The 57,671-nt window shown below is 58.0% G+C and carries 49 protein-coding genes (2 of these 49 cut by a window edge); 19 read left to right on the forward strand and 30 right to left on the reverse strand.

Translation table 11 applies throughout. The features are described 5' to 3' along the window. Positions 1 to 746, reverse strand: the 5' portion of a protein-coding gene (gene metK / locus KUV22_RS12430) for a methionine adenosyltransferase (RefSeq protein WP_222231533.1). The gene continues 475 nt to the left of window position 1, outside the view; 746 of the gene's 1,221 nt are visible here — the first part of the coding sequence; the start codon lies at positions 744 to 746; the stop codon falls past the left edge of the window. Positions 747 to 885: 139 nt separating this feature from the next. Beyond that, positions 886 to 1,863 (reverse strand): metalloregulator ArsR/SmtB family transcription factor, encoded by a 978-nt coding sequence (locus KUV22_RS12435; protein WP_222231535.1) that lies wholly within the window; start codon positions 1,861 to 1,863, stop codon positions 886 to 888. A 321-nt stretch (positions 1,864 to 2,184) separates the two neighbouring features. On the opposite strand from KUV22_RS12435, the gene tkt reads away from it, so the two are divergent. The 3 genes from tkt to KUV22_RS12450 all read left to right on the forward strand — a co-directional run bounded on the left by tkt (position 2,185) and on the right by KUV22_RS12450 (position 5,916). Next, positions 2,185 to 4,185 (forward strand): transketolase, encoded by a 2,001-nt coding sequence (tkt, locus tag KUV22_RS12440; protein WP_222231536.1) that lies wholly within the window; start codon positions 2,185 to 2,187, stop codon positions 4,183 to 4,185. 209 nt (positions 4,186 to 4,394) lie between these two features. After that, a complete protein-coding gene (gap, locus tag KUV22_RS12445) occupies positions 4,395 to 5,423 on the forward strand; it encodes a type I glyceraldehyde-3-phosphate dehydrogenase (RefSeq protein WP_222231538.1) in 1,029 nt (342 codons plus the stop codon). Positions 5,424 to 5,427: 4 nt separating this feature from the next. Next, entirely contained in the window at positions 5,428 to 5,916 is a 489-nt protein-coding gene (locus KUV22_RS12450; RefSeq protein WP_222231539.1) for a tRNA-uridine aminocarboxypropyltransferase, read from the forward strand. 2 nt (positions 5,917 to 5,918) lie between these two features. Here KUV22_RS12450 and KUV22_RS12455 read toward each other — a convergent pair whose 3' ends face one another. Beyond that, positions 5,919 to 7,214 carry a hypothetical protein gene (locus KUV22_RS12455; RefSeq protein WP_222231541.1) on the reverse strand — a complete coding sequence of 432 codons (1,296 nt, stop codon included), beginning with the start codon at positions 7,212 to 7,214 and terminating at the stop codon, positions 5,919 to 5,921. A 218-nt stretch (positions 7,215 to 7,432) separates the two neighbouring features. Between KUV22_RS12455 and KUV22_RS12460 the strand changes: the two genes are divergently transcribed. Further along, a complete protein-coding gene (locus KUV22_RS12460) occupies positions 7,433 to 7,951 on the forward strand; it encodes a peroxiredoxin (protein ID WP_224918078.1) in 519 nt (172 codons plus the stop codon). 93 nt (positions 7,952 to 8,044) lie between these two features. Here KUV22_RS12460 and KUV22_RS12465 read toward each other — a convergent pair whose 3' ends face one another. Continuing rightward, a complete protein-coding gene (locus KUV22_RS12465) occupies positions 8,045 to 8,845 on the reverse strand; it encodes a DUF2884 family protein (protein ID WP_222231543.1) in 801 nt (266 codons plus the stop codon). A 315-nt stretch (positions 8,846 to 9,160) separates the two neighbouring features. Here KUV22_RS12465 and KUV22_RS12470 point away from each other — a divergent pair, with 315 nt between their 5' ends. After that, positions 9,161 to 11,731, forward strand: coding sequence for a TonB-dependent receptor plug domain-containing protein (locus KUV22_RS12470; RefSeq protein ID WP_261319477.1), 2,571 nt, complete (start codon positions 9,161 to 9,163; stop codon positions 11,729 to 11,731). Between the two features lie 128 nt (positions 11,732 to 11,859). On the opposite strand, the gene KUV22_RS12475 is transcribed toward KUV22_RS12470, so the two are convergent. Next, positions 11,860 to 13,014: a pyridoxal phosphate-dependent aminotransferase gene (locus KUV22_RS12475; protein WP_222231545.1), complete on the reverse strand. Its 1,155-nt coding sequence runs from the start codon at positions 13,012 to 13,014 to the stop codon at positions 11,860 to 11,862. 58 nt (positions 13,015 to 13,072) lie between these two features. After that, a complete protein-coding gene (locus KUV22_RS12480) occupies positions 13,073 to 14,011 on the reverse strand; it encodes a sulfite exporter TauE/SafE family protein (RefSeq protein ID WP_261319478.1) in 939 nt (312 codons plus the stop codon). Positions 14,012 to 14,125: 114 nt separating this feature from the next. Here KUV22_RS12480 and KUV22_RS12485 point away from each other — a divergent pair, with 114 nt between their 5' ends. Continuing rightward, a complete protein-coding gene (locus KUV22_RS12485; protein ID WP_222231547.1) occupies positions 14,126 to 16,531 on the forward strand; it encodes a zinc-dependent metalloprotease in 2,406 nt (801 codons plus the stop codon). A 74-nt stretch (positions 16,532 to 16,605) separates the two neighbouring features. On the opposite strand, the gene KUV22_RS12490 is transcribed toward KUV22_RS12485, so the two are convergent. Beyond that, positions 16,606 to 17,421, reverse strand: coding sequence for a transglutaminase-like domain-containing protein (locus tag KUV22_RS12490; protein WP_222231549.1), 816 nt, complete (start codon positions 17,419 to 17,421; stop codon positions 16,606 to 16,608). Positions 17,422 to 17,430: 9 nt separating this feature from the next. Beyond that, complete coding sequence (locus KUV22_RS17570; RefSeq protein WP_449288826.1) at positions 17,431 to 17,922, reverse strand: DUF350 domain-containing protein; 492 nt, start codon at positions 17,920 to 17,922, stop codon at positions 17,431 to 17,433. Here KUV22_RS17570 and KUV22_RS12500 point away from each other — a divergent pair. The 3 genes from KUV22_RS12500 to KUV22_RS12510 all read left to right on the forward strand — a co-directional run bounded on the left by KUV22_RS12500 (position 17,829) and on the right by KUV22_RS12510 (position 19,648). After that, entirely contained in the window at positions 17,829 to 18,728 is a 900-nt protein-coding gene (locus KUV22_RS12500; protein ID WP_224918066.1) for an SPFH domain-containing protein, read from the forward strand. The genes KUV22_RS17570 and KUV22_RS12500 overlap by 94 nt on opposite strands. A 14-nt stretch (positions 18,729 to 18,742) precedes the next feature. Further along, on the forward strand, positions 18,743 to 19,153 hold the full coding sequence (locus KUV22_RS12505) for a hypothetical protein (RefSeq protein ID WP_222231553.1): 411 nt from the start codon (positions 18,743 to 18,745) through the stop codon (positions 19,151 to 19,153). Positions 19,154 to 19,270: 117 nt separating this feature from the next. Continuing rightward, entirely contained in the window at positions 19,271 to 19,648 is a 378-nt protein-coding gene (locus KUV22_RS12510) for a hypothetical protein (protein WP_222231555.1), read from the forward strand. A 136-nt stretch (positions 19,649 to 19,784) separates the two neighbouring features. Here KUV22_RS12510 and KUV22_RS12515 read toward each other — a convergent pair whose 3' ends face one another. Next, entirely contained in the window at positions 19,785 to 21,341 is a 1,557-nt protein-coding gene (locus KUV22_RS12515; protein ID WP_222231556.1) for a S8 family serine peptidase, read from the reverse strand. A gap of 594 nt (positions 21,342 to 21,935) precedes the next feature. Between KUV22_RS12515 and KUV22_RS12520 the strand changes: the two genes are divergently transcribed. Then, positions 21,936 to 23,603 (forward strand): FAD-dependent oxidoreductase, encoded by a 1,668-nt coding sequence (locus KUV22_RS12520; protein WP_222231558.1) that lies wholly within the window; start codon positions 21,936 to 21,938, stop codon positions 23,601 to 23,603. Positions 23,604 to 23,706: 103 nt separating this feature from the next. Here the strand turns inward: KUV22_RS12520 and KUV22_RS12525 are convergent, their stop codons facing one another. Together KUV22_RS12525 and KUV22_RS12530 are read right to left on the reverse strand one after the other, a co-directional pair. Then, positions 23,707 to 23,892: a CPXCG motif-containing cysteine-rich protein gene (locus tag KUV22_RS12525; protein WP_222231560.1), complete on the reverse strand. Its 186-nt coding sequence runs from the start codon at positions 23,890 to 23,892 to the stop codon at positions 23,707 to 23,709. Between the two features lie 18 nt (positions 23,893 to 23,910). Then, a complete protein-coding gene (locus KUV22_RS12530; protein WP_222231562.1) occupies positions 23,911 to 24,690 on the reverse strand; it encodes an alpha/beta hydrolase family protein in 780 nt (259 codons plus the stop codon). Between the two features lie 350 nt (positions 24,691 to 25,040). Here KUV22_RS12530 and KUV22_RS12535 point away from each other — a divergent pair, with 350 nt between their 5' ends. The 3 genes from KUV22_RS12535 (at position 25,041) to KUV22_RS12545 (ending at position 28,615) form a co-directional block, all read left to right on the forward strand. Then, positions 25,041 to 26,204 carry a phosphoglycerate kinase gene (locus KUV22_RS12535; protein ID WP_222231564.1) on the forward strand — a complete coding sequence of 388 codons (1,164 nt, stop codon included), beginning with the start codon at positions 25,041 to 25,043 and terminating at the stop codon, positions 26,202 to 26,204. Positions 26,205 to 26,485: 281 nt separating this feature from the next. Continuing rightward, positions 26,486 to 27,550: a class II fructose-bisphosphate aldolase gene (gene fba / locus KUV22_RS12540; RefSeq protein ID WP_077407216.1), complete on the forward strand. Its 1,065-nt coding sequence runs from the start codon at positions 26,486 to 26,488 to the stop codon at positions 27,548 to 27,550. A gap of 87 nt (positions 27,551 to 27,637) precedes the next feature. Next, complete coding sequence (locus KUV22_RS12545; RefSeq protein WP_222231566.1) at positions 27,638 to 28,615, forward strand: alpha/beta hydrolase; 978 nt, start codon at positions 27,638 to 27,640, stop codon at positions 28,613 to 28,615. A gap of 37 nt (positions 28,616 to 28,652) precedes the next feature. Here KUV22_RS12545 and rarD read toward each other — a convergent pair whose 3' ends face one another. Both rarD and serA read right to left on the reverse strand, forming a co-directional pair. Then, on the reverse strand, positions 28,653 to 29,561 hold the full coding sequence (gene rarD, locus KUV22_RS12550) for an EamA family transporter RarD (protein WP_222231568.1): 909 nt from the start codon (positions 29,559 to 29,561) through the stop codon (positions 28,653 to 28,655). A gap of 210 nt (positions 29,562 to 29,771) precedes the next feature. Then, positions 29,772 to 31,004: a phosphoglycerate dehydrogenase gene (serA, locus tag KUV22_RS12555; RefSeq protein WP_222231570.1), complete on the reverse strand. Its 1,233-nt coding sequence runs from the start codon at positions 31,002 to 31,004 to the stop codon at positions 29,772 to 29,774. A 155-nt stretch (positions 31,005 to 31,159) separates the two neighbouring features. Here serA and KUV22_RS12560 point away from each other — a divergent pair, with 155 nt between their 5' ends. Then, entirely contained in the window at positions 31,160 to 31,822 is a 663-nt protein-coding gene (locus tag KUV22_RS12560; RefSeq protein WP_222231571.1) for a fumarylacetoacetate hydrolase family protein, read from the forward strand. 165 nt (positions 31,823 to 31,987) lie between these two features. Here the strand turns inward: KUV22_RS12560 and coq7 are convergent, their stop codons facing one another. The 11 genes from coq7 to KUV22_RS12615 form a co-directional block, all read right to left on the reverse strand. Continuing rightward, the gene (coq7, locus tag KUV22_RS12565) at positions 31,988 to 32,635 is read right to left on the reverse strand and encodes a 2-polyprenyl-3-methyl-6-methoxy-1,4-benzoquinone monooxygenase (RefSeq protein ID WP_222231573.1); all 648 of its coding nucleotides are present in this window, start codon (positions 32,633 to 32,635) and stop codon (positions 31,988 to 31,990) included. 52 nt (positions 32,636 to 32,687) lie between these two features. Then, positions 32,688 to 33,983 carry a phosphoribosylamine--glycine ligase gene (gene purD / locus KUV22_RS12570; protein ID WP_222231575.1) on the reverse strand — a complete coding sequence of 432 codons (1,296 nt, stop codon included), beginning with the start codon at positions 33,981 to 33,983 and terminating at the stop codon, positions 32,688 to 32,690. 288 nt (positions 33,984 to 34,271) lie between these two features. Continuing rightward, the gene (gene purH, locus KUV22_RS12575; protein WP_222231577.1) at positions 34,272 to 35,861 is read right to left on the reverse strand and encodes a bifunctional phosphoribosylaminoimidazolecarboxamide formyltransferase/IMP cyclohydrolase; all 1,590 of its coding nucleotides are present in this window, start codon (positions 35,859 to 35,861) and stop codon (positions 34,272 to 34,274) included. Positions 35,862 to 36,001: 140 nt separating this feature from the next. Continuing rightward, positions 36,002 to 36,301, reverse strand: a complete 300-nt coding sequence (gene fis / locus KUV22_RS12580; RefSeq protein WP_010132306.1) for a DNA-binding transcriptional regulator Fis — start codon at positions 36,299 to 36,301, stop codon at positions 36,002 to 36,004. Beyond that, the gene (gene dusB / locus KUV22_RS12585) at positions 36,298 to 37,308 is read right to left on the reverse strand and encodes a tRNA dihydrouridine synthase DusB (RefSeq protein ID WP_261319479.1); all 1,011 of its coding nucleotides are present in this window, start codon (positions 37,306 to 37,308) and stop codon (positions 36,298 to 36,300) included. Before dusB ends, fis begins: the two co-directional genes overlap by 4 nt. A gap of 206 nt (positions 37,309 to 37,514) precedes the next feature. Next, the gene (locus KUV22_RS12590; protein ID WP_222231703.1) at positions 37,515 to 38,813 is read right to left on the reverse strand and encodes a DUF3426 domain-containing protein; all 1,299 of its coding nucleotides are present in this window, start codon (positions 38,811 to 38,813) and stop codon (positions 37,515 to 37,517) included. A gap of 99 nt (positions 38,814 to 38,912) precedes the next feature. Then, entirely contained in the window at positions 38,913 to 39,797 is an 885-nt protein-coding gene (gene prmA / locus KUV22_RS12595; protein WP_222231581.1) for a 50S ribosomal protein L11 methyltransferase, read from the reverse strand. Between the two features lie 407 nt (positions 39,798 to 40,204). Next, the gene (gene accC / locus KUV22_RS12600) at positions 40,205 to 41,548 is read right to left on the reverse strand and encodes an acetyl-CoA carboxylase biotin carboxylase subunit (protein ID WP_222231583.1); all 1,344 of its coding nucleotides are present in this window, start codon (positions 41,546 to 41,548) and stop codon (positions 40,205 to 40,207) included. A gap of 16 nt (positions 41,549 to 41,564) precedes the next feature. Next, complete coding sequence (gene accB / locus KUV22_RS12605; RefSeq protein WP_222231585.1) at positions 41,565 to 42,032, reverse strand: acetyl-CoA carboxylase biotin carboxyl carrier protein; 468 nt, start codon at positions 42,030 to 42,032, stop codon at positions 41,565 to 41,567. A gap of 66 nt (positions 42,033 to 42,098) precedes the next feature. Next, entirely contained in the window at positions 42,099 to 42,536 is a 438-nt protein-coding gene (gene aroQ / locus KUV22_RS12610) for a type II 3-dehydroquinate dehydratase (protein ID WP_222231587.1), read from the reverse strand. A gap of 347 nt (positions 42,537 to 42,883) precedes the next feature. Then, on the reverse strand, positions 42,884 to 44,764 hold the full coding sequence (locus tag KUV22_RS12615; protein WP_222231589.1) for a protein-disulfide reductase DsbD family protein: 1,881 nt from the start codon (positions 44,762 to 44,764) through the stop codon (positions 42,884 to 42,886). A gap of 205 nt (positions 44,765 to 44,969) precedes the next feature. Here KUV22_RS12615 and KUV22_RS12620 point away from each other — a divergent pair, with 205 nt between their 5' ends. The 4 genes from KUV22_RS12620 (at position 44,970) to KUV22_RS12635 (ending at position 49,025) form a co-directional block, all read left to right on the forward strand. Further along, the gene (locus KUV22_RS12620; protein ID WP_222231591.1) at positions 44,970 to 45,680 is read left to right on the forward strand and encodes an N-acetylglucosaminyltransferase; all 711 of its coding nucleotides are present in this window, start codon (positions 44,970 to 44,972) and stop codon (positions 45,678 to 45,680) included. 62 nt (positions 45,681 to 45,742) lie between these two features. Further along, entirely contained in the window at positions 45,743 to 46,291 is a 549-nt protein-coding gene (locus KUV22_RS12625; RefSeq protein WP_222231593.1) for a copper chaperone PCu(A)C, read from the forward strand. 71 nt (positions 46,292 to 46,362) lie between these two features. Beyond that, positions 46,363 to 46,941 (forward strand): YajG family lipoprotein, encoded by a 579-nt coding sequence (locus KUV22_RS12630; RefSeq protein ID WP_222231594.1) that lies wholly within the window; start codon positions 46,363 to 46,365, stop codon positions 46,939 to 46,941. 290 nt (positions 46,942 to 47,231) lie between these two features. After that, positions 47,232 to 49,025 (forward strand): putative bifunctional diguanylate cyclase/phosphodiesterase, encoded by a 1,794-nt coding sequence (locus KUV22_RS12635; protein WP_222231596.1) that lies wholly within the window; start codon positions 47,232 to 47,234, stop codon positions 49,023 to 49,025. A gap of 141 nt (positions 49,026 to 49,166) precedes the next feature. Here the strand turns inward: KUV22_RS12635 and KUV22_RS12640 are convergent, their stop codons facing one another. Further along, complete coding sequence (locus KUV22_RS12640; protein WP_222231598.1) at positions 49,167 to 50,171, reverse strand: adenosine kinase; 1,005 nt, start codon at positions 50,169 to 50,171, stop codon at positions 49,167 to 49,169. Between the two features lie 355 nt (positions 50,172 to 50,526). Here KUV22_RS12640 and mrcB point away from each other — a divergent pair, with 355 nt between their 5' ends. Beyond that, positions 50,527 to 53,190: a penicillin-binding protein 1B gene (gene mrcB / locus KUV22_RS12645; protein ID WP_222231600.1), complete on the forward strand. Its 2,664-nt coding sequence runs from the start codon at positions 50,527 to 50,529 to the stop codon at positions 53,188 to 53,190. Positions 53,191 to 53,221: 31 nt separating this feature from the next. Here the strand turns inward: mrcB and hemB are convergent, their stop codons facing one another. From hemB to KUV22_RS12670, 5 genes are all read right to left on the reverse strand, one after another. After that, positions 53,222 to 54,232, reverse strand: coding sequence for a porphobilinogen synthase (gene hemB, locus KUV22_RS12650; RefSeq protein WP_222231602.1), 1,011 nt, complete (start codon positions 54,230 to 54,232; stop codon positions 53,222 to 53,224). 12 nt (positions 54,233 to 54,244) lie between these two features. Next, positions 54,245 to 55,528, reverse strand: coding sequence for a glutamate-1-semialdehyde 2,1-aminomutase (gene hemL / locus KUV22_RS12655; RefSeq protein ID WP_222231603.1), 1,284 nt, complete (start codon positions 55,526 to 55,528; stop codon positions 54,245 to 54,247). 138 nt (positions 55,529 to 55,666) lie between these two features. Then, positions 55,667 to 56,458, reverse strand: a complete 792-nt coding sequence (thiD, locus tag KUV22_RS12660) for a bifunctional hydroxymethylpyrimidine kinase/phosphomethylpyrimidine kinase (RefSeq protein ID WP_222231605.1) — start codon at positions 56,456 to 56,458, stop codon at positions 55,667 to 55,669. A 106-nt stretch (positions 56,459 to 56,564) separates the two neighbouring features. Continuing rightward, positions 56,565 to 56,987 (reverse strand): protoporphyrinogen oxidase HemJ, encoded by a 423-nt coding sequence (gene hemJ, locus KUV22_RS12665; protein WP_222231607.1) that lies wholly within the window; start codon positions 56,985 to 56,987, stop codon positions 56,565 to 56,567. Positions 56,988 to 57,059: 72 nt separating this feature from the next. Next, on the reverse strand, positions 57,060 to 57,671 hold the end of the coding sequence (locus KUV22_RS12670) for a chloride channel protein (protein WP_222231609.1). Its footprint extends 1,209 nt past the window's final position; only the last 612 of its 1,821 coding nucleotides appear in the window; its start codon lies beyond the right edge, outside the window; the stop codon is at positions 57,060 to 57,062.

Here is a 57,671-nt window from a genome sequence, read left to right on the forward strand (position 1 = left end):
ATTTTACGGCCGGTCAGACCGCAGTCGCCCACAGGTCCACCGATCACAAATTTGCCGGTCGGGTTGATGTGGTACTTGGTGTTTTCGTGCAGCAGGTCGGCCGGCAGCACGTGGTGCACGATCAGCTCCATAACCGCTTCGCGCAGATCTTCCTGGGACACTTCTTCGTTGTGCTGGGTAGACAGCACCACCGCATCGATCGCACAGGGCTCGCCCTGTTCGTTGTAGCGGAAGGTAACCTGGCTCTTCGCATCCGGGCGCAGCCACGGCAGCAGGCCGGACTTGCGCGCTTCTGCCTGACGTTCTACCAGACGGTGTGCGTAGTACACCGGCGACGGCATGAAGGTCGGGGTTTCATCGGTGGCATAGCCGAACATCAGACCCTGGTCACCGGCGCCCTGGTCTTCCGGTTTTACCCGGTCCACGCCCTGGGCGATATCCACAGACTGCTTGCCGATGACATTGATCACACCGCAGGTTGCACCGTCGTAACCCACCGCAGAAGAGGTGTAACCGATATCGGTAATCACCTTGCGCACCAGGTCTTCCAGGTCGACCCAGGCACTGGTGCTGATTTCACCAGCGATAACCGCGATACCGGTTTTCACCAGGGTTTCACAGGCAACACGGGCGTTTTTATCGCGTGCCAGCAGGGCGTCCAGTACCGCATCGGAAATCTGGTCGGCGATTTTGTCTGGATGGCCTTCGGATACTGATTCCGAAGTAAAAATGCTGTATTCACTCATGCTGAGTTCTCCTATTGCGCTTGGCGCGCTTCCGTTATTCCTATACTGGCGCGGGGAACTGCGGTTTCTCCCGCCGACACTGCCTAGTACTTAGCTATTACGTAAATGGTTTGCTGCTTGAAGGCGTTTTTTGAAATTGTCAGGGTTTAACAAATTCTTGAATTTGAATCTGGAAGCCATTGCGCAACGCGCTGTGCACACTGCGCCCTTTGCTCAGGCCTGCATCTGACGCCCACTCGACCAACTGCTGCGGCGCGAAACCTAACCACAAGTCGCCGCAGGCATCCCGCGCCCAGTCCTGCGCGTGGTCGTGCAGGTCGGTAATCAGCAGCTGCCCGCCGGCCCTTAAAGACTTTTGCAGATCGTGAAAAATCTGCGCGGGATCTGGCGTGTGGTGCAACACCATATTCACCACAATGCAGTCCGCGCTCTCCGGGCGGGCTGCGGCGGCACGTGTGTCATCACACACGAACTCGATATTCTGCAGGCCCTTCTCATCGGAAAATGCCTGTGCGCGCTCGAGCATGGTCTGGGAAAGGTCCAGCGCGGTTACCGTACCGAAGCGACTGGCCAGCTCCTCCAGGAATTCCCCTTCACCTGGGCCAACCTCGAGCGCGTGACGGCCGGGTTTCAGCAGCTGTGCTACCTGAGGGCCGTAGACGCTATAACTGGCGATCAGCTCCTGCTGCTCGCGGAAGCGATTGCCGTAGTCGGCAAAGAAGCGGCGCGAGGCCTCGGCACGCTCTGCAGCAACCTGGGTCACGGTGGAGGCGCGGTCAGCACTCAGCGGCAGCTGGTCGAGACCGCTAAACAGTTGCTGGAGCAGTTCACTGTTGGCGGTGCGCCGATAGAACAGGTTGTTGCCTTCGCGGCGTTTGCTCACCAGGCCAGCCTGGGAGAGCACCTTCAGGTGGTGCGAAAGCGCTGGCTGGCGCAGGTCGAAGATGTGGCACAGCTCCAGCACGCTGTAGGAGTCCTGCGCCAACAGGCGCAATATCTCCAGGCGCAACGGATCGCCGGCGGCCTTAAGGGTCGCCGCCAGTTGCGGAATCTGGTTGCTGGCATGTTGTTTGTCATCCCCGGCCGGTTGGCTGGAGGCACTATTGGACTCAAGCATGGCGGGGAGTCTAGCAGTGCTTTTGATCTATATCAAAAACTTTTGATTTAGCTGTATTCAAAAAAATTGATGCAGATGGGGTGAATTCCATGGAGAATCCCGCGGGTACAGCAGGATTGCTATTTGTTAGGAAAATGTTGCTGTGCTGAAGTAAGAAACGAACCCTTAGACTTTACGCCCCACCGGGTAGTACGGGAAAATACGCCCCCCGTTTTGCCGGGCAGCATCAGCGTCGGCAAAAAGGGACCGCGGCATACTGGCCGTCAGAGCCGGAACCGCAGCGCATCTGATGAACCGAAGATCCCAAACCGAGAGATCCCTATGTCTTCTACTCCGTCTCGCACAGAAAAGGCTAACGCCATCCGCGCCCTGTCTATGGACGCGGTCCAAAAAGCCAACAGTGGCCACCCTGGCGCCCCCATGGGTATGGCAGATATCGCTGAAGTGCTGTGGAACGACTATCTGAAACACAATCCGGCCAACCCCGAGTGGGCGGACCGCGACCGCTTCGTGCTGTCCAATGGCCACGGTTCCATGCTGCTGTATTCCCTGTTGCACCTGGCGGGTTATGACCTGTCCATCCACGAGCTGCAGAACTTCCGTCAGCTGCACGCCAAGACTCCGGGTCACCCGGAATACGGCTACGCCCCGGGCGTAGAAACCACCACCGGCCCGCTGGGCCAGGGCATCACCAATGCAGTGGGTATGGCGCTGGCCGAGAAAGTAATGGCAGCCCAGTTCAACCGCGATGGCTACGAGCTGGTGGACCACTTCACCTACTGCTTCTTCGGTGACGGCTGCCTGATGGAAGGCATCTCCCACGAAGCCTGCTCCCTGGCCGGCACCCTGGGTCTGGGCAAGCTGATCGGCTTCTACGACGACAACGGCATTTCCATCGACGGTGAAGTAGAAGGCTGGTTCACCGACGACACGCCCAAGCGTTTCGAATCCTACGGTTGGCACGTGATCCCGAACGTAGACGGTCACGATCCGGCGGCGATCAAGGCGGCGATTGAAGAGGCGCGCGCGGTAACCGACAAGCCCACCATCATCTGCTGCAAAACCGTGATCGGATTTGGTTCCCCGAACAAGCAGGGCCGCGAAGAGTGTCACGGCGCACCGCTGGGCCACGACGAAATCGCCCTGGTACGCGAAACCCTGGGCTGGAAACACGAGCCTTTCCACGTACCGGAAGACCTGTACCACGCGTGGGACGCGCGCGCCAAAGGCGAAGCGCAGGAAGACGAGTGGAAAGACATCTTCGAAGACTACAAAGACGCCCACCCGGAACTGGCTGCCGAATTTGAACGCCGCATGAGCGGCGAACTGCCGGCGGACTTCATGGCTAAGGCCGACGAGTACATCAAGCAGTGCCAGGCGGATGCCGAGAAAATCGCTTCCCGTAAGGCCAGCCAAAACAGCCTCAACGCCTACGGCCCGCTGCTGCCGGAATTCCTCGGCGGCTCCGCCGACCTCGCCGGCTCCAACCTCACCATCTGGTCCGGTACCAAAGGTGTAAGCGCAGACGATGCCTCCGGTAACTACGTTTACTACGGTGTGCGCGAATTCGGCATGAGCGCCATCATGAACGGTATCGCCCTGCATGGCGGCTTCGTACCGTACGGAGCGACCTTCCTGATGTTTATGGAATACGCCCGCAACGCCGTGCGTATGGCCGCGCTGATGAAGCAGAAGGTTATCTTCGTATACACCCACGACTCCATCGGCCTGGGTGAAGACGGCCCGACTCACCAGCCGGTAGAGCAGCTGACTGCACTGCGCGCTACCCCGAACCTGCAGACCTGGCGCCCCTGTGACGCCACCGAGTCCGCGGTAAGTTGGAAAATGGCGATCGCTCGCAGCGAAGGCCCCAGCGCGCTGATTTTCAGCCGTCAGGGCTTGGCCCCGCAGCCGCGTACCGATGAGCAGCTGGCCAATGTTGAAAAGGGTGGTTACATCCTGCGTGATTGCGATGGCGAACCGGAAGCGATCATCATCGCCACCGGCTCCGAAGTCGAGCTCGCCACCGCTGCCGCCGAACAGCTGTCCGGCCGCAAGGTGCGCGTTGTGTCCATGCCATGTGCCGAAGCCTTCTCAGCACAGAGCGCCGACTACCGCGAGTCTGTACTGCCATCTTCCGTACGCGCCCGCGTTGCCGTGGAAGCTGCGCACAAGGACTACTGGTACAAGTTTGTCGGCTTCGACGGCGCCATCATCGGTATGGAAACCTTCGGTGAATCCGCACCGGCTGGTGACCTGATGAAGCACTTCGGCATCACCACCGATAAAGTGGTTGAGGCTGTAGAAGGTCTGCTGAAGTAAAACGTTCGACCCCGCTACAAATGAGCGGGGTCTGAATCGCAGGCTGGGTATCGGATGCGGATTTTCAGGAGCGTCGCAAACAGGAGGTTTGCGCCGCAACGCCCAGGGATGGGTTTACAGTGGTCCTGAAAATCCGCATCCGGTAGCCAGCCGCCACCGCACGACAACCGAGCATTGACCAAGGGCGGTGGACATAGCCCGAGGTATACATGCCCAACCCGATAAGACTCGCGATCAACGGCTACGGCCGCATAGGGCGCAGCGTTCTGCGAGCCCTGTACGAATCCAACCTGCGCGATCAATTGCAGATCGTCGCCATCAATGAGCTGGCCGACTGCGCCACCATTGCCCATCTCACCAAATACGATACCGTCCACGGTCGCTTTATTGGCGATGTCGCCGTGCAGGACGACACCCTGCTGGTGAACGGCGACAAAATTTCCGTAACCCATTACAGCGAGCTGGAAGACCTCGATTGGCGCACGCCACCAGTCGACATCGTCCTCGAGTGTACTGGCAGTTTCACCGAGCGCGAACGCGCCGAACTGCACCTCAAGGCCGGAGCCCAAAAAGTCATTTTCTCGCAGCCCGCGAAAAATGACGTCGATGCCACCATCGTCTACGGAGTTAACCACGGTACGCTGAGCGGCGAGGAAACAATCATCTCCGCCGCGTCCTGTACCACCAACTGCAGCATTCCCGTAATCGCCGCGCTGGACAGCGCTTTTGGCATTGATGCCGGTGTGATCACCACCATCCACTCGGCGATGAATGACCAGCCGGTGAACGATGCCTATCACCACACCGATTTACGCAAAACGCGCTCTGCCATCGGCTCCATTATTCCGGTGGATACTGGGCTCGCCCGCGGCATCGAACGCATACTCCCGGAAATGGCCGGCAAGTTTGAAGCCCAGGCCATGCGCGTACCCACCATTAACGTTTCCGCCATTGATCTTTCGGTGCAGCTGCATCAGTCGGTCACCCAGGCGGAAGTCAACGCCGTGCTCAAGGCCGCGGCGCAAACCGGGTACTGTGGAGTTCTTGGGTACAGTGAAGAACCGCTGACTTCGTCCGACTACAACCACGATCCGCGCTCCGGCATCGTCGATGCCAGTCAGACCCGTGTTGCCGGTGGCAAGCTGGTCAAGGTGTTGATCTGGTTCGACAATGAGTGGGGTTTTGCCAATCGCATGCTCGATGTGACCCGCGCCCTGTACGGGCAGTCACTCGCGTAGTTCCGTGGAGATCATACTGCTTACCCATGAGCGTGAACTGGCGAAGCCCACAAATACCGGCAAGTTAGCGTTAGTGGGTGAGGCGGCAGCCGTAGTGCGCCGTGTGGTATGGAAGCGCACCGAGCCGGATGTGCAATTGCTGCAGCTATTACAGCGAGCTGATACGGGGCTTGTATATCCGAGTAGCGAAGTACACGAAGAGAATGCCGCTACGGAATCTCTCTCCGTGGAGGATTGCCAAACGTTTATTCTGCTGGATGCCACCTGGCAGGAAGCGCGCAAAATGTTTAATCGCAGCGCCTACCTGAATAGCGCCCCGCGTGTTGAGCTGACACCCGGTCGCCCATCACGTTTCAATTTACGCCGCAACCAGCGCGACGGCGGCCTGTGTACCGCCGAATGTGTGATCGAGATTCTGCGCGCTAAGGGTGAAAACTCTGCAGCGGAAGAGCTTGAAGCGCGTTTCAGCGAATTTCTGCAGGCGAGCAAATAGTTTTAACGAGTTCCACAGGAGCCGAGCCGAGTTTTATACGGCTGAAAATCCTCCAAGAACGTATTGAAGTTCGCGCGAAACAGCGCGCAGGACTTGGTACTATCGTCCGACGTGCCGCAACAGCGCATGGCTTCGCCCAGCGCCCGCTCCGATGCCGCATCAAACGCTGTGGATTGCCCAGCACCGTACATAATGCTGTCTTCCCATGTCTTTGCCGGGCGCCAGGAATTATTGCCGTAGGCACCGCCGTAATAGCAACCGGTGCCCTGCAGGCAATCCTGCCCGATATTTTCCGTGCCCCAGGCAGGAGTGCACTGTGAGGCAAAATAGTCGTCCTCGTTGCTGCTCGACCAGGCGCAGCAGGTGGGGTTGCCGTTCTCATCGGTCGCACACTCACCCGCTTCCGAACGGTTGTACGCCACGCAGCTACCCCGATCGGTAAATGACGGGCAGACTGCATTTTCCGATTGGGTGTACTCGCTTGCCGGTTTGAAGTTGTTGCACCATTTACTGCAGCCGGGGGCGTCCAGGTTGGCCCATTCACGGGACAGTTCACTGGGCCAGCCCTCAACCGCGGAGCCATCTTGATTGACGCCGCCGTCATACAGGTCGGCGAGGCCAAAATTGTGCCCCACCTCGTGAATCACAATGTTGCGCAGGTAATACAGCGCGGTTGCACTATCTTGCCAGTCGCGGTCACTGGCGATATAGATCACTTCGCCTCCAGATGCGCCGAAGTCCGCCTCGGCGATGACGATCTTGATCACACCCTGTAAATCATCACCACCACATTGCTGATAAATCGACTGATGTATCTTGTCGACATCGCAGCTAAAGCCACCGCTATCAATGCGGTTACACCCTAGTGCAGCAAAGTCATCGAGATCTAACTGGTAAAAACCGAACTGGTGCTGGTATTCCGCAAAAGGCGCGAGCGCGTGAAACTGATTCTCCAGTGCATCCTGCACAATTTCGTCGAAGTACGGCGCTGAATCCAGGTTGGCAAAAATTACCTTGAATGGCGCTTCGGCACTGCCGGAAAAGGGCGTGCACTTCTCGAGTGTTGCGTATTCACCGGGAGCCACGACCTGGGTTCCGCCACTACTGCCTGAACTGGGCGGAGAGCCGGAGGAATCCGAACCGCTCCCCGGGGCGTAAGAAGGTGGCGGCGCCTGGATCAGGTCGCTATCGCTACTACCTGCTTCATTACCGCCGCCGCAGGCGCTGAGTAGCTGTAGTACAGCTAGGATTACTAGGAGTCGTAGAGAGGGGGCCAGGCTCTGGACAGGGGAACACATAAGGGCGCTCTTATTATCGCGTTATTCTGCTGTTCCCTGCGCTGCAGCATATGACTGCCCGGTGTTATGGCTCCTGACCGAATTGCGCAAAAGACCGCATTCTATGGGCCGATTTCCATTGAAGCCAGTGGTAAAAAGCTGGAAACTTGAGGTGGATATCTGGTCAAAAAATCAGGCAGATCCGCCTGTTGAACATAACTCTGGTAAAGGAGAGGAAAGTGAGAAAATTGTTTCTGTGGATGGCGTTGCTGGTAGTTACTGTTCCAGCAATGGCGCTTGAGGTGGGAAGCCCGGCGCCGGAATTTTCTTTGAAAGCTTCCGATGGCAAAACCTACACGCTGTCCGATTTCAAGGGCAAGCAGGCGGTCGTTATTGCCTGGTATCCCAAAGCCTTTACCAAAGGCTGCACCATCGAGTGCAAGTCGCTGGCCGAAAATGGTGATCTGATTCGTGAATACGATGTGACCTATTTCATGGCCAGTACTGACGACCTGGAAGACAACACCAAGTTCGCCGAAGAGATGAAGGCAGACTTTCCCCTGCTGAGTGACCCCACCGGTGAGGTCGCCGAGGCCTACGACGTGAAAATGCCGGTACTCAATATGGCCAAGCGTGTGACTTTCTACATTGGTAAAGACGGCAATATTCTGAAGATTGATCGCGATATTCAGCCTGCCACCAGTGCCCAGGATATGGCACAGACCTTGGGCGAGCTGGGTGTGGATAAAAAGTCCTGATCGCCAAATAAAAAAGGCCGCATACCTTTTGGGGGGATGCGGCCAAACACTTGGGGAGTGTTAGGAGTCTCGCTCTCGAGGTAGTGTCTGTGGTTAACCTCGGCGATCGAATTTAATCAGGTCGAGCCCGTTCAGCTCTGGGATGGCGCGGTGCAGCTCGGTCTCCAGCGTGTCGAGAGATTCCATTTGCGCGCACAGCGCATCTGCGCGGGCTTCCAACGCTTCCGCTTTTTCTTCTACTAATGCTTCCGCTTCTTCTGCTGCCGCTTCGGCGCGTGCTTCTACACTGCGGCCGCCGGTAAATACCGCCTTCATCGCGTGCCAGGCGATCTTGCCGGCAGAGCGGGTCGCCAGTGCTGCGATTCGTGGTTCCAGTTCTTCTTCAAGGGTGCTTTCCAGTACTCCCTCCACCCACGGGGTGCCAAATGAGTACACATCACCTGGGTGCTGCAGCTTGGCGATCACCTCGCTGCGGATCAGGCTGGACTCGTGCAGGAAGTATTCGGTATCCGGGTCGTCGGGCCCCGCAAGGGCCGTCAATGCAATGCCCAGCCCCTCCAGTGCCACGTCGACCGCGGCAACTGCCAGCAGGGATACCTCTTCGCCAGTGTGGTGCAGTTGCTGCTGGTATTGCTTCATCAGCTTTTGCTGATCCGCCGTCAGAGTCAGGCCATCGTCGCCCACAGCCAGCTGATCCGGCTTGCTGAATGCAATCAGTGGTGCCAGGTCGTTTTCATCACGCACCTCCAGGAAGTCCGGCCCGACGGTCACCTGATGATGCATGGAAACATTGCAGCTATTTCCATCATGGGAAATGGACACATCTTCCGCCGCGAAAGTGACGGTTGCCATGGTGGCCAGGGCGGCGAAGGTAAACGGGAGTATCGGCTTCATCGGGAATTCCATAACAGGTGTTTTGGGTATGACCCATCGATGAGCGCTTTTGGATGCACCGCTGGTAAAAAAAATCTGGCACACATATTGCTCATGTCTGAGTAACTGATCACCAAATACTGATGTTCACGGATATCGCTCCGGATATTGTGCTGAATATTGCGCCGCAAACCGCGCCGCACCGTTAGAGAACCCGAAAAAAGTTACCCGTAAGTTTGCAAGCACTAATCGAGTGCGCTGCAGGGGGTTCCTTTGCCCGAAACAAATTCATCAAGAATAAAAACGTTATGGCAATCACAAAAAAAGGGGTCACCAATGAAACGACAGTCTCTTAAACAGAAGTCACTTAGCTGTGCAATCGTCGCCGTTATCGCCAGTAGTACGATGGCATCCAGTGCGCCGGTGCTGGCTGAAGAAATCGAAGAGGTCGCGGTAACCGGTGTGCGGGGGAAACCGCGCTCGGTATCGGATTCGCCGGTACCGGTTGACGTGTTTGGCAGTGAAGCGTTGGAATCGGTATCGCACACGGATACAAACGATGTTCTGAAAACACTGGTTCCTTCTTATAACGTATCTCGCCAGCCAATCAGCGACGGTGGAACCTTTATCCGCCCGGCGCAGCTGCGAGGTATGCCAACAGATAAAACCCTCGTGCTGGTAAATTCAAAGCGTCGCCATCGGGCGGCGCTGGTAGAAATAGGCGGTTCCGGCACCCAGGGCCCGGATATCGCAACCATTCCCAGCTCCGCCTTGAAGTCGGTTGAGGTGCTGCGTGATGGTGCGGCCGCGCAATATGGTTCAGACGCGATCGCGGGCGTGATCAACTTTATTCTCAAGGACAATGCCGAGGGCGGCTCTTTTGGATTGCGTACCGGTGAATACAGTGAAGGCGATGGCTTCCAGTCCACTGCAACCGCCAATGTAGGTATGCCCCTGGGGAGTGAAGGCTTCCTGAGTATCTCTGGTGAAGTTTCGCAGCAGGATTTCACCTCCCGCAGCGAACAGTACTGCGAAAATTGGTTCTGTCTGGAAGAGCAGGATCCCGAATTTATTGAGGCGGCAAAAAATGCCTCATTGGAAGGCGATGTCGTGCAGCCTTGGGGGCAGCCAAATGCGGAGGCCGCACGGATGTTCTTTAACGCCGGCTACGATATTGCCGACGGTATGCAGTTGTACGCGTTTGGTAACTACTCCGAAAGCGAAGCCGATGGCAGCTTTTACTATCGTTACCCAAATAATGGCACCATTATGGATCTTCGTACCGAAGATGGTTCCATTTACAGTCCGCTGGAAAAATTTCCCGGCGGCTTTACTCCAAGATTTTCCGGTGAAGTCACCGACTATTCGGCAGCGTCCGGGGTAAAAGGCGAGACAACTTCGGGGCTGCTGTACGATTTCAGTGCGCGCTACGGTTACTCGGAAGTTGCGTACACCCTGAAAAATACCATTAACCCATCCATGGGACCCGACAGCCCAACCGAATTCAACCCCGGAACACTCGCCAATGAAGAAATGCAGATTCAGGCAGATTTCTCCAAAGAGTTGAGCATTGGTCTGCCCAGTGATGTGGTTGCGGCCTTTGGCTTCAGTTATATGGACGAGTCTTATGAGCTGAGCGGCGGCGATGTCGATTCCTACACCGCGGGACCCTACGCGACTCAAGATCCATGGGACTTCTGTAGCGCAGACGGCACACCGACTGCCGCGGGGCAGGCCGTGATCGATAACGGTTCAACCCTGGACTGTAGCCTGGATGGTGACGACCCGGTATACACGGTGGTGGGCGTCGGCTCAAATGGTTTCCCCGGATACGCACCGGAGTACAGCGGTAGCTACTCCCGCGATTCCTATGCGGTGTATGGTGACTTGAGCACGGATCTTTCCGATCAATTGTTCGTGCAGGCCGCAGTACGCTTTGAAGATTACTCCGATTTTGATGCAGAGCTGGTCGGTAAACTGGCGATGCAATATGACGTGACCGACAGCATTGGCCTGCGTTCATCCATTGGCACCGGCTTCCGCGCACCCACCCCTGGGCAGCAGGGCACCACCAATGTGTCTACTCGCCTGCCGAATGGTTTCCCGGTTGCCACCGGCCTTTTTCCGGCCAGTAGCGATGTCGCCGCCGCATTGGGTGCGGAGCCGCTCAAACCGGAAACCTCCACCAACTTTACCTTCGGTATGACGGCCGATTTCGACGATCTCAGTTTGACCATCGATTTCTATCGCATCGATGTTGATGACCGCACCTATGCGATCTCCACCCTGGATGTATCGGCCGGTAGCGGAAGTGGCTCCGATTACGCCAATTACCTAGCGCTGGTTGATGCGGGGGTTGTTGGTGCCGAGTCCATTGGTGGGGTCTTCTATTTTAGTAACGCGTTTGATACCCGCACCCAGGGTGTCGATCTGGTTGCGACTTATCCGTTAAGCTGGGCGAATGAAAGCACTACCAACCTCACCGCATCGGTGAATTACAACAAATCGGAATTTACTTCGGATCCATCGGACTATCTGAATGATGAGGACCAGTACGATTTCGAAAACTTTGAGCCAACACTGCGCGGCGCGGTGACTGCAACTCACGACTTTGGTGCACTGTCCTTTATGGCACGTGCGAACTGGTATGGTAGTTACAAAAATTCGCAGGGTTCCGATGGCGGCTTGATTTATCAGACCTATGATCCGGTGGTGCAGGTGGATCTGGAAGGTAAATACCATATAACCGACAACACCAATGTGAGCCTGGGCGGTCGTAACATCTTTGACGAGTACCCGGAAAAGGATGCTCTGGGTGACTACTGCTGTGGCGCGCTGTACGCATCGGACACGGTGGTGGATTGGCAGGGAAGCTTCTACTATATGAGCCTAAACCACGATTTCTAATCACGTTGTTTGTTCTACCACTTTGATCCCCGCAATGCGGGGATTTTTTGGTTCTGAATTCGTCGTTAGACACGCGGGCATAAAAAAGGCCAGCAGAGCTGGCCAGTGAGCGAATTCAGCGAGGAGCATCAGCCCATACGATGCAGCACCTTGGGTAGCGCGGCGGTATATTTCTCTACATCGTCCAAGTGTCCCATGCTGACCCGAGACCAGTTAGTGTAGTCGCGATAAATGCCTCGTATCAGTACGTTTTCCTTGGCCATTTCTGCACGGAAAGTTTCCGCATTCAACTCTCCGAGGTTCACAAACGTAAAATTGGTAACGGAGGGGAGCGCGGAAAGCCCATGCTCTTTCAGTGCAGCGGTGACCATTTCACGGGCTTCCAGCACTTTTGCACGCGAGTAATCCATAAAGCGATGGTCTTCGTAGCAGGCAATCGCTGCCGCAAGACCGGCCTGGTTCAACCCGTACCAGCCGAGCCCATACTTTTCCATCTGCTCGATCTTTTCCGGCTGCGCAATCAAATAACCAACACGCATACCGGCCAATCCGTAAATCTTGGAAAAGGTACGTGCGACGATGATATCGTGCCCATTCTTTACCAGGGGAATGACGGTATTCAGGTCGCTGTTGTCGGTGAGCTCGTTGTATGCCTCATCTGCCAGTACGGTGCACTTCTTTGATGCCTTGATACAGAAGTTGCGCATAGCTTCCGGGTTGATCAGCATACCCGTCGGGTTATTCGGATTGGTAACCTGAACCATGGAGATAGTGTCATCGATGGCGTTGTACATGGCATCGAGATCAATGGCTAGGCTTTCCAGTTTTGGGAGCCGTTTGATCTCACCGATACTCTGAATCTCAACCACGCGCGACGTGGTATCCCAGAACAAGTCTGGTCCGAGAATATTCCCGGTCTGCGCCGCAGTAATTGCGGCGGCGGCGAGTCCGGCGCTTGAGCCAGAGCCGAGGGTGACATGCTCCGGGGTCAAACCATGTCGTTCAGCAATCATGGTTTTCAGGCGCATGACGCTGTCATAGACGTAATAGGCCCCCTTCTGGCTTGCCTCCATCATTGCCTTGAGTGCAGCCGGACTTGGCCCATAGGGATTTTCATTGGCGTTGAGTTTTGCGACGCCTGGAGGCGGGCCATAGAGTGCCGTTGGGCGTGTTATTTCTTTGGCGCTTGTCGCCAGGCTGGCAGTGCTTGTCGTAGCCAGAGCGGCGGAGACGCTGGCCGTGGCCCCCTGTAGAAACAACCTTCTGCTGAGTGATTTATGCATTATTTTCCTCCCGGTAAGGTCAATGGTGGTGCATTTGATTTACACCGTGTTGTGTCGGTCAGGCCTTGGCAAACATGGCCATGGACACTGCTATCAAATAAACGCCAAACAGACGCTTGAGGTGGAGCTCATTCAGGCTATGCGCCCAGCGAGCACCGATGGGCGCAGATATAATCGAAAAAATTGAGATGGCGATCAGTGCCGGAACATTGATATAGCCGACGGAACCTATTGGCAGGTTTGGCGCGCCCAGGCCCATCAGCAGGAAACCGATGGCGCCTGGAAGTCCGATAAGAAAACCAATACCCGAAGCCGTTGCCACAGCCTGGTGCGCTGGTCGATTGCACAGCACCATGGTCATCACCGTTATGGTGCCGCCGCCGATACCGAGTAAGGAGGAAAATCCCCCCAGAAAGCTTGCCAGGCTCGCACGGGCAAACCCGGTGGGCATATCAAGTTTGCCCTTTAGGCCGTCGAACAGATTGGGGAAAAGAAAATAGATGGAATACAGCAATACCCCACCGGCAAATACATAGATCAGACTTTTGCTGTCGGTAAAGGATGCTATGTAGAGCCCTGCGCCGACCCCCAGAACGATCCATATGGACCAGTCCCGTAATACCTTAAAATCTACTGCCCCCCGCTTACTGTGGGCCTGTACCGAGCGTGCCGAAGAAATCACAATGGAGGCGAGTGAAGTGCCCACCGCGACGCGCATCATCTCGTCGCTGGCGCTGTGCAGGAACGGGAACACCGCAAGTAGTGCAGGAACCACTACGAACCCGCCACCATTTCCAAATAGTCCCGCGGTGATGCCCGCAATCAAACCTGCAGCGCACAGCAGCAGGATGAACAGAGATATTTCCTCGAAACTCATCGGCTCCCCCAGATTGTTCTTCGTTGAACAGGTTGTAAAAAGCATTAACCGTGCCAACGAGTGCGGATGCCTGGTGGAGGAGCCGATGCCGTGGGTGAAGCGAGTGTTTTTGAAGATCAATGGACGTCGCCGACCGAAATCATCGACTTTGCGTGTTATGCGGTGAACTGAATTTGTGCGGGTGGTACTCTTCCGCTGTGTCTAACAATGACCAATACGTTTTTTGGGGGGACCATGCCACGTCGGTCGATTTTTGCTGTTGTTCTATTAATGGGCGCTTTGTCGCTCAGTGTTTTTTCACGCGCGGAGTCTATTGCCACGATCACCTCCGGTATGGAGCGGCAGCAGGGACTGTTTGATTACTTCTGGGACCCCCAGCAGGGGCGGCTGCTATTGCAGGTCGATACGTTCGACCGCGAGCTGCTCTTGCTCACCGGGCTCGCGCAGGGCTTGGGGTCCAACCCGGTTGGCCTGGACCGCAACCAGGTGGGTGAAAGCCGAGTGGTTAAATTTGAGCGGGTCGGCAACAAGGTATTGCTGCACCAGGTAAATCTGAAATACCGGGCCCTGTCGGACAACCCGGCCGAGCGTCGCGCCGTATCCGAAGCCTTTGCTTCGTCGGTGATTTGGGGGTTCAAGGTGCTGGGTGAAGAAGCGGGCGCGGTGCTGGTGGACTTCACTCCGTTTGTCTTGAGCGACCAGCACGGTATTGCTGCGCGGCTCAAGCAAGCCGGCCAGGGAAGCTATAGCCTGGATAAGGACCGCTCTGCGATCTACCTGCCGCGGACCAAAAGCTTCCCGCAAAATAGCGAATTTGAAGCGCAGCTAACCTTCGCCGGCAGCGACCCGGGCAAATACATGCAGGAGGTGGTACCTACCCCGCAGCTTGCGACCCTGCGCCAGCATATTTCTCTGGTGGCCCTCCCCGACGATGGCTACCAGCCGCGACGCTTTCACAGTAACTCCGGATACTTCCCGCTGATTTTTCGCGACTACGCCACCGCCATCGACCAGCCCATGGATCAGCGACTGATCTTCCGGCATCGACTGGAGAAGCGCCCGGGCAGCAACGAGCTTGTAGAGCCGATTGTGTATTACGTTGACCCGGGTGTGCCGGAGCCGGTACGCAGTGCCCTGATCGATGGCGCAAGCTGGTGGAACGACGCGTTTGAGGCTGCCGGTTTTGAAAACGCCTTTCAGGTGAAGCTGTTGCCGGAAGACGCGGATCCACTGGATGTACGTTACAACGTGATCAACTGGGTGCACCGCTCCACCCGCGGCTGGTCGTATGGGTATTCGATTTATGATCCGCGCACCGGTGAAATTCTCAAGGGGAATGTCACCCTCGGGTCCCTGCGAGTACGCCAGGATTTCCTGATCGCCCAGGGCCTGCTGCAGCCCTATGGCAATAAGGATGCGGATACCGAACAACTTAAGGCGATGGCGCTTGCGCGTATTCGCCAGCTTTCCGCCCACGAGGTTGGTCACACCATCGGCCTTGCGCATAATTTTATTTCCAGCACGGAAGATCGCGCGTCGGTAATGGACTATCCAGCCCCGCTGGTGACTTTGGCTGGCAGCAAGCTCGATGTAGAAAATGCCTACGCATCGGGTATTGGCGCCTGGGATAAGCTGGCGATCCGCTATGGTTACGGCGTGGCCGAGGGCGATGAAGCGGAATATCTCGCCGGCGTGCTCGAAGAGGCGCAGCAGCAGAAGCTGCGCTTTATAACCGATCGGGACTCTCGCAGCATTAATAATGCCCATGCCTATTCCCATCTCTGGGATAACGGGCGAGAGCCGCTGGACGAGTTCCAGCGGATGACTGAGCTGCGCAAACACGCACTGGAGAACTTTGGTCCTGCAGTCAACATGGCGGACACTGCGCGCTCGTCGCTGGATGAAACCCTGGTGCCGGTGTACTACGGACACCGCTACCAGGCCGAGGCAGTCGGCAAGCTGATCGGCGGGCTGGATTACGACTATCTGTCGAATGACGCCGGTGACGCGAGTTATCAACTGGTCTCTGCCGATCAACAGCAGCAGGCGATCGACGCGCTGGCGCAAACCCTGCAGCCGGAGTTCTTAACCCTGCCGGAGCGCGTGCTGAAACTCTTGCCGCCCAAGGCGTTCGGTTACAGTCGCAGCAATGAGAGCTTCCCTGCATACACTGGCGTGGCATTCGACGGGATCGCCATGGCGGAGGCTGCCGCAGGGCATACCTTCTCTATATTGCTTGATCCGCAGCGTGCTGCGCGTCTGCAGGAACAGCAGGCGCGCCGCGGTGATGGCCCCGGCTTCAATACCCTGCTCGCACAGCTTACCGAACAGTCATTGGCGAGTGAGCAATATACCGGGCTGCAGGCGGCCATCCACCAGCGGGTTAACCACGTGTATATCCACCACCTGATGTTACTGGCAGGCAACAAGCAGGCACCCGAGTCCGCCCGCGCACGGGCGAATTTTGAGCTGGCTAAATTCCAGCACGCAATCGGCGCAATGAAGTTGTTTGGTGAGGATCCACACGGCTACAACGCGCACTACTTTTATGAGGCAAATCGTATCGCCGCATTTATGGATGGCGAATTGAAGGTGGAGAAAGGGGATCTGAAACCCATGCCGCCGGGCTCGCCGATCTAGGCCGGCCAGCGATAAGAACTGGGGAAATTGTGCGGCGCCGGTAATGCTTGATCCTGAAGATTGCCGGCGTACTTTTATCCGCGAATAAACTGCGACTTGCGAATCCAGTGATCACCGCGGTAGCGGCGCGTCGGCGCTGAGGTGGTTTTGGCCCAGAAGTAGTCGCGGTTGAACTGGAATTCCACTTCATACCCCTCGGTCAGCGCGGCAAGCGGCATGGCTTGCCAGCTGGCCTGGCGACGTTTGCTGGTGGCCTCGAGCAAGTATTCGGTGTTATCCACAATGGCCACGACCCAGGCGTGGCCCTCACCCTTGTAAGTTCCCAAGGCCACCCGCGCATCCACGCCCAGGTTAATCAGCCAGTCCGCCAGCAAGATCGCATGATCTTCGCAATCGCCGCGCTTCTGGTAATACGCCTGGCGCGAAGTCTGCCAGATATCGGCGAGGCCCGCGTATTGCAGATGGTCGTACTGGTATTCCTTGCGTACCGCCAGGGTGTACAGCGGCACCCATAAAGCCTCGGTCTCAAATGGTTGGAAACCCACCAGATAGCTGTTGGCAAAGTGGTGCTGGCTGTCCAGCCCGCGGGCGGAGGCGGTCACCGCCTCGATGCCCTGCCAGTTCCAGATAGAGATATAGCTGCTCTGCTGCTCACTGCGTTTCGCCACCGCCTGCTGCACCATCGTTTCGGTGAGTGGGGAGTAGCTACCGGCAATCTTTACAATTCCTTTCTGGTCATCTTTAACCGCATCCGTACCGTCTTCACTCTGCATGACCGCGAGCTGGTGCTGATGCAGGGCCTGTTCGGCGGGCAGTGCCCGCCAGTGTCGCACCAGTTCCGGCAGCATCATCAACAAACCCATGGCCAGATAGAAGAACAGCGATCTCACGGTGATGCCCTAGCCCTTGAGACCGAAAGAGATAATCATTGCAACGAAGATCAGGATGGTTGAGGCAAAAATGGCCACGGCGACATTGCCATTTTTAAGTTCGCCCTCGATATCCACATGCTTGAGCAGTTTTTTATCGATCAGCAACAGCGCAACCATGCCAATCAGCAGGGCGAGAATGGTATACAGCAGGTTCAAACCCAGGTTAAACAGGGTTGCGGTAAGAAATTCAGTTTGCATCTTGATAGATTCCGAAAGCGGCGAGAAAGCGGTAATTAGATCACAGGCAAATAGGTTTTTCTTGTGGGAGTTCTGCGGGGTGTACGTAGATTGATCAACTTGCCCCGGGGTAAATAGCTCTTTAAGGTACTCGCCCGAGTGAATAATGAATTTAGGGATATATGGAAATGCCAAAGCTGTTGAAGTTGCCAGTCCTCCTTTTGATGCTGCCTTTTCTGGGCCTGACTGCCTGTGCGGACCGGGTGGAGGTGCCGCCGGCACACGTGGGCAAGGTTCTCACCAAAAATGGCTACAAGCCGAGTACCGTACCGCCATCCAAATTCCGCCTGGATATGTGCCTGTTCTACTGTGACAAACTGGTGACACTGGCGATTGCGGATTTCGGCCACCTGGAAAAATTCAAACTGTTTATGCCTAAAGATCAGCTCAATATGAGCTTTGATATCCGGATGACCGGTGCGGTAAACGAAAAATACATCGACAATATCTTTGATCGTATGCCTCCGCAGAATGGCAATATTTCCGTAAGCCAGGTATACAACACCTATGCGCAGCCGGTTATTCGCGACGTGGTACGACGGGTGATCGCCAAGTATTCGATCAATGAAATTGCCTCCAGCCGGGAAATGCTCAGTCAGGAGCTATTTTCCGCTGTTGCCTCCTCGCTAGATGGAACACCCATCAAGATAAAGCGTCTGGGTATCGCGGATGTGCAGTTTCCGAAGGTCATCACCGAGGCCAAGGAGCGTGCAGCGGAGCGCCGCGAGCTGATTGAGCAGGAGAAGGCACAGTTTGAAATCCAGAAGATCCAAATGGAGCGGGATCTGGAGCGCGAAAAAATGAACCGCGCGATTGCCCGCGAAAAGGCAATGGGGCAGAAAGAGGTTAATGACCTGCTGGCCAAGTCGGTCACTGACAAATACCTCTCCTACCGCACGCTCGAGGTGCTGGAGACCATGGCCGAGTCGAATAACAAGGTATTTGTACCGGTCGAAGCCCTGGGCACCATTGGCCTGCAGCAGGCAGTGTTTTCTGAACAAATGAAGCAGGTTGCGCGCAAGCGCTAAGCGAGGGCTGTCTGATGGAATTCAATTCACAGGTGGCCAACTGGCTGGCGGGTGCCCTGGGTGGGCTGGCCAGCTGGGTGGTTATCGCAGCGTGTGTGCTACTGGTGCTGAATATTCTGGTGCGGATTCAGTTTTTGCGACGCCGTGGCGAAGGACTGCACTGGCTGTTGGACCGTTCACTGGTCATTCGTCTGCTCAGTTTACTGTTTTTTATCTGGGTTTTACTGGGCTTCAACAGCAATGGACCGAAGCTGGAGCTGGCACCGGACTATAGTGACGAGCAACAGGCTACCGAACGTGTGTTGCGCGCAGAGCAAGGTGATGTAGAAAATTTTGCCCCAGAAAAGCCAACCGCGGCACAAACGAGCCAACGTTTAGAGGAGCTGCGCGAAAAGCAGAAGCAGGAAAGCGAACGGGAAAATTAATCTACGACTCATCCTCATTTTGAAGTCATTGCAACGGTTTTATTTTCAGAAATTCTGTTGGGATGCCCAGATACCGTGAATAGACTTCCGAACACATTGGGAGATGAGGAGATCATCATGCGTTACCTGTTACCTGTAGTTCTGTTTTGTTCCATTGCGGGTTTTGCCCATGCTCAAAGCACTATGACTCAGCTGCCTTCTGGCGCTCAGGAAGTGCAAATTTTGGGTAACACCTACTACAAAAGCGGTGACACCTTTTATCGTTTCAACGAGCAAGGTGGTTACTTTTATGAAACCAATCCGCCTCGTGTAATGGATCATCAGTCCACTCCAAATGCGTCTGTAGTGACTAATCCTGGTGTTGGTCTGACTTCAGACCAGATTGAGGGCTGTCGTAACGCTGCTGCGGATAAATCCAACGCAGTACCTAACCGAGGCAGTTCTGTGTATATCAATGAGTACAATCGTTGTATCAGCGACCTGCAGCGTCAATAAGACGTTACTCGATATACCAGTGATTCTACCTAGTTAACCCGATCAACTTGGTAGAATAAAAAAAGGCTTGCCGAATAACCGGCAAGCCTTTTTTGTTTACTGCGTTTTTTAAGTTTGAAAGTGCCGAAGCCTTTCCTTATTGACTGCAGTTTTTGCCTCGGCATGGCTTGTCATTGCCACCATCATCGCCACCGCCGTTGGTATCACAGCCATTTGCCGTCAGGTAGTCAGCGGCAGCTTTTGCCTGTACCAGACCGTATCCGTAGGCATTGTCGCGACCGGCAGTACCCAGGTCTTCCGCGGTGCTGACCAGTGCGTTGCGGATCTGGCTTGCGGAGCAGGCGGGGAAGTGGCTCCAAACCAGAGCGGAAACGCCGGCTACATGTGGCGTCGCCATGGAGGTGCCGTTAAAGAACGCGTAATCGCTGGGTTCCAGTGTCAGGGTAGCGCTGCTACCGATCTGGCCCAGAAGTGCGGCGCCATCGGTATCGGAAATACCTGCAGACGGGATACCGGTAACGGTTTCGCCCAAGGTACCAAACAGCATACCCGGCTCATTGTTATAGATCACCGCCGCGATGCCACCGCCGCTTTCACAGGCCTGTACTTTTTCGGCAAAGCTAATGTTGCCGCGCGAAATCAGGCACACTTTGCCGTTCGCACCGGCGCAAGCTGATTCGCCGAGGCCGCAGTCAGCAAGTGCGCCGGTAGCGATGCCCAGAGGGCTTCCTTCCATACCGGATGCTTCGATATCACTACCGGCCACACTGAGGGAGGTCGACAACCCCATGCCTACAGGTACCGAGGATAAAACGTCCACGCCCGGTCCGGACAGCTCAACCTGGCCGGTCTGCTGGGAGAAGTCAGCGACCAGTTTGTTGCTATCAATGGCCGCAACAGAAACAACAGAGTCGTAGGATGCAGGATAGGAGTGACGGGTGTTGCCGTCGTTACCAGCCGCAGCTATCGAAAGAATATTCTGATTGGCATAAAGATCGGCAAAGGCGTTCTGTTCGGTACGGGACTTTAAGGTGCCGCCGAGACTCATATTGATTACGCTTGCGCCGTTTGCCGCACACTCTTCCGCAGCGGCTACCAGTGATGAGGAATAAGCCCAGCCGTCTGCGCCAAACACCTTAACGATGTGCAGTTTGATGTTGGCGTTTGGCATTACGCCTACCACGCCTTTACCGTTGCCGATGGCAGCGATGGTGCCGGCAACATGGGTGCCGTGACCGTTCTGATCTTCGTACCAGTTACCGGTGCCGCTGTCGTAGTTACCGGTGACGGTGTTACCCGAGAGGTCCTCGTGGCTGATGTCGTAACCGGAGTCGATAATACAAACGGTTTGGTTGCCCGCGCTGATATCGCTCAGCTGATCTGCCTGTACCATGGGGATGCCGAAGGGCACCGACTCAGACAAAGGGTAACGCTTAACGTCTTCCTCGACGTATTCCACGTTGGGGTTTTTGGCGAGCGACTGCGCCACATGGCTTGGCAGGTAGGCCGCCATCGCGCTGTGTTTTTCCAGTGCCTTGGCAGATCGTCCCCCACTTGCGTTAACCGCGGCCATTACCGCCGGGCCTTTGCCGCTTTTATATTTAACGATGTAGCGTTGATCTTCGCCACTTGCGTTAGCGGTTGCGGAAAATGCAATAAACGTTGTGAGCAACGCAGAGAGCGTTTTTCTCATTTTTCTTTTACTCCGAAAAGTTGGATACCAGATTATTTGAAGATTGGTAGGCGACAAAAATAACGGTATACAGCGCACGCCATCCGTGTCGTGGAAATGAATGTAGCAGGCACAATTGGTGTGTGAGGGTGCGGATTTTCCGATCTGTGAATCGTTTGGCGAAGCGCAGATTTAAGGTTGAACCAGGCGCCTAGTTGATTGAGGGGGAGGTGACGGAGTACGTCTCGCGCGACCGCGGGCCACCGTGCCGAACCGGGTTTGGTTTTATCTGGCGGAGCCGTTATTGCGAAGCGAATTAGGACGCGAGTGCGAGAGTCGCTGCGAAATGTGCGTGGGTTGCTTACGCCAGAGTGACAAAATTGGATTAAATTGATGAAAATATAAACGCTTGCTGAAGTGGAATTTGTTCTGTGTTTGGGGGGTAAACTAAAAAAATCTATATAAATCAGTGTATTAGCGGTTTGTGAGTACTTAGTTTCTCTTAACTGTTAAAAACCGAATAAATATTCCATTTTCTGGCGGCCTCTGTAGAATGGCGTAAAAAATAACTTCTGGGATCTAGGTCCCAGTTTCGCCAAACTCACAGGAAGAATCATGAGAAGTCGCAAGTCCCTCTCCCCCATCGCGGGGTTGATGCGCCGCATGCGTGTCGCCCAGGCGCTGTCCGATAAATCCGGAATCTCCGCAGACGAAAGTCTCGACATCGTTACCGAAGGCGCCAAGCTGACCGGCAATGAAGAGCGTCGTCGCTTCCTCAAGCAACTGGGTATGGGTGCCGCGGCAGTTGGTGTGGGTTCTTCCCTGGCTGGCGTTTCCAAACCGGTGCAAGCGGATCCAGGTGGCGGCAACGGTGACGGCCGTCCGGGCAGCGTTGCGATTATTGGTGGCGGTATTGCAGGTATTCGCTGTGCGCACCGCCTGCAGCAGTACGGCATTGCCAGCACCGTATTTGAAGGCAACACCCGCCTGGGTGGCCGGGTAAATACCAACCGCACCATTTTCGGTGGCCCGGTTGAGCGCGGTGGTGAGCTGATTTCTACCGAGCACAACGCAGTGCGTAACCTGGCGAACGAGCTGGGCCTGGACGTTGAAGACGTAAACGGCAACGCAGTGCCCGGCGGCAACGAGCTGTACTATGTAAATGGTCAGCAGTACTCCGAGCACCAGCTGAACGAAGAGTGGCGTGAAGTTTATAAAATTTTCAAGAAAATCCAGCCAGAAGCCCCGTGGTTGCCAACCTACGACTCACATAATGAGCTGCACAAGACCCTAGATTACACCGACTCCAATACCTGGATGGACCAGGTAGGTATCGGCGCTAATTCCAATATGGGTCAGGTGTTCCAGGCGGACCTGGTGGCCGAGTACGGCCTGCAGCCTGAAGAGCAGACCGCACTGAACCTGATTTATCTACTGGCGTGGAACCCGATTAACAGCGCCACGCCGCTGGCGGGCACCGACGAGCGCTTCCGCATCTCCGGTGGTAACGACCAGCTGTGGAGCCGTATGGCAGAAGAACTGCCGGAAGGCAGCATCGAAACCGGCCGCAAGCTGGTGGCGATCAACGGCGACATCAATGGCCCTTACACCCTGACCTTCGAAGACGGCTACGTTCACAACTGTGACAAGCTGGTACTGGCACTGCCGTTCTCCCTGCTGCGTGACGTGGACATCGAGCCGTCTCTGTACAACAGCTTCCGTCCAGAGAAGCGCATGGCGATTGAACAGATGGCCTTTGGTGCCAACGGCAAGCTAGCTATGCACCACAACAGCCGCCCCTGGACCCAGACGCAATACGTAAACGGCCAGGCGGTAACCGCCAACGGTGTTACCTATGTGGGCCGCCCGGAGCTGTTCGATACCTGGGATTCCACCTCGGTAAACGGCCGGCCAGACGGTATTCTGGTGAACTTCTTCGGTGGTGACTACGGTAAAAACCTCGGCACCGACCAGCCGTTTGCGGCGCCGCTGCAAAGTGACATTAACCACTTCCATAACATTGTGGATAACGTCTTCCCGGGTACCTCGGCGGCCTTCTCCGGTACCGCGATGCAGTCCAAGTGGTCTGCCAACCCGTGGTCCAAAGGTTCTTACTCCACTCCCACCTTTGGCAGCTACACCTCCTGGTGGGGTGCTCAGCCGCTGGTGGAAGGCAATATCCACTTCTGTGGTGAGCACACCGAGCTGGAATACTTCGGTTATATCGACGGTGCAGTATCTACCGGCGAGCGCGCGGCCAAGGAAATTCACCAGTCGGTGTAATTCTTCAGCCCGCAATTTCATCTCACAGGATGCAAAAAAGGCCGCGAACGGATGTTCGCGGCCTTTTTTGTTGTGACGATTTGTTTTTGCCAGAGCAGGTGACTTACGCCTCGTTTTCATGGTTTAGCTGCACCTGCCAGCTACCGTCCATCTCCACCGTTACCCGCACCTGAATCGGCCGACAGCACACTGCGCAATCTTCAATGTAGTGCTGGTCGCCGGCACTGGTATCGATCAGCATGGAAATTATTTCCCCGCAGTAGGGGCACTGATCCGTGAATTCTTCCATGTTTGTCACCTTGCGTTGTTACTCCGAGCGCGCTTTGAGGTGCGGCTGGGCCCAGGCCGCTAGAGTATCTGCCACATAGAGGGCATCTGCCCGTTCACTCAGCAGGTGGTCGGCATCGTCCAGACTGATAAAGCTCTTCGGGTGCAATGCGCGATTGTAGATATCTGCAGCCTCATCAATGGACACCACCTGATCAATCGGCGAGTGATAGATCAGTAGCGGGCGCCCCAACTTGTGGATATACCCTTCCTTTATACCCAACACATCGTCCACAAACTGTTTACGGATCACAAACGGGCGTTGGGAAAGTTGCACCTCGGCTTGGCCTTCCTGCTGAATCGTCTCAAGGGCGCTGCCAAATTGTTTCAATACATGTTGTGGGTCTGCCGGGGAGGCGATGGTAACGACGGCCCTGGCTTCGGGGATAAACTCGGCCGCCGCGAGCACCGCGGCGCCGCCGAAGCTGTGCCCGATCAGCAAGTCCGCGGGCTGGTACTCGTCGCGCAGAAAGCGCGCAGCGCTAATCAGGTCCGCCACGTTGCTGGAGAAGTTGGTTTCACTGAAATCACCGGCGCTGTCGCCGAGGCCGGTGAAGTCCAAGCGCAAGGTGGCGATACCGTGATCGGCGAGGCGCCGGCAGATACGCGAAGCGGCCAGTACGTCTTTGCCACAGGTAAAGCAGGGCGCAAACAGCGCGAAGCCGTGCGTGGTGCCTTGTGGCGTCTCCAGGATGCCCGCGAGGGGCAACCCGTTGGGGTTGGGGAAGCGCACCTTGTGGCGACGTTTACTGCGCGACATATGGGGTCCGGTGAACAGGGGGAAGTAACGGGAACAACAAGCAAAGCACGGGTTCGCGGGCAATGGTATGGGGCTGAGCAAATCGCGGCAAACGGCGCGGGCACGGCTCAACCCATTTTTTTGCATTCTTGTAAAAATGACAACGGTGTCAGTGACTTATACACGGTATGTCGTAATTCATTTACAAAACGGGTTGATATACTCGCGCCTGCCCAAGCCCCCCGTCGCGCAGACTTCGCCGCACGGTGACCGCCGGTGGCGCATCAGCGTATAATCCGCGCCCGCTTTCCCGCCCCGCCGGGGCAGGTAGCGTGAGTAAGTATTCAGCAACCAGCAAAAGAGGATTGGCTATGGCGGTTAAATTGATGAAGGACCTGGATCTGGCAGGCAAACGCGTATTGATTCGCGAAGACCTGAACGTGCCGGTAAAAGACGGGGTAGTTACCTCGGACGCGCGCATTCGCGCGGCACTGCCCACCATCAAAGCCGCTGTAGACGCAGGCGCTAAGGTTCTGCTGATGTCCCACCTGGGGCGCCCCACGGAAGGTGAGTTCGCGGAGGAGTTTTCCCTGGCGCCGGTGGCGCAACACCTGGGCAAGCTGCTGGGTAAAGACGTGCCGGTGGTCAAAGACTGGCAGGGTGGCGTGGAACTCGCGGACGGTGAAGTAGCGCTGCTGGAAAACGTGCGCTTTAACCAGGGCGAGAAGAAAGACGATGAGGCGCTGGCCAAGCAGTACGCGTCTCTGTGCGACATCTTTGTGATGGATGCCTTTGGTACCGCGCACCGCGCCCAGGCTTCTACACACGGTGTGGCCAAGTTTGCCCCCGTCGCCTGCGCGGGCCCGCTGCTCGCCGCAGAGCTGGACGCTCTGGAGCAGGCGCTGGCTAACCCGGCGCGCCCAATGGTGGCGATCGTTGGTGGTTCCAAGGTGTCCACCAAGCTGACCGTGCTGGAAAGCCTGTCTGACAAGGTTGACCAGCTGATTGTGGGCGGCGGCATTGCCAACACCTTCCTGGCGGCGAGCGGCAAGCCGGTGGGCAAATCCCTGTGCGAGCACGATCTGGTGGATACCGCGAAGGCTCTGATGCAGAAGTGCGATATCCCTGTGCCCACCGATGTGGTTACTGGCAAGGAATTCAGCGAGTCTGCGGCGGCGGAAACCAAGCCCGCCGACGCGGTGACCGAAGATGACATGATTTTCGATATCGGTCCGGACTCTTCCGCGGCACTGGGTGACATCCTCAAAAACGCCAAGACCATTATCTGGAACGGCCCGGTGGGCGTGTTTGAATTTGACCAGTTTGGTGGTGGTACCGAGCGTCTGTCCAAGGCGATTGCCGAGAGCGACGCCTTCTCCATTGCCGGCGGTGGTGACACCCTGGCGGCGGTCGACAAGTACGGCATCGCCGAGCAGGTCTCCTATATTTCAACTGGGGGTGGTGCTTTCCTTGAATACGTGGAAGGCAAGGTGCTGCCGGCGGTCGCGATGTTGGAAAGCCGCGCCGCTGAATAGAGCCGCGCAGCGGAATAAAGCAGCGCGCCGATTAGACCCGTGCTGCGGAGGAAAATAAATGCGCCCCGTGTTTGCGGAGCGCATCTTGCAAGAAGTTTTCAGGGCAACAGGATGACTCGGTTGCCCGATGCAGATTTAAAGCACCCGGCGGAATGTCGGGGCTGACACCAAATTAAAAATAGATGCGACCGGAGCTTTGCTTCAGGAATCGCACGCCCCAGCGCGTCAAAAATGGCTCGCTAACCCAAAACTGCTAAATATCGACGAGAAAGGGTTTTTTCATGGCTTTAATCAGCTTGCGTCAATTGTTGGACCACGCTGCCGAGTTCGGCTACGGCGTGCCTGCGTTCAACGTCAATAACCTGGAGCAGATGCGCGCCATTATGGAGGCGGCCGAACAGACCGACTCCCCGGTGATCGTGCAGGCTTCCGCCGGTGCGCGTAAATATGCCGGTGCCCCATTCCTACGCCACCTGATTCTGGCGGCGGTGGAAGAGTTTCCGCACATCCCGGTGGTGATGCACCAGGACCACGGCACCAGCCCGGCAGTATGCCAGCGTTCGATCCAGCTGGGCTTCAGCTCGGTAATGATGGACGGCTCGCTGATGGATGACGGCAAGACCCCGGCATCTTACGAATACAACGTGGATGTTACCCAGCGCGCGGTGGAAATGGCCCACGCCTGTGGTGTGTCTGTGGAAGGCGAGCTCGGCTGTCTGGGTTCTCTGGAAACCGGTATGGCGGGTGAAGAAGATGGCGTAGGTGCCGAGGGCAAACTGTCCCACGACCAGCTGCTGACCGATCCGGAAGAAGCGGCAGATTTCGTGAAGAAGACGCAGGTAGACGCGCTGGCAATCGCCTGTGGTACCAGCCACGGTGCGTATAAATTCACCCGCCCACCCACCGGTGACATCCTCGCGATTGATCGTATCAAGGAAATTCACGCGCGTATCCCGGATACCCACCTGGTGATGCACGGTTCTTCCTCTGTGCCGCAGGAGTGGCTGGCGGTTATCAACGAGTTTGGTGGTGAGATTCCGGAAACCTACGGTGTTCCGGTCGAGCAGATTTGCGAGGGCATCAAGTACGGTGTGCGCAAGGTGAATATCGATACCGACCTGCGCCTTGCCAGCACCGGTGCGGTACGTCGTTTCCTCGCGCAAAACCCATCCGAGTTCGACCCGCGTAAATTCCTGAAGGCTACTACCCAGGCCATGAAAGATATTTGCGTTGCCCGTTACGAAGCGTTTAACACCGCCGGTAACGCCAGCAAGATCAAGCCGATTAGCCTGGATGCCATGTCCCAGCGCTACGAAAAAGGCGAGCTGGTACCCAAGATCAATTGATCAATAGCGGTTAGTTGAAAGGGCGATCCCAAACTATATGGAATTGGGGTCGCTCTTTTTTGTTGAAAAATGCAGTACCATGGGGTCATGGAACTGCTGAAAGATCTCAATGCCGTTGATACCAGTCCGGTGATTCGCCGCCCGGACTATTCTGCGTTGCGCAGCCAACTGCCGCTGTTGGATTTTTCCTGTAGCGAGCCCCTGCCGGAAGCGGTGATTTCCTACCGCAATTTTTATCGACTCCAATTTTCTGAGGCCTGTGCCACCGGTATCGGCACCTTCAAGTCCGCCGGTTTTGAACTGGTTGCCCAGTACTGGTTTGTCGATAACCCCAAGGGCACTTTATTTATCTGTCACGGTTACTTTGACCACACCGGTATTTACGGTTCGGCCATACGCTTTGGCCTGGAGCGTGGCTACAACGTGGTAATTGTGGATTTTCCCGGGCACGGACTATCGAGTGGTGAGCCTGTGGCCATCGATACCTTTCTGCAGTACCGCGAAGTGTTGGAAGCCCTGCTGAGCAAAGCCAGAAATAAAATGCCGGAACCCTGGCACGGCATGGGGCAGAGTACCGGTGGCGCGACCTTGCTGAGTTATCTGCAGTTCAGTTTGTGGCAGCCGTTCGACAAGATCATGCTGCTGGCACCGCTGGTGCGCCCGGCCAATTGGCACCTGCGCAAGTGGGTGTATTACCTCGGGCGTTTTCTGATGCCGCACCCCAGCCGCGGGTTTAACATCAATACCCACGATGCGGAGTTTGCCCGCCGTCAGGCCCTGCGCGACCCGTTACAATCGCCGGTTATGTCGATTCGTTGGCTGGGGGCCATGGTGGACTGGTTAAAGGTGTTCCCGAAAACCAACCGCAATCCCAAGCCCATTCTGGTGGTGCAGGGCACCGATGATAAAACCGTGGACTGGCGCTACAACATGGGCGCGATCGCAGACCGTTTCCCCAATAGTAAGCGCGTTATCGTGCGCGGCGCGCGCCATCAGATGATCAACGAAACCCAGCCCTATCGGCATCAGATCATCGAAGCGCTCGAGCAGTGGCTGGCGGACTAGCTGTTTCGGGCGCTCTTCTCACAATCCTTTTTTAAACTTATGCCTGTTGGCGGCGACGGTGTCGCCGCCGCTGCATGAGTGCGTCTGCGGAATAGAAGATCAGTGCCACCCACACAAAGGCAAAGGTGATTAGCTTGGTGCTATCCATCGGCTCCTTGTAGATTACGATGGCGAAGATAAACATCAGGGTCGGCCCGATGTATTGCAGGAAGCCCAGGGTGGAAAGGTTCAAACGCCGCGCCGCAATGTTAAACAGCAGCAGTGGGGTGAGGGTGACGGGGCCAGCGGCCATCAGCAGTGCATTCATTTGCCAGCTGTTGTTGAGCAGGTTGCTGGTGGGGCTGCTGCTCCAGAACAGAAAGCCGAGCGCCAGCGGCAGCATGAACAGGGTTTCCACGGTTAGCCCGGTGAGGCTGTCCACCGGTGTCTTTTTGCGCACCAGGCCGTAGAGGCCGAAAGTCAGTGCCACACCGAGGGCCACCAGTGGCAGGCGCCCGTAGCTCCAGATTTCATAGGAAATCCCTACCGCGGCGAGGAACACCGCAAACCACTGCAGTGGGCGCAGCCGCTCCCCCATCGCCACTACACCGAGCAATACGCTGAAAATTGGGTTGATGTAATAGCCGAGGCTGGCATCCAGAATGTGGTCGCTATTGATCGCCCAGATAAAAATCAGCCAGTTACAGGTGATCAGGGCGGTAGTGATCAGCAGTGCAATCACTGTTTTGCGTGTGCGCAGAACTTCGCGCAATCCCGCAAGCTTGCCCAGCACTGCCAGCATGACCAGCGCCAGTACCAGCGACCAGATGCTGCGATGGCTGAGGATCTCCATTGCCGACAGGTCGTCCAGCAACTTGAAGTACAGCGGCGCGACGCCCCAGATAAAATAGGCACCAATACCGGCGAGCAGGCCGGTCGCGGCGGAGTCTGAGTTGTGATTGTTCAACGGGTATTACCTATGCTTCGCGGTTGGTATTGCGTAGCAGCAATGGGTACAGAAACAGCTCAACCGGGGATCACCCGGAGATGCCGTAAACCATCTGACTGGAGGCACAATAAAGAAACCCGGGGTACTGTAGATTTACAGTAGCACCCGGGTTTCGGGGGAGTGTAACAGACGCCGGCGGCGCCCGTTAGCGGTGTCGAGCGTGTGTGCTTAGAACAGCACGCGGCAACGCAGAGTGCCGGGGATGTTCTTCAGCTTTTCCAGCGCCAGATCAGAGTATTCCGCGTCGACATCGATTACCACATAACCGACGGTCTCGTTGGTTTGCAGGAACTGCGCAGAGATGTTGATGCCGTTGTCAGAAAACACCTGGTTGATCGCGCCGAGTACGCCGGGCACATTCTTGTGGATGTGCAGCAGGCGGTGCGCACCAGCATGGCCGGGCAGGGCAACTTCCGGGAAGTTCACGGAGCTGGTGGTGGTGCCGTTGTCGGAGTAGAGCGCCAGTTTGTCGGACACTTCCACGCCGATGTTTTCCTGCGCTTCAACGGTAGAGCCGCCGACGTGCGGGGTGAGCAGGGCATTGTCGAGACCGCGCAGCGGCGACTGGAATTCGTCGTCGTTGCCGCGCGGCTCCACCGGGAATACGTCGATGGCGGTGCCAGCAAGATGGCCGCTCTTCAGTGCTTCTGCCAGCGGCTCGATTTCTACCACGGTGCCGCGGGAGGCGTTCAGCAGGATGGCCCCCTTCTTCATTTTGGCAATCTGCTCGGCGCCAATCATCCACTTGGTGGAGGGCAGTTCCGGCACGTGCAGAGAGACAACGTCAGCCTGAGCCAGCAGTTCGTCCAGGGTGTTGACCTGGCTGGCGTTACCCAGCGGCAGCTTGGTGACCACGTCGAAGAAGATCACGCGCATGCCGATGCCTTCGGCCAGTACCGAGGTCTGGGAGCCGATGGCGCCGTAACCGATGATACCGAGGGTTTTACCGCGGGCTTCGTAGGAACCCACTGCGGACTTTTTCCAGCCACCGCGGTGGCACACGATATTCTTCTCGGGGATACCGCGCAGCAGCATAATGGCTTCAGCGATCACCAGTTCGGCTACGCTTCGGGTGTTGGAATAGGGCGCGTTGAATACCGCAATACCCAGATCCGTAGCGGCTTCCAGGTCTACCTGGTTGGTGCCGATACAGAAGCAACCCACCGCGATCAGCTTGGGCGCATTCTCGAGCACTTTACGGGTCAGTTGGGTACGCGAACGAATGCCGACAAAGTGGGCATCGGCAATCTTCTCGATCAGCTGGTCTTCCGGCAGCGCGGTTTTGATATATTCCACGTTGGTGTAACCACGGGAAGACAGCAGGTCCACGGCGGACTGGTGTACACCTTCCAGTAACAGGATGCGGATTTTGTCTTTCTGAAGAGAAGTCTGCGGAGCCATATCGGGTCTCTTGGCCGTGCGCGATGATGATCGGTCGCGGCGGGTTAAAGAAAAATCGGTTGGGGCTCACCGGGGGCCCGGCGAGGGCGGCATCATACCACAAGGGCTTTCCAAAGCTTTATACGCAATATCTATCCTAGCTATCGAATCTGGTTATGTATCAACACGAATTTACCTGCAATACCCCCGTCAACCTGCCGCTCGGCAAAGTCGTGTGTGTTGGGCGCAACTATGCGGCACATGCGGAGGAGCTGAGTAACCCGATCCCGGACGAGCCGCTGCTGTTTATCAAGCCGGCGACCTCGGTGGTGCCGATGGCGCAGCCGGTTCACCTTCCTCGTGGCCGCGGTAGCTGCCATTTCGAGGGGGAGCTGGCGCTGTTGATTGGCGAACGCCTGACCGATGCCAACCCCGGCGACGTACCCGGGGCGATTGCCGGGCTGGGGCTGGCTCTGGACCTCACGCTGCGGGAGTTGCAGTCGGACCTGAAAGGCAAGGGGCAGCCGTGGGAAAAGGCCAAGGGGTTTGATGGCGCCTGCCCGCTCTCGCCATTTGTGAAGCTGGACTGGTTGCCGGATTGGGACAACCTGACTTACACCCTGTGGCTAAATGGCGAGATCCGTCAGCGGGGCAAGTCCAACCATATGCTGACGCCGATTCTGGATCTGGTTGCGTATATCAGTGAGTACTTCACCCTGATGCCGGGAGATGTGGTACTGACCGGCACGCCGGCGGGCGTGGGGGAGTTATTGGTTGGGGATCGTATCGCGATGGGACTCGAAGAGGACTGGCTCCGCTGCGAGACTGAGGTGGTTTGATTTCGAGCCTTGATGGATAGGGGTGTGGCGCCCGAGCACTGGGTATTCGTTTTCGGAACCGCTGTGAATACGTCCCTGTACGCTGCGTCGCAAACATCCCTGTTTGCGACGCTTCCGAAAACGAATACCCAGCACTCAGGCTTCGCATCTGAGAGCTGAGCTTTGTTAAACCCGGTAGCTGACCGAAGTCATCGCCTTAGAAACCAGTGTCATCAAACCTTTAACCGGGCCGGGGAAGCGTGCCCCGCCGGCATCCAGCGCTGCATGCTGATGCTTGGCCTCATCCACGAGCATCTGCTCCACCACCGCGCGGCTCTTTTCATCCTGCTCAGGCAGTTCCTGCAGATGGCCTTCCAAGTGCTTGCACACCTGCTCTTCGGTGGCGGCGAGGAAGCCGAGGCTGACCTTGTCACTGATCTTGCCGGCGGCGGCGCCAATACCGAAGGACATGCCATACCAGAGTGGATTGAGCACGCTGGGGCGGCTGCCCAGTTCATCCAGGCGTTGCTCGCACCACGCCAAGTGGTCGATTTCTTCGTCCGCGGCGTGCTCCATCTCCGCGCGCACCTCGGGCAACTTGGCGGTCAGCGCCTGACCCTGATACAGGGCCTGGGCGCAAACTTCACCGCTGTGATTGACTCGCATCAGCCCCGCCGCATGGCGGCGCTCACTGTCGGAAAGCTCCGCTTCATCCACTGCTTTCGCGGGTGACGGGCGCTCGTGACAGGGGGAGCCGGGGCTCAGGGTGCGCAGGGCGCGGTCCGCCTGCAGCAGCAGGCGGTCGAGTCCGGTCAATTGGCGGTGACTGCTCAAGGTGCGTTCCTCTTTAGCTTCGTAGCTTTACCACTTCGTTTCGCGAGGGTTATTAGGCCTCGGTCGGTTGCTCGCGCTCGATTGCGCGGTAACCGATGTCCTTGCGGTAGAAGACGCCTTCCCAGTAGATCTTGCTGGCGCACTCGTAGGCATTCTTCTGCGCGTCGGCAACAGTGTCACCCAGGGCGGTGGCGCAGAGCACGCGGCCGCCGCTGGTTACCACGCGTTCGCCGTCGAGCGCAGTGCCTGCCTGGAAGACTTTGGCGTTTTCGCTATCCGCCTTGTCCAGGCCGGAAATTGCATCACCCTTGCGGTAGCTGCCCGGGTAGCCATTGGCAGCCAGTACGACGCCCAGTGCCGGGCGGGAATCCCACTCTGCGGTGACCTGATCCAGGCGCTTTTCCACTGCGGCCATACACAGGTCAACCAGATCGGACTTAAGGCGCATCATGATCGGCTGGGTTTCCGGGTCGCCGAAGCGGCAGTTGTATTCGATGACCTTGGGGGTGCCCTCTGCGTTGATCATCAGGCCCGCGTACAGGAAACCGGTGTAGGGCATGCCTTCGGAGGAGAGGCCTTTCACGGTGGGCTCGATGACTTCGTCCATGATGCGCTGGTACACGTCCTGGGTCACTACCGGTGCCGGGGAGTAGGCACCCATGCCGCCGGTGTTCGGCCCGGTGTCGCCGTCGCCAACACGTTTGTGATCCTGGCTGGTGGCCATCGGCAGGATATTTTCTCCGTCCACCATCACGATGAAGCTGGCTTCTTCGCCGGTGAGGAATTCTTCGATCACTACGCGGCAGCCGGCGTCGCCGAAGGCGTTGCCAGAGAGCATGTCGCGCACGGCCAGCTCGGCTTGTTCTACGGTTTCGGCAACGATCACGCCTTTACCCGCGGCGAGGCCGTCGGCTTTAACCACGATGGGGGCGCCCTGCTCACGGATGTACTCGATGGCGGGCTCGATTTCGGTGAAGTTCTGGTAGGCGGCGGTGGGGATGGCGTGGCGCTCGAGGAATTCTTTGGTGAAGGCTTTGGAGCCTTCCAGCTGTGCGGCAGCTTTTTCCGGGCCGAAGATGTTGTGGCCGCGGCTGTTAAAGAAGTCGACGATGCCGTCTACCAGCGGGGCTTCGGGGCCGACGATGGTGAGGTCGATGCCTTTTTCTTCCACCAGGTCGGAGAGGGCGGAGAAGTTGTCGACGCCGATGTTGACGTTCTGGACTTTGGATTCGTGGGCGGTGCCGGCGTTACCCGGCGCGACGAAGACGGTGTCTACGGCGGGGTTTTGGGCGGCCTTCCAGGCCAGTGCGTGTTCGCGGCCACCAGAGCCGATTACCAGGATGTTCATTCTTGAGTTTCCCCGTGCCTGTGTTTTAGGTGGGCTAGTTTAGCATTCAGATGAGGTCAACTGCTGCTCTACTGGCTTCAGGGGAAAAGTACCTGGCCAGTCCGTGGCGGGGCTATGGCTGGCGGCCTTTCGCGAGACACGCCGTAAACCCATCCCTGGGGGCTCGGCTGCGGCCATCCAGGCCGCAGACGGTCTCGCGAAAGGCCGCCAGCTACAGCCCCTTCGCGTCTGACTCTGCAGGTTGTTTACTGCAGAGTCATTACAACAGTCGTCGTTTGTGTGACGTTATCAGTGACGGAAGTGACGCATTCCGGTAAATACCATCGCCATGCCGTGCTCGTCGGCTGCAGAGATCACTTCTTCGTCGCGCATGGAGCCGCCGGGCTGGATGACGGCGCTGATGCCTACCTTGGCGGCGTTGTCGATGCCGTCGCGGAAGGGGAAGAAGGCGTCAGATGCCATAACCGCGCCTTTTACTTCGAGGCCCGCATGCTCGGCCTTGATTGCGGCGATGCGCGCGGAGTTCACGCGGCTCATCTGGCCGGCGCCAACACCGATGGTGCGCCCGTCTTTGGCGTAGATGATGGCGTTGGATTTAACCATCTTGGCCACTTTCCACGCGAACAGCAGTTCGTCCAGCTGCTCTTCGGACGGTTGTACCTTGGTGACCACCTTGAGGTCTTCCTTGGCAACCATGCCGTTGTCTTTTTCCTGGACCAGCAGGCCACCGGTTACGCGCTTGTAGTCGTAGGTTGCGGGGCGCTCCTGCTGTTCAGAAAGAGTGGGCCACTCGCCACATTCCAGCAGGCGAACGTTCTTCTTGGCGGATACGGCCTGGGCGGCTTCGGCGCTGACTTTGGGGGCGATGATAACTTCGGAGAACTGCTTGTCGACGATCAGCTGGGCGGTTTCAGCGTCCAGTTCGCGGTTGAAGGCGATGATGCCGCCGAATGCGGATTCCGGGTCGGTGGCGAAGGCCAGTTCGTAGGCGGTCTTGATGTCCGCAGCAACGGCAACACCACAGGGGTTGGCGTGCTTGACGATCACGCAGGCCGGCTCGTCGAACAGCTTGACGGTTTCCAGTGCGGCGTCGGTGTCGGCGACGTTGTTGAAGGACAGTTCCTTGCCCTGCAGCTGGCTGGCGGTGGATACGGAAGCTTCGGTTGCGTCTGCTTCTACGTAGAAGGCCGCTTTCTGGTGCGGGTTCTCGCCATAGCGCATGTCCTGGGCTTTCTCGAACTGGGTGTTGAAGGTGTTCGGGAATTCGCGGGCTTCGTTGTTGGTGTTACGCGCGCCGAAGTGGTTGGCGATCATGCCGTCGTACTGGGCGGTGTGTTCGAACGCCTGCACCATCAGGTCGTAGCGGGTTTCGTAACCGAGCGCGCCTTCGTTGGCTTTCATCTCTTCGATCACGGTATCGTAGCTGTGGGCGTTGACCACGATGGCCACATCTTTGTGGTTTTTGGCCGCGGAGCGGACCATGGTGGGGCCGCCGATGTCGATGTTTTCGATGGCGGTGGGCAGGTCGCAGTTGGGGTCCGCGACAGTGGCTTTGAACGGATACAGGTTCACCACAACCATATCGATGGGCTTGATGCCGTGCTCGTCCATTACCGCGTCGTCTTTGCCGCGACGGCCCAGGATGCCGCCGTGTACTTTCGGATGCAGGGTCTTAACGCGACCGTCCATCATTTCCGGGAAGCCAGTGTAATCGGAAACTTCCACAACCGGGATGCCGGCTTCGCCCAGCTGGCGGTAGGTGCCACCGGTAGAGAGGATCTCTACGCCCATGGCGGAGAGTTCACGGGCGAACTCCACAATGCCGGTTTTATCGGAAACGCTGATCAGCGCGCGGCGAACGGCCACCTTGTCAGTCATATCGCATCGTCCATTCAGATGTGTAAAGAGCAGGTTAAAAACGTTGGAAATACAAATAGCGAGGGGGGATGAGCTCAGCTCATCCCCCCTCGTCGAATTTTTGCCGCTCCGGCTTTGGCTGCCTGGAGCGGTTGGCTGCCTTACAGCAGGCCGTAGCGCTTAAGCTTCTTGCGCAGGGTGCCCCGGTTGAGGCCCAGCAGCTGCGCTGCGCGGGTCTGGTTGTGGCGGGTGTGCTTCATCACCACTTCCAGCATAGGCGCTTCAATCTCAGACAGCACCATATCGTACACGTCGGTTACCATCTGTCCGTCCAGGTGGCGGAAGTAGTTTTCCATCGCGTGCTCAACCGCATCGCGCAAAGCTTGCGGCTGCTGTAGTTGAGTCTGGCCCCCAGTGGACACCACATCGCTGGTATCCGGAATTAATGCTTCGTTAGTCATGCCGCTTTTGCCCCTCTAGTTATTCGGCGTTCAAACCACTCACGAACGCTGGCATGTTGTGCTTCTGCGCTATCTATTCGGTTAAAGGCTTTACGAAACTCTTCGTTGTCCGCGAGAGTCTTTACGTACCAACCCACATGTTTACGGGCGATACGTACCCCCATAACCTCACCGTAGAAACGGTGCAGTTCACTCAAGTGAGTGATTAATATATCCCTGACTTCATCCAGTGAGGGCTCCGGCAGGTGCTCCCCCGTTGCGAGGTAGTGAGCAATCTCCCGGAATATCCATGGACGTCCCTGAGCCGCACGGCCAATCATGACCGCTTTGGCGCCGGTGTAGTCCAACACCTTGCGGGCCTTCTCCGCGCCAGTTATGTCGCCATTGGCGAAGACAGGTATCTTCACCGCCGACACAATCTCGGCAATGGTATCGAATTCGGCCTGACCATGGTAGCCACAGGCGCGGGTGCGTCCGTGAACTGCCAGTGCAGAAATCCCGAAATCTTCGGCCATCTTGGCCACCGTTACCCCGTTGCGGGAATCCGGGCACCAGCCAGTGCGAATTTTCAGCGTCACTGGAACCGGAACCGAGGAAACCACTGCCTGCAGGATATCGGCGACCAGTTTCTCATCGCGCAGCAGGGCAGAACCCGCTGCTTTTTTGCACACCTTCTTTGCCGGGCAGCCCATATTGATGTCGATGATCTGGGCGCCGCGCTCAACATTTGCACGCGCGGCATCGGCCATCATCTCTGGGTCACCACCGGCAATCTGTACCGAAATCGGCCCCGCCTCGCCGGCGTGGTTCAGGCGCATACGTGACTTGCGGCTGTTCCACAGACTGGTGTCAGAGGTGACCATCTCGGATACGACCAAACCAGCGCCGAGCTCACGGCACAATTTGCGGAAGGGGCGATCGGTAACGCCGGCCATGGGCGCCAGGATAACTGGCGCTCCGATGTTATAGGGGCCTATGGCGAAGCTGCTTGGCAGTTCCGTGGGCAACGCACCCTCCCGCGGGTTTGGTCTCATCAGGTGTCAAAGAGCCGCCTATGATAGCGGCTGCCTGCCCACTGGAAAAGCGAAAAAGCGCTCAAATTGGTCGATGGCTGGCCGTTTGGGACGAACTTTGTGCAACAGTTTGTAGCAATATGCGCCACAGCGCGCATTTTTGCGCCTTCCGCTTCGGCGCCGCCATGTTCGCCGCGGACTCAGTTCGGGGCGATACGCAGTTCGTAATTCACCGCGTCCGCACCCGGGTCGACGATATCCAGCGCGATATGCACCGGGTTGCCGGCGGGCATCAGGCGCCGGCCGGACAGTTCGCCGCGCAGGTAATCCCGCGGACTGAAGTGGCGGCTGGCCACTGGGCTGTTCTTCAGGTCGGTGAAGCGCAGTTGCAGGCTGGGGAAAGGCTGGTCAAACGGTGCGCGATTGAGCAGAACCGCCTCCACAGCGAGGGCGCCGGGGATCGTGGGGTGGCTGCGCACCACCAGGTTGGCGGTGTGAATGGCATTGATGTCCACCTGCGGCGGCAAGGTGCAACCGATGTACGGGCAGACCTGGGCGTAGAGGTTGCGCCAGGGCTCACGCTTGCTGAGGGTGTCGAAACCAAAGTAGGCGGTTTGCGCTGCCAGTCCCAGCATCAGTAGCAGGCTGCCGAGGGCCCACAGCCAGGTGGGGATAATGTGGTGCCGCTTGGGTTGCCAGGACATCTCGATCGGCGCCGCGCCGATGGACGAGATCAGTTGGTCCTTGGGCAGAAGTGGCGCCGATTCCAGCTGGCCGGAATCCAGGTGACGCGCATTGAGTTCGGATGGGTCCAGCTGCGCGTCCGGCAGGCTACCCGGTTGGTCGTCCGGGTGGAGAGCGAATTCATCTGTCTGCGCGTAGTCTTCTGTCGGTGAGGCCAGCAATTCGTCATGGTTGGGTGTGCCGGTACCATCTGTCGCTTCGAACTGCTCGGCGAACAGGTCGTCGGCCGACTGCGTGGCACTGCCATGGCGGGTATTGCTGGACTCTTCCCGGGCCATTTCTTCCGCCCAGGGGTTGTCGGAGGTATCGCCAATCCGGTCCAGGTCACTGTTCAGGTCCAGCAGGTCGCCCTGTCGGTCATCGTCTTCTTCGCTGCCGAGCTCCTGCCACTGCTGCTCACCAAAGGCGTCGTCGATCAGTGGGCTGTCGTCGCTCTTTTTGTCCGCGGTGGGGGCTTGTGCCGGCTGTTTCGGCGCAGCTTTGGCGGATTTCGGTAGGTCTTCTTTCGCAGCCTGGGCATCGCCATCCAGGTCGATATCGTCGTGAATCAGGAAGTCGTCGTCTTCCAGCAGTTCTTCAATGGCCTTTTTGTTGGCCGGCTGCGGATCGTCCTCGTTGAATACGATATTTTCGTCAGCGCGGAATACTTGCAGGCACGAGCCACAGCGCACGGCACCACGGGCGGCGCGCAGCTGAGGTTCGCTGACGTGAAACGAGGTGCTGCAGTGGGGGCAGCGGGTAACCAATTGCGACATGGATTTCGACGATTATTGCTTTGGCGTGGAAGTTTATCAGTCGTGGGGCCCGCCGCGTAGCCCGAGGAGCCTCGGTTGCGGCGTAGTGCACCCAATGATTTATCTGACTCTGGTTCCGCTCAGGCGTACCCACTCTTCCTTTTCGCCATCTGCGTCAAAGTCGATCCACTGGCTGTAGGCCGCTTTCACTTTCTCTGACTGGCTCGCCAGAATCCCGGACAGGCAGATACGGCCGCCGACCTTGGTGCGCTCGACCAGCTGCGGCGCCAGCTCAACCAGCGGGCCGGCAAGGATGTTGGCGAGCATAATGTCCGCGCTGGCATCTGCCGGCGTCTTCTCCGGCAGGTAGACCGGGAACCGCCCCGGTTCGAGGCCGTTGCGTACCGCATTGTCGCGGCTGGCAATCAGAGCCTGCGGGTCGATATCCGTACCCAGGGCACTCTCGGCACCCAACAAGATGGCGGCGATGCCGAGGATGCCGGAGCCACAACCGAAGTCGATGGCAGTCTTGCCCTGCACCGGTTCACCCGCCAGCCACTGCAGGCATAGGAAGGTAGTCGGGTGGGTACCGGTACCGAAAGCCAGACCCGGATCGAGGATGATATTGACTGCCTCCGGCGCGGGCGGCTCGCACCAGCTGGGGCAGATCCACAGGTTATCGGCGCACTGGATGGGTTTGTAGTTACTCATCCACTCCCGTTCCCAGTCTTTGTCCTCAAGCTGTTCCCAGCGGGCGTTGGGGAGGAGTTCACACAAGAAAGAGGCGGCTTTGGCTTCAGTCACTCCGGTGTCGACCTCGGCATCGAATAGGCCGGTGACGAGGGTTTCGTCCCACAGGGGCGTCTCGCCGAGGCCGGGTTCGAGGATGGGCTGGTCGGCATTGTCTTGCAGGGTGACGGAGACGGCGCCGGCGAACAGCAAGGCGTTTTCAATCTTCTCGGCCTGTTCGCGGTTGGTGTTTACTCGTAGCTGGAGCCAGGGCATGTAGTTTGGTCCGGTAATGTGGGTCGTTGTTAAGTGCTTCCGTGGCGGATCCGCTGCCGGTATGGCCCTGCGAGACACGCCGTGAACCCATCCATGGGGGCTCTTCTAAAACGTCCCTGTTTTAGAAGGTCTCGCAGGGCCATACCGGCAGCGAAGCCTTCTCTTCAAAATTCAGCGCATTCTACTAGAACGTGGCAATAGAGCGGTGGTGCTTTCAGGGTAGGAGGGGAAAGACTGAAGGGGAAGCGCCGGGGGGCGGTTTTCAAAAGCGTCGGCGACAGGACGTCGCCGCCGCAGCGCCCAGGGATGGGTTCATAGCGGTTTTGAAAACCGATCCCCGGTGCTTTCCCGCCCCGGAGGTACTTCAGAGTGAAATACCTTCGGGGCGGGCGGAGAAGTCACAGGGCTTATTCGAGCCCCAGCTTCTTCTCTAGATAGTGAATGTTCACCCCACCCTTGGCAAATTCCGCATCCCGAACCAGGTCTTCCTGCAAAGGAATGTTGGTTTTGATACCGGTGATGATGGTTTCGCTGAGGGCGACACGCATCCGCGCCAGTGCGGTTTCACGGTCTTCCGCGTGGGTGATGATCTTGGCGATCATGGAATCGTAGTTGGGCGGTACCGAGTAGCCCGCGTACAGGTGGGAGTCCACACGTACACCCAAACCACCGGGTGCGTGGAAGTTTTCCACTTTGCCCGGGCTCGGGAAGAAGGTCTTCGGGTCTTCCGCGTTAATACGACATTCGAACGAGTGGCCAGTGATCTTGATGTCTTCCTGTTTAAAGGAGAGCTTCTCACCCGCACATACGCGGATCTGCTCTTTAATCAGGTCAACGCCAGTGACCATTTCCGATACCGGATGCTCAACCTGAATACGGGTGTTCATCTCGATGAAGTAGAAACGCTCGTCTTCGTATAGGAACTCGAAAGTGCCGGCACCGCGGTAGCCGATATCGATACACGCCTGAATACAGGAATCCTGCACTTCCTTGCGTACCGCATCCGGAATGCCGGGCGCTGGTGCCTCTTCCAGAACCTTCTGGTGGCGACGCTGCAGTGAGCAGTCGCGATCACCAAAATGTACGGCGCTGCCCTGTCCGTCGGACATTACCTGAATCTCCACGTGACGCGGATTCTGCAGGAATTTTTCCATGTAGACGGTGCTGTCGCCAAACGCGGCAGCGGCTTCGGACTTGGTTACCGCAATGGAATTTACCAGTGCGCCTTCGCTGTGCACCACGCGCATACCGCGGCCACCACCACCGGCAGCCGCCTTGATGATGACCGGGAAACCGATCTTGCGTGCGATTTCCAGGCAGCGTTCACCGTCGTCCGGCAGCGGGCCGTCAGAACCGGGTACCGTGGGCACGCCAGCTTTCTTCATGGCGGCGATTGCGGAAACCTTGTCACCCATCAGGCGAATTACGTCCGCATCCGGTCCAATAAAGGTAAAGCCGCTTTTCTGTACCTGCTCAGCGAAATCCGCATTCTCTGCGAGGAAGCCGTAACCCGGGTGCACCGCCACCGAATCGGTGATTTCCATCGCCGCGATGATCGCGGGGATATTCAGGTAGCTCTGGGGGGATGGGTTGGGGCCGATGCATACGGCTTCATCTGCCAGGCGCACGTGCATGAGGTCGCGATCGACCTGCGAGTGTACCGCTACCGTGGCGATGCCCATTTCTTTACAGGCGCGCAGCACCCGCAGGGCAATCTCGCCGCGGTTGGCAATCAAAATTTTTTCAAACATGCGTAAACGCCCCCGCTCAGGAAATGACGACGAGCGGCTGGTCGAACTCTACCGGTTGGCCGTCCTCTACCAGGATTGCCTCGATGGTGCCCGCCTTGTCTGCTTCGATCTGGTTCATCATTTTCATGGCTTCAACGATGCAGATGACGTCGCCGACTTTTACCTGCTGGCCAACCTTCACGAACGCATCGGCGCCTGGGCTGGAGGCTGCATAGAAGGTGCCAACCATTGGCGACTTAACCGGGTGGCCAGTCAGTGCGGGAACAGCTTCTTCTGCTGGCGCGGCTGGTGCTGCAGCCGGGGCAGGCGCGGCCGGCGCTTGCGGTGCAGCGGCCATCGGCATGGCCATTTGCGGCATCTGAATCGCAGCGCCACTGGGGCCACGGCTGATGCGCACAGACTCTTCACCTTCTTTAATCTCCAGCTCGCCGATGTCGGACTCTTCGAGCAGTTCGATCAGTTTCTTGATTTTGCGGATATCCATAACAGTTCACTCTTGATCTTGTGTATACCGGTTCCCCGACGCGCAGACGGGGAATGAAAATCTTGATTAGCCCAGTTGTTTGAGCGCAGCTCCCACGGCAAGGGTGTAGCTATCGGCGCCGAACCCACAAATCACGCCCTTCGCCAAATCGGACAGATAGGAGTGGTGGCGGAATGTCTCGCGGGCGTGGGGGTTTGACAGGTGTACCTCGATAAACGGAATGGCTACACCGGCCAGGGCATCGCGCAGCGCCACACTGGTGTGGGTAAAGGCTGCGGGATTGATCACGATGAAGTCGACCTTGTCGGCAAACGCCTGGTGGATACGCTCCACCAGCACTCCTTCATGGTTGCTTTGCAGGCTGTCGAACGCACAGCCGGCCGCCGCACACTGCGCGCTGGCAGCTTCATTTATCTGGGAAAGGGTCGTGGAGCCGTAGATCTCTGGCTCGCGGGTGCCCAGCAGGTTCAGATTGGGGCCGTGTAGCAAAAGCAGTTTAGCCATTCTGTGCCTCGGTAAAGCGCGCAAAGTTGTGACTAAAATCGGGAAAAAGTCATGGAAGTTCCCGGAAAAACCGCGTCACAAGGGGTGTTTGGCAAATTTCGCTTGGAGTTTGCCGCAAAAGTGACCCCCTGTCCATGCCTCAAATGGCGAAAAAGAGACGTTGCGCGCAGTTCGCCGAAGTTAGCTACCTAATTGCCGTAGTTTTTTATGAAAGGGTGGCGTTTTCGCCAGCGTGAATGGCCACAATGGCATTTTGGCCGGAAAGCGGGGTTCAGTTCTGTGGCAGCGGTTATAGCGAGGAAAATGACGGCGAGGTTGCCGGTGGCGTCGCCACCGGCAGTGGGGAGTTATCGGGTGGTGGATTCTGCGAGGCGCTCTTCGCTCACCGCGCTGTGCATGGCCGTGAGCAAACCGTCGCGGGTCAGGATTTGCGGCAGAATCTGTGGTTCACCGCCGCCCTCCGGAAATAGCAGGTACAGCGGCACGCTGGAGCGACCATAGCGTGCGAGCAACTCCGTGATTTGCGGGTCCTGGTTGGTCCAGTCTCCTTTCAGGGCAGTAATGCCGAGATCCTCTACCGCCGCGGTAATGCGGTCGCTGGACAGTACGACCTTTTCATTGGCCAGGCAGGTAATGCACCAGGCCGCGGTCATGTTGATCAGCACCGGGCGGCCTTCACTGCGCGCAGCGGCAAGGGCTTCCGGAGAGTAGGTCTGCCAGTAATCGCTTTTGTTCGCCTGAGACGGCTGGCCAGCATTGCTGTCCAGGTTAGGCAGTACCCAAATAGCGCCGGCAACCGCGATCATTGCGGTGCTGGTCCGCAGCCAGGTTTTGCCAGTGGTAGCCGGGCGTGGCCACAGCCACAGGGCGAAGGCGATGGCAACCGCACCGGCCAGAACCAGGGCAACCCCGTCACTGCCGCTCTGGCGGCCCAGTACCCATAACAGCCACACTGCGGTCAGATACATGGGGAAGGCCAGCAGTTGCTTGAGCGTTTCCATCCAGGGGCCGGGGCGCGGCAGGCGTTGGGCCAGTGCGGGGATATAGGTAAGCAGCAGGAAGGGCGCCGCCATGCCGAAGCCGAGGGCGGCGAATACCGCCAGTGCCACTGGCGCGGGTTGGGTCACGGCAAAGCCTAGCGCCGACCCCATCATGGGCGCGGTGCACGGGCTGGCCACTACGGTAGCCAGAGCGCCGGTGGAGAAGGAGCCACTGAGACCTTTGCTTTCACTGTTGGCGCCGAGACCCATCAGGCGGCCGCCGAACTCGGTCAGTCCGGACAGGCTGAGGCCCATGGCGAAAAACAGGTAGGCCAGCGCCGCTACCACTACCGGCGACTGCAGCTGGAAGCCCCAGCCGACGGCCTCACCGGCGGTGCGCAGGGCCAGCATCAGAGCGGCAATCAGCAGGAAGGTTGCGACCACGCCCGCGGTGTAAGCCCAGCCATGCAGCTGTTGGCGGTCACCACTATTGGTGATGGTCAGCGCCTTAATAGACAGTACCGGGAAGACGCAGGGCATCAGGTTCAGCAGCATGCCACCACCAAAAGCCAGCGCCATCGCCAGTAACAGGTTGGAGAAAAGCGTGCTGCTGGCGCTGCCGGCGAGTGGCGCAGAGCCGCCGCTTGGCGCGCCACCGGGGCCGGAGCCCAGACCACCACTGCCTTCGGCGGGGGTAGCGGTTTTTTGCACCAGATCCAGGTCAAAATTACGTGTTTGCGGTGGATAGCACAGGCCGGCATCCGCGCAGCCCTGATAGTTCACCTGCAGGCGGGCCTGGCTGGTTCCCGCGGGCAGCGTCAGTGGGACCTCCAGCTGCCAGCGATACACTTCGGTTTCTTTTTCGAAATAGTCGTCCCAGATCACCTCGCCGCTTTCCAGTGTGAGCGGCAGTTCGGTTTTGTCTTCGCCGTTCAGCAGGTAGACCGATAGCTTGTCTCGGTACAGGTAATATTCCGGGGCGATTTGGAACAGGGCGGCGGTGTCCGTGTCATTTATTAGGACGTCGAGCTGGTAGGCTTCGTCCACCGGCAGAAAGTCGTCCTGACCACTGCTGAGCGCGGCGAACGGATTCTGCTGTTGTGCGCTTGCCGGAGCGCTCAGCAGTACGCTGCACAGCAATGCCGCCAGCAGAGCTATCGTGGCCCCCAGCTGGCTGAGTGGCGAGCGCTGCCTGTTCGACGGGTTGTGCGGATAAATTTCTCGCATGCCGGAAGTGTTCGCAGTCATCGGTAATAAAATTCTTTATAGTCGGGCCAGATTGGACTGTTATTGCAAGCCGTCGTTCCCCGGTTGCAGGGGCGGGCTCAGGTTGGATTCTGGCGTTTGCCGCAACCTGTGCACAATTGCGCTGGCAGTATAACGGTGGTGTCGGTACAAAAAAACAACAGTTGCCCCGGAGGGTGACTGCTCCAGGGAGGTGGGTATCAGAAAGTTGAAGGCGGTCACTGTTTTCGCAACCGGTGCGGTTGTGCTGCTGGCAGGGTGTGCGACGCCGCCGCCTCCGGCACCGCAAGTGGTCGTGCCACCGGCACCCACGGGCCCCAGCCCGGAAGAGGTGCGCCAGCGCACCATTCGCCACTTTCTGACGCGTGCGGAAGTGGCACAGCGCGAGGGATTTATCACCATGCCGGCCGGTGCCAGTGCCTACGATTTTTACCTGCAGGTACTGCAGCTGGATCCAGGTAATGCGCAGGCCCAGGCGGGCATCCAGACCCTGGTGATGCATCAGGTGGACCGGGCGCGGGATGCATTGCGCCGGCGATCCTTCGGGCAGGTGAATAGCCTGCTGAATACGGCGGACGAAATTGCGCCGGGCAACCCCTTGTCGGCCGAAGTGCGCGCGCAATTGCAGCGGGAGCAGCAGCGTGCCCGGCAGGATGTGACATTGGATGGTCCTGGTGCGCAGACCGTGGCACTGCCGCCGGCCGAGCTATCGGCGCGCTCCGAGGGGATGGTACAGATGCTGGCGACGACCGCCCAGCGCATCCAGCAGCATCAGTTGCGGGTGATTATTGTTGCGCGCGACGATGCGGAGGGGCGCTGGATCTACAGCCAGCTGCGCCAGGCGGTGCCGGGATACCGGGTTCGGGGTGACATAAAACTCGGCAATCCACCGCGTTTACTGTTACAAAAGAGTCGTTAAACCGCAGGTATCAGAGTGCGCGGTGGGCGTTTCGCAACCTACATCTATTGGGGGAGTCGATAATGAAAAAAAATCACGCAGTGACTGGCCTGTTGCGGGGCATTGTTCTGGTGTCTTTGTTTGCTGCTGGCGCGATACACGCAAGCGAGTCGAGCGGCCAGCGGACTGTTGAGCAACTCAGCGCTGTCGGCTACGCCCGCGAAATGCCTCCGGGTGCGCCAATGGGGGCCGCCTACCTGGCACTGCAAAATCTGTCCGCGAGTGAATATGTGCTTGAGCGCATCGAGTTACCCGCCCATCCAGAGGGTCGTGTGGAGCTGCACACCACCCTGCATGAGGGCGGCATAAGCAAGATGCGCGCTCTGGAGAAGCTAGCCTTGCCGGCGCAGGCTTCCATAGAGATGCGCCCCGGTGCCACGCATCTGATGGTCCATGGCGTGCGTTTGCAAGCTGGGGCGCAGCTGCCGGTGAAACTCGTATTTGCCGACGGCAGTAGCTACCAACTCTCGCTGCCGGTATTGGGGCTTAATGATGCATTGCCAGCGGGAATGAGCATTGAGGTGGAGCAGGAAGGTCATCATCACCATCACGGTCACCATGGGCATGGTTAACGCGTAACGGAATCCCTAACTGAAATATATCGCCGCTGTTTGCGGCCCTTACTGAAAAATGGAGCCTTTTAATGAAGACACTGCTTGCGATATTGGCAACAGGTTTTGCGGTCATGCTGGGTGGCTGTGCGCACAGCCCGGTGCAGGTTGAAATCAAGCCGCAGGTGAGCGTTGCCGCGGATAATATTGGAGCGGGTTATACCCTTTCCGCCCGTGGTGCCAATCAGCTGAGTAACGACGGCCTCGGTTCGCTGGGCGGCATCTACTCCGATTCCTCGAATGTGACCCTGGCCAATAATATTGACCGGGCGATTGCCGATGCGCTGTATCAGGGGTTTGAAGCCTGGTCATTCCGTGCCGTGGAAGGTGGCGGCGATGTGCAGGTGGTAGCGACTCTGACCGACTTGCGCTACACCAGCCCGAATAAGCTCTATACCACCAAAGTCGACTCCGGCGCGGCGATTCAGCTGCAGGTAACGGTAAAGGGCGCTACATTTTTTGGTAACTACAGCACTAGTGGCAAAGACCGCAACCTGATCAAGCCGAGCCAGGAAGAGGTGCAGAGCACCATTAACCAGCTGCTGAGCGCTACATTGCAGCGCGCGTTTGAAGATGAAAAATTAAAGTCGTTCTTGCGCCAGCACCTGTAATGGCAGGGGTTGGTTTTGCGCTGGGCTGAAAATATTTCCTAAAAGTTTGTGAATTTACACACAATTTGTAACAGGGGGTGCCCAAGGGTTACCGCGCCAGCGCGGAAATCGGTATTATTTTGAGAAGTTTGTTTTCGATCGGAAATTGTCACCGATCCGGTGTACAGTTAATTGCGTATGCAATGCATTCGTTACGGTAACTGGTTGCGCCGCTCTGAGCATCCTGGCATCTGGCCCTTTGTGCGTTGTAGCAGCGGGCCACTTGCACAGGCGATTGAACTGGATGTCCCTTGACTGAATTTGACTCTCAAAACGCCACCTTTCACGGCCAGCTCGATGCATCGACGCCTGATATGGCGCCCAGTGCACAGATGAGCCCGGCTGCCGCCGAACTGGCGCTGGCGGAAGTGGCCGATGGCGTAGTGATTACCGATCGCTATGGCCGCATCCGTTACAGCAACCCGCTGGCTGGCGAGCTGTGTGGCAGCCTTGTGGGCTTGCTGCCCGGTCAGCTTCTGTCGGAATGTCTCAGTCTTGAAGATGACCAGGGTGTGGCATTAGATCTGGCTCTGAATACCGGTGACGCTGCCGCAGAAGAGGTGCCAAGTCGTCGCGAGCTGCGCGCCAATTTGCGCAGGCAGGGGCAGCGGGGCGCGGACAGTGAGGCAGATCTGGTTGAAATCAGTGTTCAGATAAACAGCGTTAAAGACGGCATCAGCCTAGACGGTTATGTCGTGGTTCTGCGACACACGTCGGAAGCGCGGCGTATCTCTTCTCGCCTCAGCTGGCAAAGCAGTCACGATACGCTCACGCGTCTTCCCAATCGTCAGACATTTGAGCAGGCCCTGCAGCAATTACTCAATCGGGATACCGGCCCGCGCCAGCACCATATCCTGCTGTATCTCGATGTCTATCAATTTAAAGTGGTCAACGACACCCTCGGCTACAGCGCCGGCGATGCAATGCTGGTCGCCATAGCCGGCATCCTTACCCAGTGTCTGGGCAAGAACGATTTATTAGGTCGCGTAGGCAGCGATGAATTTGCTCTGTTGCTTCGCGATTGCACGCTGGAAGAAGCCAAGCGCATCGTCACGCGTCTGCGCGAGGCGGTGAACGATTTTGTATTCGAGTGGGAAACCAGTGAAACCCGCCCTGCGCTGTCCATCGGTGCGGTGAGTGTTGATGCGCATGCACCACCTTCCAGTCAGTTGCTGGCAACCGCCAACGATGCGTGTAGTGCGGCCCGGGAACAGGGGCGCAACCGGGTAAAATTCTTTGGTGATTCGCGCAAAGCGCTGGAAAAACGCCGTGAGAGCACCTGGTTGGCCGAGATCCATGCGGCGATCCGCGATGACCGTCTGATGCTTTACCGCCAGCCCGTGGTCGCGCTGCAGGAAAAAAATCGGATTCATCATTACGAAGTGCTGGTGCGTATGCGCGGGCGCGATGGCGACATCATTTCCCCGGGGCTGTTTTTACCGGCTGCGGAGCGCTACGGCATTATCGATGATGTGGATCGCTGGGTGATCCGCAAGATCTTCAAGTACATGGCGCTCGAGCAGAGCAGTGGTGCCGGCGGTTTCCACTATGCGATTAATGTCTCCGGTATCAGTCTCGGTGATGAGTACTTTGCGGATTTTGTGCTGCGTGAGCTGACGGAAGCGGGCGTTGCGCCGTCGCGGGTACAGTTTGAAATTACCGAAACCAGTGCGATCAACAACCTGGATCGTGCACTGATGTTTATTCACAAGTTGCGCGCGGCTGGCTGCAGTTTCGCACTGGATGATTTTGGCCGCGGCGCTTCCTCGCTGGCGTATTTGCGTCAGCTGCCGGTGGATTACCTGAAGATCGACGGCTCCTTTGTGCGCAATATGCTCGAAGATGAGATCGACAGTGCGATGGTGAGTACGGTGGATCACTTGGCCAAGCGCATGGGGATCAGCACCATTGCGGAATTTGCTGAAACTCCGGAGCTGCTCGAGCGGTTGCGTTTGATGGGGGTGGATTATGCGCAGGGGTTTGGTATTGCCGCTGCCGCCTGCCTGCCCGAGATTAGCGGGCCGCGTCCGACGTCTGTGGATTGATCTATCAATTTGCCGCTTGGATAGCGTTGAAGTTCTTGTGCTGGCGGCAAGGCGCCGGGCAAGGATTTTCAGGGCCGGGCCAGGCGGCCCTCTATGAATCCTTGCCCGGCGCTTTGCTTTCGCGTCTTGCTTCTTGGCTGATTAAACGCTTGCGGTTTGCTCCAGCAATTCCTTGTGCTGCTCCGCACGCAAACGCGGCCCATACTGACTCACCACCTGCGCTGCCGCCCGGCAGGCCAGTTCGCCGGCATCGGTAAAGCTCATACCGCGATTGATCCCATACAGGAAGGCGCCCGCAAACATGTCGCCGGCACCGTTGGTGTCGATGGCGTTTACCTTGGGGCTGGATACGCGGTATTCCTGTTCGCCGTCCCACAGCAGCGCGCCGTCGGCGCCCAGGGTGATGGCGAAAGCCTTGCTGTGTTTGCGCAGAGTCTGTGCGGCTTCCTGCAGGGAGTCGGTGGCGCAGTATTGCAGGGCCTCGTCTTGATTACAGAACAGCAGGTCGACGCCGCCACCGATCATTTCTTTCAGACCGTCGTGGAACAGTTGCACCATCATGGGGTCGGATAAGCTCAGAGCGGTTTTTACGCCGCTGGACTCGGCCTGTTCGCGCAGGGCAATGGCTGCGGCGCGACCAGTGGGTGACGACACCAGATAGCCTTCGATGTAGGCCCAGCGGGATTGCGCCAGTGCATCGCTGTCGAGCTCCTTGACCGACAGTTCAGCGCTGATGCCGAGATAGGTGTTCATGCTGCGCTCGGCGTCGGGGGTGATCAGAACCAGGCATTTGCCGGTGGTGCCCACGGCGGCGTTGTTCAGAACCTCCGGGTAGTTCACGCCCGCTGCGGCCAGGTTGTCGCGGTAGAAGTTGCCGTTGGCATCGTCTGCGACCTTGCAGGAGTAGAAGGTGTCGAGGCCGAAGTAGCTTGCCGCAATGATGGTGTTGGCCCCGGAGCCGCCGCAGGCGTGGCTGGCGGTGACCAGGTGGTTTTTCAAGTCGTCCACCAGCTGTTGCTGGCGTGCGTCGTCCACCAGGGTCATGACCCCTTTGTCCACGCCGAGGGTCTTCAGGTCGCTGTCGGTGACTTCAATTTCCGTGTCGAGCAGGGCGGCGCCAATGCCATAGAGTTCATACTGGTGCATGGGGTCGGGAGTCCGTGATTATTGGGCTGTGAATTTGGGAATGCGCGCATTATGGCGGCCACCCGGTCGAGTGCAAGTTTAGCGCTCGTTGAGCGCTGCGGCCGGTTCCACGGTTTGCTGACACCATGGCGCGTTGTGACTCGTTGGGTTTGACTTGTGTGCGGCCGACCTTATAAATGCCGCCTATAACAGCCTATGGTGCGGCTGGGGTCCAGTTGTGTACAAGTGCCAGTTGTGTACAAGTAAGTGTATGCAAACGAGCCCGAGTGATTAACTAGCTGCGCCGACCACACGTAGGCGCTGTTAGTGACATATTTTACGTTTCTGAGAAGTTTGAAGAGTTACCCGGATATCTATGCCAGCAACAAAACGTCGTACCCAGAAAAAGCGCGCTAACCGAAAAGAGGGGCGCCTGGGCCGTTGGATCAAGCGGCTGAGCTTGCTGGCCTTGCTCGGCGTGTTGGTGCTGGCCGGCTATATGGTGTGGCTGGACATGCAGTTGCGCGAGCGCCTCGACAGTCGCCAGTACCAGTTGCCAGCACGGGTGTTTGCGCGGCCGCTGGTCTTGCAGGAAGGCATGGTGATGCGCCCGGATGAGCTGGAGGCTGAGTTCTCTGCGCTCAACTATAAACAGGCGTCGCCTGTGGATGAGCCCGGCCAGTGGCAGCGCGAGGGCATGGAATATGTGGTGTGGCGCCGCGATTTTGTGCATGCGGACGGGCGCGAACGGGAAGCCAAGGTAAGCTTCCGCCTGCGCAATGACGAACTGACTAACTTGCGCGATGAAACTGGCGCTGCGCTGGAGGAGTTCCGCCTGGATGCGGCGCCCATCGGTACGCTGCTTGGCGGCGGTGACGACCGCACACCGGTGCGCATAACAGAAATCCCACCGTTACTGGGTGCCACGCTGATTGCTGTGGAAGACCAGGATTTCGCCCATCATTTCGGGGTTTCTCCCCGTGGTATTGCCCGCGCCATGGTGGCCAACTTGCAGGCCGGTACCGTGGTACAGGGTGGTTCAACTATTACCCAGCAGCTGGTGAAGAATATTTTCTTCGACCACAAGCCGAGCCTGTGGCGAAAATTCAACGAAGCCCTGATGGCGATCCTGATGGAGGTCCATTACGACAAGGCCTACATCCTGCAGGAATACATCAATGAGGTGTGGCTGGGTCAGCAAGGTAGCCGCGCAATTTATGGCTTTGGTCTGGCGTCGGAATTTTATTTCCACAAGCCTCTCAACCAGCTGGAGCCCCATCAAATGGCATTGCTGGTTGGTCTCGCCAAGGGCGCTTCCTACTACAACCCCTGGCGTCACCCCAAGCGCGCGCTGGAGCGCCGCAATATCGTGCTCGACGTAATGGAAGAGCAGGGGCTGATCAGTGAGCAGGATCTGCAACGGCTCAAGGCCAAGCCGTTGGAAGTGGCAACCAAAGGTGCGGCCGCGCAGAACCCCTATCCCGCATTTACCGAGCGACTGTTAGAAGAGCTGCGCCCCTACTACTCGGTGGAAGAGCTGCGCACCGCCGGCCTGCGGGTTTACACCACGCTAGCCCCCTCCGTACAGAAACTGGCAGAAGACGCGATTAGCCAGGGTGCCGACAAGCTGGAAAGTGACCGTAACATCGAGGCCGACTCGTTACAGGGCGCCACGGTAATTCTGGAAAATCACAGCGGCAATGTGCTGGCGATGGTGGGCGATCGCCGTCCCCACTATCCAGGGTTTAACCGCGCTCTGGAGGCGAACCGTCAAATTGGTTCGCTGATCAAGCCAGCCATTTATCTCACCGCACTGGAGCGCCCACACGAGTTTAATCTGGCCACTCTGATCGATGATGCACCGATTCGCGAAGTGGCGGCCGATGGTCAGGTGTGGATGCCGGCGAACTTTGATAATCGCAGCCACGGCCAGGTCCCGCTGTATGTTGCGCTGTCGCGCTCCTACAACCAGGCCACCGCGCGTCTCGGGTTAGATCTTGGCATTGAAAATGTGCGCGAAACGATTCGCCGGCTTGGTGTCGAAGCGAACTTGCCGCGGGTGCCCTCGCTGTTCCTCGGTGCGGTGGAAATGACACCCTTCGAGGTGGCGGGCATGTATCAGACCATGGCCAATGGTGGCGAACATGTGGTGCCACGCACCTTGTTAGCGGTGTCCGATGCGGAGGGTGATCAGGTGCAGCGTTTCCGCCGGAAAATGAACCGCGGTGTGGATGCGGTGCCGATTTATTTGCTGCGCTATGGACTGGAGCAGGTGATGCGCGAGGGTACCGGTAAAAGTGCCTACCGTCGCTTGCCTAACAGTGTGCCCTTTGCCGGCAAGACCGGTACCACCAACAATTATCGCGACAGCTGGTTTGCCGGTTTTAGCCCCGGAGTGACTGCGGTAGTGTGGCTTGGCCGCGACGATAATGAGCGCACCGAGCTGACCGGTGCCACCGGTGCCCTGACGATCTGGACCGATATCATGCGCAAGCTACCCCACCGTCACGGTCGCATTCAGGCGCCCCGCGGTGTCGAGTGGAAACCGGTGAATCAGAAGGGCGAATATATGGACCCGCGTCACTGTGAGGGTGGGCGCGAAATTCCGGTGTCGGTGGAGAGCCGCCTGAAGACCGATCCGCGCTGCGAGCGCCGCGGCTGGTTCCGCAACTGGTTTGATCGCGACGACGAAAATGTCGCCCCGCGGGAAGATATGAGCCCGGGCTGGGGCATTGACCCGGAGCAGCAACGCCGTGAGCAGATGCAGGAGCAGCGCGAACGGGAACGCCAATTGCGTGAGCAGTTGGAGCGCGAAGAGCAGTTCGGCCCGGAACAGTATCAGCAGATTCCACCGGATGAGGCGGAGCGTTTGCGCCGCCTTGAGGAGTCCGCGCGTTTGCAGGAGCAGCGCTACCAGGAGGAAGAGCGGCGCGCGCAGGAAGAGCGACGCCGGTTGGACGAGCGCCAACGTCGCGGCGGTGTGCCGGTGGAAGATGCGCAGCCCTGGCCGCCGCAGCAGGACGAAGATCAGTGGCCCTGACGCTGGTCGGTCAGAGCGCTTGAGTCGTTAATTAATCCTGTAACAGGCGCGCGGCCTCTTCCGCAAAATAGGTGAGTACGCCATCGGCGCCGGCGCGCTTGAATGCCAGCAGGGATTCGAGAATCACTGCGTCGCGATTCAGCCAGCCATTTTCAAACGCCGCGCAATGCATGGCGTATTCACCGCTGACCTGATAGGCAAAGGTCGGCACCTTCAGCTCGTCCTTCACCCGTCGCACCACGTCCAGATACGGCATGCCCGGCTTGACCATAATCATGTCGGCGCCTTCCGCCAGATCCAGTGCGCACTCGTGCAGTGCTTCGTCGCCATTAGCCGGGTCCATCTGGTAGCTGAACTTGTTGGCGCCCTTCAGGTTGCCGGCGGAGCCCACCGCATCGCGAAACGGCCCGTAGTAGCTGGACGCGTATTTGGCGGCGTAAGACATGATTTGCGTGTTGGCGTGGCCGTCTCGTTCCAGCGCAGCGCGTACAGCGCCGATGCGCCCGTCCATCATGTCAGATGGCGCCACCACATCGGCGCCGGCCTCCGCGTGGGACAGGGCCTGCTGTACCAGTACTTCCACGGTGTCATCGTTAACGATATAGCCCGCATCGTTCATCAGGCCGTCCTGGCCGTGGCTGGTAAACGGGTCCAGTGCCACATCGGTAATCACGCCCAGTTCCGGCGCGGCGTCCTTGAGTGCGCGCACTGCGCGCTGGGCCAAGCCATCTTTGTCGTAGGCGGCGCGCGCGTCGTCGGATTTTGCCGACGGGTCTACCACTGGGAACAGTGCCACCGCCGGGATACCGAGCTGCACCAAATCTTTGGCTTTGGCGGTGAGCAGGTCGACACTCAGCCGTTCCACGCCGGGCATGGAGGCCACTTGCTGGGTCTCGCCGCGGCCTTCGATCACGAACAGTGGCAGGATCAGGTCGTCACTGCTCAGGCGGTTTTCCCGTACCAGGCGGCGGGAAAACTCGCTGGCGCGCAGACGGCGCGGGCGGCTGTGCGGGAACTGTCCGCGGTGGGAGGTGAAGCTCATGGCAGCTCTCGCTTATTTCAGTTTGGCGAAGACGTTTTTCGCCGCGTCGATGGTGGCTTCGATATCTTCGTCGGAGTGCGCCGCGGACATGAAGCCGGCTTCATAGGAGGCCGGTGCCAGGTACACACCTTCTTCCAGCATACCGTGAAAGAAGCGGTTGAAGCGGTCGGTGTCGCACGCCATTACCTGCTGGTAGTTGGTTACCTGATCGGCGTCGGTAAAGAAGAAGCCGAACATGCTGCCGACCTTGTTGGCGGTCAGCGGAATGTCCGCCGCCTTGGCTGCGTCCAGCACGCCTTCCACCAGGCGGTCGGTCTTGGCGGTCAGTTCGTCGTAGAGGCCCGGCTCTTGAATCAGCTGCAGGGTTTCCAGTCCCGCCACCATGGCCATGGGGTTACCGGACAGGGTGCCGGCCTGATACACCGGACCCAGTGGTGCAATCTGTTCCATGATTTCGCGCTTGCCGCCGAAGGCGCCCACCGGCATGCCGCCGCCAATGACCTTGCCCAGGGTGGTGATGTCCGCGTCGATGCCGAAGTGCCCCTGGGCGCCAGTCAGGCTCACCCGGAAACCGGTCATCACTTCGTCGAGAATCAGTACCGCACCGGACTGGTCACACACTTCACGCAGGGTTTCCAGGAAGCCGGGAATTGGCGGGATGCAGTTCATGTTGCCGGCAACCGGCTCCACGATAATGCACGCGATCTGATCGCCAATTTCGGCGAAGCACTTTTTCACACCCTCAATATCGTTGTAGGTGAGGGTGATGGTGTGGTCTGCCAGCGACGCGGGCACGCCCGGGGAGGACGGTACGCCCATGGTCAGCGCGCCGGAGCCGGCTTTTACCAGCAGGGAATCGGAGTGGCCGTGGTAGCAGCCCTCGAACTTCACGATCTTGTCGCGGCCGGTGTAGCCGCGTGCCAGGCGGATGGCGCTCATGGTGGCTTCGGTACCGGAGTTTACGAAGCGCACCAGGTCCATGTTCGGCCATACACGGCACAGTTCTTCCGCAAGCTCGGTTTCCAGTTCGGTGGGTGCGCCAAAGCTCAAGCCGGATTGGGCCTGCTCCACAACCGCGTCGATCACGTCCGGGTGGGCGTGACCCAGCACCATCGGGCCCCAGGACTGCACATAGTCGATGTAGCGCTTTTCATCCGCGTCATACAGGTAGGCACCTTCGGCGCGCTCGATAAATACCGGCGTGCCGCCCACTGCGCGGAAGGCGCGCACCGGCGAGTTTACGCCGCCGGGGATGACTTTCTGGGCTTCGGCAAAGAGAGTTTCGGACTTGCTCATAGAAATACAGATACCGGGTAGGGAGCGGTGACGGGAGCACCGGGATGAAAATTTGCGCGTATTATCCGCGCCCCGGCCGCGCACCGCAAACCGCGCGAGGGTGCCGCAACAGGGTTCTATGAGCGGGTAGGGGAATGGTCAGTCTTTGCAGGCCCAGAACAGCCGGTTGGGTACCGGTCGCCCCATGCCGAGGCGTCGGCTGTCGGCAATGGCGCTCCAGGTAAATTGCTGGCTGCGGTTCACTGCTTCCAGCATATTCAAGCCATGGGCTATGTGACAGGCGATCGCCGTGGTCAGGGTCCCGCAGACACCATAGGCTGCGGGCTGCAGGCGTTTCCAGTGGAAATTACGAATCAGGCCGCGTTCGTCGTAGAGGCGATTTTCCAGTTGTTGATCTTCCGCCGGCACCCCGGTCAGCAACAGGTAACGACAGCCGCTTTCCAGCAGCTCCTGGGCCTGGGCGTCGTAGACGTCGGCCTCGCCGGCCATGGCGCGGGCTTCGCGTCTATTGGGCGCGACCAGGGTGGCAAGCGGCAGTAACAGATCACACATGGCACGCCACAGGGGCGGCGCCAGCAGGCTTTCCTTGTCTGCCAGAGTGGCATCGGGGTCGATAATCAGCGGGATATCCGGGTAGTCGCGAAGCACGCTGTGCATGGCGTGCACATTCTCGACCGAGCCGAGATAGCCGATTTTGATGGCCGCCACCGGCATGTCTTCGAGCACCGCCCGGGCCTGCTCTACCAGCAGACTGTCGTCCACCGGGGCGACGCCGGCGAGTTCGCTGGTGTCTCCCACCGTAATCGCCGATACCACCGAGGCGCAGTGGCACCCCAGGCTTGCGGCCGTTTCCGTATCCGCCGCAATACCGGCGCTGCCGCTGGGGTCGTGGTGGGTGACGGTGAGGACGACTGGCTGTTGCGTATCCATGGGCGTTAGGGAATCTTTGGCAGGTTTCCTAATTCTAGCTGCGTCACTGGTAGTGACAGTGCTGCGAGGAGGGCTCACGCGCCCCTGTGTGGGGCGCGTGCCGGAATTAAAATGGTTTTACCACCGCGAGAATCACAATCGCGATCAGCGCCAACACCGGCAACTCATTGAATACGCGGAAAAAGCGTCCACTCTTGGTGATATTGTCGGCGGCAAACTTCTTCACGAAGCTACCGCAGATGTGGTGATAGCCGATCAGCAGTACCACCAGGGTGAGCTTGGCGTGCAGCCAGCCAGCGGACTTGTAGTACTCCGGGTTGTAGGTAATCAGCCAGATGCCAAAAATCAGTGTTGCCAGCATGGAGGGGATGGCGATACCCCGATACAGACGGCGCTCCATGATTTTGAAGCGGTCCTTACTCAGCGCGTCGGTAGCATCCACGTGGTACACAAACAGGCGCGGCAGGTAAAACAGCGCAGCAAACCAGCACACCATGGCAATAATGTGAAAGGCTTTGACCCACAGCATTGAGGCTCCTTACCCCGCAGGGTTTGTTGTTGCCATTTTGGCTTATTGTTGATCAGTGTCCTATAGCGAGGCTCACTGGCGGTAATAATGTTCTATATGCTGGGGCAAGATAATACCCGCCACATCACAGTTGCGTACACCCGGACTGCCCTGATCGTAATCCCGGCCAATATACAGTGCGCCCACATCGCGCCGTTCCAGCGTTTGCTGTGCTTCGAGTAACGTTGCCCGCCAGCTAAGCGGGGCCATTTCCAGGCGCTCGCCGGGCAGGCGCAACAGATCGATCTTTTCTTCTTCTGTGGGCTTTTGCTCTTTGTCTTCCGGCTCTTTCTGCGGGCGCTGGAGAAAATGCGCCAGGTCAGCGGTGCGCAACGCCACCGCACTGTCGTCGGTGTCGACCAGCAGCCAGGCGGGCTTCTGGTCGATCAGGCGCTGGGCCTGTGCCTGGTCCAGTAATTGTGGGGCTACCGCGATGGCCCGCTCCATTGCGCCTGCCACCCCTACCCGGCTCAGCATTTGCGCGCGCCAGCTGGGGGTACCGCTTTTGCCGAGGGCGCGCAGCGATTCCTGATAAATCCCGTCGGTGGAAAACAGTTGGCGGCTTACCAGGCAGGCAACCACGATGGATAGCATGGCGGGGAATAGCACGTTGGCGTTGTAGGTCAGCTCGAGAATGGCCAGCAA

The sequence above is a fragment of the Microbulbifer agarilyticus genome (genome assembly GCF_019800665.1).
GTDB lineage: Bacteria > Pseudomonadota > Gammaproteobacteria > Pseudomonadales > Cellvibrionaceae > Microbulbifer > Microbulbifer agarilyticus_C.

Excerpts from the sequence above, each read along its gene's own strand:
- fis (WP_010132306.1), bottom strand. The coding sequence starts at position 36,301 with ATGACTAACGAAGCATTAATTCCGGATACCAGCGATGTGGTGTCCACT.
- KUV22_RS12500 (WP_224918066.1), top strand. The coding sequence starts at position 17,829 with ATGCCAAAGCTGTTGAAGTTGCCAGTCCTCCTTTTGATGCTGCCTTTT.
- purH (WP_222231577.1), bottom strand. The coding sequence starts at position 35,861 with ATGACTGACAAGGTGGCCGTTCGCCGCGCGCTGATCAGCGTTTCCGAT.
- KUV22_RS12505 (WP_222231553.1), top strand. The coding sequence starts at position 18,743 with ATGGAATTCAATTCACAGGTGGCCAACTGGCTGGCGGGTGCCCTGGGT.
- KUV22_RS12475 (WP_222231545.1), bottom strand. The coding sequence starts at position 13,014 with ATGCATAAATCACTCAGCAGAAGGTTGTTTCTACAGGGGGCCACGGCC.
- KUV22_RS12625 (WP_222231593.1), top strand. The coding sequence starts at position 45,743 with ATGAAAAAAAATCACGCAGTGACTGGCCTGTTGCGGGGCATTGTTCTG.
- hemB (WP_222231602.1), bottom strand. The coding sequence starts at position 54,232 with ATGAGCTTCACCTCCCACCGCGGACAGTTCCCGCACAGCCGCCCGCGC.
- KUV22_RS12525 (WP_222231560.1), bottom strand. The coding sequence starts at position 23,892 with ATGGAAGAATTCACGGATCAGTGCCCCTACTGCGGGGAAATAATTTCC.
- KUV22_RS12515 (WP_222231556.1), bottom strand. The coding sequence starts at position 21,341 with ATGAGAAAAACGCTCTCTGCGTTGCTCACAACGTTTATTGCATTTTCC.
- KUV22_RS12485 (WP_222231547.1), top strand. The coding sequence starts at position 14,126 with ATGCCACGTCGGTCGATTTTTGCTGTTGTTCTATTAATGGGCGCTTTG.
- KUV22_RS12455 (WP_222231541.1), bottom strand. The coding sequence starts at position 7,214 with ATGTGTTCCCCTGTCCAGAGCCTGGCCCCCTCTCTACGACTCCTAGTA.
- KUV22_RS12520 (WP_222231558.1), top strand. The coding sequence starts at position 21,936 with ATGAGAAGTCGCAAGTCCCTCTCCCCCATCGCGGGGTTGATGCGCCGC.
- KUV22_RS12615 (WP_222231589.1), bottom strand. The coding sequence starts at position 44,764 with ATGACTGCGAACACTTCCGGCATGCGAGAAATTTATCCGCACAACCCG.
- KUV22_RS12435 (WP_222231535.1), bottom strand. The coding sequence starts at position 1,863 with ATGCTTGAGTCCAATAGTGCCTCCAGCCAACCGGCCGGGGATGACAAA.
- KUV22_RS12535 (WP_222231564.1), top strand. The coding sequence starts at position 25,041 with ATGGCGGTTAAATTGATGAAGGACCTGGATCTGGCAGGCAAACGCGTA.
- KUV22_RS12510 (WP_222231555.1), top strand. The coding sequence starts at position 19,271 with ATGCGTTACCTGTTACCTGTAGTTCTGTTTTGTTCCATTGCGGGTTTT.
- hemJ (WP_222231607.1), bottom strand. The coding sequence starts at position 56,987 with ATGCTGTGGGTCAAAGCCTTTCACATTATTGCCATGGTGTGCTGGTTT.
- KUV22_RS12560 (WP_222231571.1), top strand. The coding sequence starts at position 31,160 with ATGTATCAACACGAATTTACCTGCAATACCCCCGTCAACCTGCCGCTC.
- KUV22_RS12545 (WP_222231566.1), top strand. The coding sequence starts at position 27,638 with ATGGAACTGCTGAAAGATCTCAATGCCGTTGATACCAGTCCGGTGATT.
- gap (WP_222231538.1), top strand. The coding sequence starts at position 4,395 with ATGCCCAACCCGATAAGACTCGCGATCAACGGCTACGGCCGCATAGGG.
- KUV22_RS12590 (WP_222231703.1), bottom strand. The coding sequence starts at position 38,813 with ATGTCGCAATTGGTTACCCGCTGCCCCCACTGCAGCACCTCGTTTCAC.
- KUV22_RS12640 (WP_222231598.1), bottom strand. The coding sequence starts at position 50,171 with ATGCACCAGTATGAACTCTATGGCATTGGCGCCGCCCTGCTCGACACG.
- purD (WP_222231575.1), bottom strand. The coding sequence starts at position 33,983 with ATGAACATCCTGGTAATCGGCTCTGGTGGCCGCGAACACGCACTGGCC.
- fba (WP_077407216.1), top strand. The coding sequence starts at position 26,486 with ATGGCTTTAATCAGCTTGCGTCAATTGTTGGACCACGCTGCCGAGTTC.
- thiD (WP_222231605.1), bottom strand. The coding sequence starts at position 56,458 with ATGGATACGCAACAGCCAGTCGTCCTCACCGTCACCCACCACGACCCC.
- aroQ (WP_222231587.1), bottom strand. The coding sequence starts at position 42,536 with ATGGCTAAACTGCTTTTGCTACACGGCCCCAATCTGAACCTGCTGGGC.
- KUV22_RS12465 (WP_222231543.1), bottom strand. The coding sequence starts at position 8,845 with ATGAAGCCGATACTCCCGTTTACCTTCGCCGCCCTGGCCACCATGGCA.
- accB (WP_222231585.1), bottom strand. The coding sequence starts at position 42,032 with ATGGATATCCGCAAAATCAAGAAACTGATCGAACTGCTCGAAGAGTCC.
- mrcB (WP_222231600.1), top strand. The coding sequence starts at position 50,527 with ATGCCAGCAACAAAACGTCGTACCCAGAAAAAGCGCGCTAACCGAAAA.
- KUV22_RS12470 (WP_261319477.1), top strand. The coding sequence starts at position 9,161 with ATGAAACGACAGTCTCTTAAACAGAAGTCACTTAGCTGTGCAATCGTC.
- prmA (WP_222231581.1), bottom strand. The coding sequence starts at position 39,797 with ATGCCCTGGCTCCAGCTACGAGTAAACACCAACCGCGAACAGGCCGAG.
- tkt (WP_222231536.1), top strand. The coding sequence starts at position 2,185 with ATGTCTTCTACTCCGTCTCGCACAGAAAAGGCTAACGCCATCCGCGCC.
- accC (WP_222231583.1), bottom strand. The coding sequence starts at position 41,548 with ATGTTTGAAAAAATTTTGATTGCCAACCGCGGCGAGATTGCCCTGCGG.
- KUV22_RS12530 (WP_222231562.1), bottom strand. The coding sequence starts at position 24,690 with ATGTCGCGCAGTAAACGTCGCCACAAGGTGCGCTTCCCCAACCCCAAC.
- KUV22_RS12630 (WP_222231594.1), top strand. The coding sequence starts at position 46,363 with ATGAAGACACTGCTTGCGATATTGGCAACAGGTTTTGCGGTCATGCTG.
- hemL (WP_222231603.1), bottom strand. The coding sequence starts at position 55,528 with ATGAGCAAGTCCGAAACTCTCTTTGCCGAAGCCCAGAAAGTCATCCCC.
- serA (WP_222231570.1), bottom strand. The coding sequence starts at position 31,004 with ATGGCTCCGCAGACTTCTCTTCAGAAAGACAAAATCCGCATCCTGTTA.